The sequence below is a fragment of the Halomonas cupida genome, assembly GCF_900142755.1.
In the GTDB taxonomy this organism is placed as follows: Bacteria; Pseudomonadota; Gammaproteobacteria; order Pseudomonadales; family Halomonadaceae; genus Halomonas; species Halomonas cupida.
The window spans coordinates 114091-164330 of the sequence record NZ_FRCA01000008.1 but is presented as its reverse complement, the minus strand read 5'-3'; the positions used below and the strand labels follow the sequence as shown (position 1 = coordinate 164330).

37 protein-coding genes (1 of these 37 running past the window's edge) are annotated in these 50240 nt (G+C 57.0%); 4 read left to right on the top strand and 33 right to left on the bottom strand.

Annotated elements, in window-relative coordinates; genetic code table 11:
• Positions 1-287: 287 nt before the first annotated feature.
• From BUE38_RS14970 to BUE38_RS14960, 3 genes are all read right to left on the bottom strand, one after another.
• Positions 288-731 (bottom strand): NfeD family protein, encoded by a 444-nt coding sequence (locus tag BUE38_RS14970; RefSeq protein WP_073436043.1) that lies wholly within the window; start codon positions 729-731, stop codon positions 288-290.
• Between the two features lie 125 nt (positions 732-856).
• A complete protein-coding gene (locus BUE38_RS14965; RefSeq protein WP_073436042.1) occupies positions 857-2320 on the bottom strand; it encodes an anion permease in 1464 nt (487 codons plus the stop codon).
• 206 nt (positions 2321-2526) lie between these two features.
• Complete coding sequence (locus BUE38_RS14960; RefSeq protein WP_073436041.1) at positions 2527-2931, bottom strand: DoxX family protein; 405 nt, start codon at positions 2929-2931, stop codon at positions 2527-2529.
• A gap of 205 nt (positions 2932-3136) precedes the next feature.
• Here BUE38_RS14960 and BUE38_RS22995 point away from each other — a divergent pair, with 205 nt between their 5' ends.
• From BUE38_RS22995 to BUE38_RS14950, 3 genes are all read left to right on the top strand, one after another.
• Positions 3137-3298, top strand: a complete 162-nt coding sequence (locus tag BUE38_RS22995; RefSeq protein ID WP_159438896.1) for a hypothetical protein — start codon at positions 3137-3139, stop codon at positions 3296-3298.
• Between the two features lie 28 nt (positions 3299-3326).
• The gene (locus tag BUE38_RS14955) at positions 3327-3788 is read left to right on the top strand and encodes an META domain-containing protein (protein ID WP_073436040.1); all 462 of its coding nucleotides are present in this window, start codon (positions 3327-3329) and stop codon (positions 3786-3788) included.
• Between the two features lie 268 nt (positions 3789-4056).
• Positions 4057-5331 (top strand): serine hydrolase domain-containing protein, encoded by a 1275-nt coding sequence (locus BUE38_RS14950; protein WP_084541969.1) that lies wholly within the window; start codon positions 4057-4059, stop codon positions 5329-5331.
• A gap of 49 nt (positions 5332-5380) precedes the next feature.
• Here the strand turns inward: BUE38_RS14950 and BUE38_RS14945 are convergent, their stop codons facing one another.
• From BUE38_RS14945 to BUE38_RS14930, 4 genes are read right to left on the bottom strand one after another with little or no spacing between them, the layout of a single operon-like run.
• On the bottom strand, positions 5381-6286 hold the full coding sequence (locus BUE38_RS14945; protein WP_073436039.1) for a hydroxymethylglutaryl-CoA lyase: 906 nt from the start codon (positions 6284-6286) through the stop codon (positions 5381-5383).
• 4 nt (positions 6287-6290) lie between these two features.
• On the bottom strand, positions 6291-7577 hold the full coding sequence (locus BUE38_RS14940) for a hydroxymethylglutaryl-CoA reductase, degradative (protein WP_073436038.1): 1287 nt from the start codon (positions 7575-7577) through the stop codon (positions 6291-6293).
• Between the two features lie 47 nt (positions 7578-7624).
• Complete coding sequence (locus tag BUE38_RS14935; RefSeq protein WP_073436037.1) at positions 7625-8983, bottom strand: tripartite tricarboxylate transporter permease; 1359 nt, start codon at positions 8981-8983, stop codon at positions 7625-7627.
• A 2-nt stretch (positions 8984-8985) separates the two neighbouring features.
• Entirely contained in the window at positions 8986-9315 is a 330-nt protein-coding gene (locus BUE38_RS14930) for a hypothetical protein (RefSeq protein ID WP_073436036.1), read from the bottom strand.
• 395 nt (positions 9316-9710) lie between these two features.
• Here BUE38_RS14930 and BUE38_RS14925 point away from each other — a divergent pair, with 395 nt between their 5' ends.
• A complete protein-coding gene (locus BUE38_RS14925) occupies positions 9711-11081 on the top strand; it encodes an aminotransferase-like domain-containing protein (RefSeq protein ID WP_073436035.1) in 1371 nt (456 codons plus the stop codon).
• Between the two features lie 88 nt (positions 11082-11169).
• On the opposite strand, the gene BUE38_RS14920 is transcribed toward BUE38_RS14925, so the two are convergent.
• The 26 genes from BUE38_RS14920 to BUE38_RS14795 all read right to left on the bottom strand — a co-directional run.
• Positions 11170-12327, bottom strand: coding sequence for a DUF1501 domain-containing protein (locus BUE38_RS14920; protein WP_073436034.1), 1158 nt, complete (start codon positions 12325-12327; stop codon positions 11170-11172).
• 25 nt (positions 12328-12352) lie between these two features.
• Positions 12353-13771 carry a DUF1800 domain-containing protein gene (locus BUE38_RS14915; protein WP_073436033.1) on the bottom strand — a complete coding sequence of 473 codons (1419 nt, stop codon included), beginning with the start codon at positions 13769-13771 and terminating at the stop codon, positions 12353-12355.
• Between the two features lie 241 nt (positions 13772-14012).
• A complete protein-coding gene (gene cysN, locus BUE38_RS14910; protein WP_073436032.1) occupies positions 14013-15929 on the bottom strand; it encodes a sulfate adenylyltransferase subunit CysN in 1917 nt (638 codons plus the stop codon).
• 194 nt (positions 15930-16123) lie between these two features.
• On the bottom strand, positions 16124-17038 hold the full coding sequence (cysD, locus tag BUE38_RS14905; RefSeq protein ID WP_073436031.1) for a sulfate adenylyltransferase subunit CysD: 915 nt from the start codon (positions 17036-17038) through the stop codon (positions 16124-16126).
• Between the two features lie 77 nt (positions 17039-17115).
• Entirely contained in the window at positions 17116-17949 is an 834-nt protein-coding gene (gene cysQ / locus BUE38_RS14900; protein WP_073436030.1) for a 3'(2'),5'-bisphosphate nucleotidase CysQ, read from the bottom strand.
• Positions 17950-17997: 48 nt separating this feature from the next.
• A complete protein-coding gene (locus BUE38_RS14895; protein ID WP_073436029.1) occupies positions 17998-19764 on the bottom strand; it encodes an SLC13 family permease in 1767 nt (588 codons plus the stop codon).
• Between the two features lie 96 nt (positions 19765-19860).
• Entirely contained in the window at positions 19861-21351 is a 1491-nt protein-coding gene (locus BUE38_RS14890; RefSeq protein ID WP_073436028.1) for a hypothetical protein, read from the bottom strand.
• A 384-nt stretch (positions 21352-21735) separates the two neighbouring features.
• Entirely contained in the window at positions 21736-23049 is a 1314-nt protein-coding gene (locus BUE38_RS14885; protein WP_073436027.1) for an aminotransferase class I/II-fold pyridoxal phosphate-dependent enzyme, read from the bottom strand.
• A complete protein-coding gene (locus BUE38_RS14880; protein WP_073436026.1) occupies positions 23046-30767 on the bottom strand; it encodes a type I polyketide synthase in 7722 nt (2573 codons plus the stop codon). The genes BUE38_RS14885 and BUE38_RS14880 overlap by 4 nt, the downstream gene beginning before the upstream one ends.
• Complete coding sequence (locus tag BUE38_RS14875) at positions 30764-32536, bottom strand: LTA synthase family protein (protein WP_073436025.1); 1773 nt, start codon at positions 32534-32536, stop codon at positions 30764-30766. Before BUE38_RS14875 ends, BUE38_RS14880 begins: the two co-directional genes overlap by 4 nt.
• Positions 32533-33309, bottom strand: coding sequence for an SDR family NAD(P)-dependent oxidoreductase (locus tag BUE38_RS14870; protein WP_073436024.1), 777 nt, complete (start codon positions 33307-33309; stop codon positions 32533-32535). Before BUE38_RS14870 ends, BUE38_RS14875 begins: the two co-directional genes overlap by 4 nt.
• Positions 33288-34541 (bottom strand): capsule biosynthesis protein, encoded by a 1254-nt coding sequence (locus BUE38_RS14865; protein ID WP_073436023.1) that lies wholly within the window; start codon positions 34539-34541, stop codon positions 33288-33290. Before BUE38_RS14865 ends, BUE38_RS14870 begins: the two co-directional genes overlap by 22 nt.
• Before the next feature lies 1 nt (position 34542).
• Complete coding sequence (locus BUE38_RS14860) at positions 34543-36681, bottom strand: capsular polysaccharide biosynthesis protein (RefSeq protein ID WP_234987026.1); 2139 nt, start codon at positions 36679-36681, stop codon at positions 34543-34545.
• A gap of 58 nt (positions 36682-36739) precedes the next feature.
• Positions 36740-37780: a glycosyltransferase gene (locus BUE38_RS14855; RefSeq protein WP_234987025.1), complete on the bottom strand. Its 1041-nt coding sequence runs from the start codon at positions 37778-37780 to the stop codon at positions 36740-36742.
• A gap of 34 nt (positions 37781-37814) precedes the next feature.
• Positions 37815-38135: a hypothetical protein gene (locus BUE38_RS14850; RefSeq protein ID WP_143166344.1), complete on the bottom strand. Its 321-nt coding sequence runs from the start codon at positions 38133-38135 to the stop codon at positions 37815-37817.
• A gap of 209 nt (positions 38136-38344) precedes the next feature.
• Positions 38345-40642 (bottom strand): glycosyltransferase family 2 protein, encoded by a 2298-nt coding sequence (locus tag BUE38_RS14845; protein ID WP_073436021.1) that lies wholly within the window; start codon positions 40640-40642, stop codon positions 38345-38347.
• A gap of 2 nt (positions 40643-40644) precedes the next feature.
• Entirely contained in the window at positions 40645-41613 is a 969-nt protein-coding gene (locus BUE38_RS14840; protein ID WP_073436020.1) for a hypothetical protein, read from the bottom strand.
• A gap of 15 nt (positions 41614-41628) precedes the next feature.
• Complete coding sequence (locus tag BUE38_RS14835) at positions 41629-42390, bottom strand: Stf0 family sulfotransferase (protein ID WP_073436019.1); 762 nt, start codon at positions 42388-42390, stop codon at positions 41629-41631.
• On the bottom strand, positions 42377-43426 hold the full coding sequence (locus tag BUE38_RS14830) for a glycosyltransferase family 61 protein (protein ID WP_073436018.1): 1050 nt from the start codon (positions 43424-43426) through the stop codon (positions 42377-42379). Before BUE38_RS14830 ends, BUE38_RS14835 begins: the two co-directional genes overlap by 14 nt.
• A 3-nt stretch (positions 43427-43429) precedes the next feature.
• Positions 43430-44251: a polysaccharide pyruvyl transferase family protein gene (locus BUE38_RS14825; RefSeq protein ID WP_073436017.1), complete on the bottom strand. Its 822-nt coding sequence runs from the start codon at positions 44249-44251 to the stop codon at positions 43430-43432.
• Positions 44238-45233: a hypothetical protein gene (locus tag BUE38_RS14820; protein WP_073436016.1), complete on the bottom strand. Its 996-nt coding sequence runs from the start codon at positions 45231-45233 to the stop codon at positions 44238-44240. Before BUE38_RS14820 ends, BUE38_RS14825 begins: the two co-directional genes overlap by 14 nt.
• Before the next feature lie 12 nt (positions 45234-45245).
• Positions 45246-46178, bottom strand: coding sequence for a hypothetical protein (locus tag BUE38_RS14815; RefSeq protein WP_073436015.1), 933 nt, complete (start codon positions 46176-46178; stop codon positions 45246-45248).
• Positions 46178-48262, bottom strand: coding sequence for a rhamnan synthesis F family protein (locus BUE38_RS14810; protein WP_143166343.1), 2085 nt, complete (start codon positions 48260-48262; stop codon positions 46178-46180). Before BUE38_RS14810 ends, BUE38_RS14815 begins: the two co-directional genes overlap by 1 nt.
• Before the next feature lie 18 nt (positions 48263-48280).
• Positions 48281-49327 (bottom strand): HAD family hydrolase, encoded by a 1047-nt coding sequence (locus tag BUE38_RS14805; RefSeq protein ID WP_073436014.1) that lies wholly within the window; start codon positions 49325-49327, stop codon positions 48281-48283.
• Between the two features lie 41 nt (positions 49328-49368).
• Positions 49369-49920: a dTDP-4-dehydrorhamnose 3,5-epimerase gene (gene rfbC, locus BUE38_RS14800; RefSeq protein ID WP_073436013.1), complete on the bottom strand. Its 552-nt coding sequence runs from the start codon at positions 49918-49920 to the stop codon at positions 49369-49371.
• Positions 49921-49974: 54 nt separating this feature from the next.
• Positions 49975-50240: the 3' portion of a phosphoglucomutase gene (locus tag BUE38_RS14795; RefSeq protein ID WP_234987018.1), read on the bottom strand. Its footprint extends 1408 nt past the window's final position; 266 of the gene's 1674 nt are visible here — the last part of the coding sequence; its start codon lies off the right edge, out of view; it ends in the stop codon at positions 49975-49977.

Below are 50240 nucleotides of genomic sequence, written 5' to 3'. Positions count from 1 at the left end.
CGGCATGCTTTCATGTTGGGTTAATGGCGGCACAGGGAAGTGCCGCCGTCGGCCATCAGGCCGACGCGAGACCGCGCCACACCAGCAGATCCGCGTATCTGCGCCAGTGGGGTGCGGACGACAATCAAATCGATCAGGATGAGCTATTTGATTACCATGTTAATAGTGCCGCATGTAACGGGTGTGGCAGTTGGTTGATGTATCCATTCAGGTTTGCCTGCCGATGGATGCGGCAAATACAACCTTGTCGCCGGAACCCTTGTGGCTTCGAATGGCACGATTGGATCTCAAGGGGCGGGGCTGACAATCGCCTGATTGCCGTCGAAACGCACCAGTACCACCTTGTCTCCGGGGCTCGGAGCTGCCTCGGGTTGGGTTTCAAGAACGGCGCGGTAGAGATCACCGTCGAGCTTGATGCAGGAGGCGCTGTCATAGTCACGGAGCGTGACCACGAAATGCTGGCCGGTACCAGCCCCGGCACCGGCAACGCCAAAGTCGGACTTGTGTGGACGATGTTTCAGGCGATGAATGGCCAATGGCACCAGAATGCCACAGCCAACGGCCAGTACGGCCAGCTGTCCGATCAGATCGAGACCCAGCCAGGCACCGACGGATGTCAGGGCTGCCGCCAGGGCAATGGCCAGCAGCACATAGGCCCCGGTGAACAACTCGAATACCAGACTGACCAGGGCGACCAATAGCCACAGAACAGTGGGGCTCAGCAGGTCCATTGTTGACTCTCACAGTGGCTCGGGAAGGAGGCATCCAGTTTCCCCTTCGATTCTGCGCTGCACTGGTGGGGATCGCAAGATGTCCGCCAGCCGCTGCCGGGCTGTGGATATTTTGCTTTTCCGGTTTACCAGTAGCCGAGCACCTTCCACCACAAGCTACCGACCACTATCCAGATGGTCAGATTGATCAGGCTCATGATGAAGCCGGCCTTCCACCAGGTACCCAGCTCGACATAACCGGAACCGAAAATGATCGGTGCAGTGCCGGTGGCGTAGTGGGTCAGCGACATCATCAGTGAGGAGGCTCCGGCCAGCAGCAGGGCGATGTACATGGTCGGAATGCCCAGGGCGATACCGGCGGCCAGGAAGGCGCCATACATCGCGGTGATATGCGCGGTGGTGCTGGCGAAGAAGTAGTGGGTGTAGAAGTACACTGCCATGAGTGCCAGCGCCATGCCGAACCAGCCAAGCTCGAAGCTGCCGATGCCCTGTTGGATAACGTCGGAGAACCAACTGATCAGGCCGAGTTTACCGAGGAAGGACGCCATCATGACCAGTGCCGAGAACCATACGATGGTATCCCAGGCGGCTTTTTCCTTGAGCACGTCTTCCCAGCTCAGTACGCCGCTGATCAACAGCGCGCATAGACCCAGCAGGGCCACGGTTGTGGCGTTGACCGAGAAGGCGGGGCCCAACAGCATGGCAGGAATACCGGCCCACAGCGACAGCAACAGCAGGAATACGCCGATCATGATCTTTTCCGGCGTGGATAGCGGCCCCATTTCATCAAGCTTGCCACGGGCGAAGCGGGAGGCATCGGGCGTATGCTTGAGTTCCGGAGGGTAAAGGAAGTAAAGCACCGTCGGCATCACCAACAGAGCCACCAGGCCGGGAAGCAGCGCCGCCAGCGCCCACTGGGTCCAGGTGATGCTGAAGTCACCGCCGGTGGTCTTGCTGATCAGGTCAACAATCAGAGGGTTGGGCGCCGTGGCGGTAATGAACATGGCAGAAGTGATCGGATTGGCATGGTAGTTCACCAATGCCAGATAGTGGCCGATCCTGCCGCTGGTGCCCTCTTGTGGAGAAGAACCGAAGCTATCGGCAATGGAGCGCATGATCGGGTGCAGAATGGCACCACCGCGTGCGGTATTGCTGGGAGTGATTGGCGCTATGGTCAGCTCGGCGAGGGTCAGGGCATAGCCGACGCCAAGAGTACGCTTGCCGAACATGGCAATGAAGCCGTAGCCGATCCGGTTACCGAGTCCGGTTTTGGCCAGGCCTCGGGATATCATCATGGCCAGGCCGATCAGCCAGATCAGCGGGTTGGAGAAACCGGATAGTGCATCCTGTATCGCTGCCTTGGGGCTGTCGGGGTTGGTGACGCCGGTCAGGGCAACCACGGTAATGGCAACTATCGCCAGCGCGCCGATAGGCATGGCCTTGCCGATGATTGCGGCAATAGTAGCGACGAAGATGGCCAGCAGATGCCAGGCCTCAGGAGATACGCCTGTGGGAACGGGAATCACATACCAGATGACCAGCCCCAGAATCACCGAAATGCCAGCGGGGATGGGAGCGAAGGGACGCATGCGGCGCCTCCTGACGAGAAGTGTGGAGTTTCGCCCCAGTCCCTGGGGCGTCAGAAAAGGGCCTGAATATTAATGCACAGCCCGGTGGACAGGCCTCTGATCTGCATCAATAGGCTCGGTGATGACTGGCCACGTCGGTCCCTGGCCTGACGGTTACCGGAGCGGTGCCCGTCAGGCGAGAAAACCGCAAGAGAGTCTGGGCAGGATCAATCCGGCTTGATGGCCATGCGGCCACTGCCAAGGAACATCAGGGCGATGGCGCCGAACAGGAACATGCCCTGTAGTTCCAGTGCCCAGCCGCCACTGCTGGTCAATGTGAACAGCTCGCTCATATGTGAGAGGTAGATGGCCACCAGCATGTTGCCGGCTATCAACAGCCCGGCGATGCGCGCATTCCAGCCGAGAATGGCCATCAAGGGCGCGATCACTTCTCCCAACAGCACGCCATAGGCCAGTACGGTCGGTAATCCGTGGGAGGCGAGAGTGTCGCTTATCCAGGTGAGACTGCCGGGATTGATCAACTTGTTGATGCCGTGAAGCAGGATCATTGTGCCCAATGCCAGGCGCAGTACCAGCTTTCCGAGAGCTTCGTTCTGGAGGGCTTTCAGCATGACGGTATCCTTCTTCCCTGGTCGTCAATGGTGGTATCAGCCGCGAGGCGGCAGGTCCATCCGGGGCCGGAAGGGGCCCGGGCCTTTCGGATGCTTCACAAGCCAGGCATACTGCAGCCCGGCATGGGCGGTGTTATCTGCCCAACTACCTTACTGTATTGTGATTCTACAGCTGATTGACCCGACATGCTTTCATGTTGGGTTAATGGCGGCACAGGGACGTGCCGCCGTCGGCCATCAGGCCGACGCGAGACTGCACCACACCAGCAGATCCGTGCATCTGCGCCAGTGTGGTGCGGGCGAAAATCAAATCGATCAGGATGAGCTATTTGATTGCCATGTTAATAGCATATTGCTGGCCTACTGAACTGTCCCACTGAAGCAAGGAAGTTATCATGACACCGTTACGACTTCGCCACCTGATCTCACTGGCTGCGGTCACGCTGGTGCTGTCCGCCTGTTCAAGCCAATCCACTCCTGACCTGGCCGACGGGGACGGCGGCATGTCAGGTGACGTTTCCAGCCCGGTGGTCGGCAAACGCTGGAACCTGTTGCTGGTGGGCACCAATGAAAAGCTCTCGATGCCTGCCACACCCTGGTTTCAGGTCGACAGCAGTGGTCGTGTCAGTGGCAGTGATGGATGCAACCAGCTCAGCGGAACCGTGAGTTTCGGTGACAATCAGCGCATCGAGTTTGGTGACCTGGCATCCACGCGGCGGGCCTGTCCGCAGGCGGAAGATGCGCAGCGCGTGCACGATATGCTCGATAATGCCTACCGTTACCTGATCGATCACGATCGTCTGGTGTTTTTCGGACCCAACTCTCTGGTGCTCGGAGGCTTCCGACTCGGCAAGTAATGGCTGGTTCTGCCGGCTGATGATCTGAACCGAGGGCATCCCGGTGATGCCCCGTTCACCCGTGCAGTTGTCACTCATTTTCCACTCTTGTTGTTGTTCAGCTATTTGACTAGCTTGATTCTGCTGGTGAATATTCTTGACGCCTATTCAGTGCTCTCAGGCATCTTGATGACGCCAACATCGCCAATCATCACAATCCGCTTCAAGCGGGTTTTTTCGAGCTGGTTTTTTAACTGTCTGTTTTCAAACAACGACAAGGAGTGGCGGGATGAGTCATCGTGGGATTCACGAGCGCCGGTGTCAGTGTTGGACTGCCGGATTAGCGCTTCTGACGGCGCTGCCGCTGGTGCTGGTGCTGTCGGCAACCGCCGTGGCCAATGAGTATCGTCATGCCGAAGAGCCCATCGGCGATGTCGAAGCGGTGTACAGCGGCCACCTCACCCCCGATATGGCGGTCAACACCTACCGCAATATTGACCGCCTGTTTCCGTCTCGAGTCATCGAGGCGGGGGATAGCCCACGTGAGTTGTCAGCTTCTGAGGCATCCATCGATGGCCTGACCTTCGAGGTGGATGGCGAGCAGTACGATATCTACGACTACCTGGCGTTGAACAATGTCACCGGGCTGGTGGTGCTGAAGGATGGCGAGGTGGTCTATGAGACCTATCAGCGTGGCAATGATCGTGATACTCGCTGGATGTCGATGTCGATTGCCAAGTCGATCTCTTCGACCCTTGCGGGGATGGCGATCAAGGATGGCCTGATCGATGGGCTGGATGCACAGGTGGTTGACTATGTGCCGGCGCTCAAGGGGAGTGCCTATGATGGCGTCAGCCTGAGAGACATTCTGATGATGTCCTCAGGGGTTGCCTGGAACGAGACCTACACCGATGTGAATTCCGATCGCCGCGATCTGTTGCGCGCCCAGATAGCCCAACAGCCCGACGGGGCAATGGACGTCATGGCCAATCTGGAGCGTGCAGCCGAACCGGGGAGCGTCAATAACTACAGCACCGGAGAAACCCAGATTCTCGCCGAGGTCATTCATGGCGCCATCGACCGGCCGTTGTCCGAGTATCTGTCGGAAAAACTCTGGCAGCCCTGGGGCATGGAGAATGACGCTACCTGGTGGCTGGAGTCGCCGGATGGAGTGGAAATCGGTGGCAGCGGTATCAGTGCCACGTTGCGGGACTATGCACGCTTTGGCCAGTTCATGCTCGAGGGTGGTGTTATTGACGGGGAGAGCCTGTTGCCCGATGGCTGGACCGAGGAAGCTACCCAGCCGACTACGCTGTCGGACGGTGAGGCGCTGGAGTATGGCTATATGTGGTGGACCGGCTGGACTGCGCCGTCCAGAGAGGATCAGGCCTATTCTGCGGTGGGTATCCAGGGACAGTATGTCTACGTCAATCCGGCTCATGACATAGTGATTGCCCAGAACGCCGCCGAGCCCAAGCCGGTAGGCAAGGAAGTCATCGACCCCATGGCATTCTTCGATGCTGTCGTCGAGCGTATTGAAGCGCCGCAGACGGCAAGTGAATGAGAGCGGTGTCAGCCACGAAGTCGCCCCGCCATGGGCGGGGCAATCTGCTTCAGGCCGCGGAAGTCAGTGCTCGGGCGGCTTTGGCGCTGTTGTCTCGCCCCAGGTGATGGGCGATCCAGTTGCCGGTCTCGACGAGGTTGGCGAGGTCGACACCGCACTCGATTCCCAGCCCATTGAGCAGGTAGACCACGTCCTCGGTGGCTACATTACCGCTGGCCCCTGTGGCATAAGGGCAACCTCCCAGTCCGGCTACCGCCGAGTCGATGACGGTGACACCTTCCTGCAGGGAGGCGTAGATATTGGCGAGCGCCTGGCCATAGGTATCATGAAAATGTACCGCGGTGGCCTCCAGCGGCACATCCCGTAGCACTGCCTCCAGCATGCGTTTCACCGCCAGAGGTGTGCCGATGCCGATGGTGTCACCGAGAGAGATCTCGCGACAGCCCATCTGCCAGAGGGCGCGGCTGACATCCGCAACCCTTGTGGCGTCCATCTGGCCTTCGTAAGGGCAGCCGAGCGCGCAGGACACATAGCCTCGGACGTTGATGCCATGCTCGTCTGCCATCCGCATGACTGGCTCGAAGCGGCGCAGTGACTGCTCGATGCTGGCGTTGATATTGCGCTGAGTAAAGCTCTCGGAGGCTGCGGTGAATACCGCAACCTCGCGAACGCCCTGGGCCATGGCACTTTCCAACCCTTGTCGGTTGGGTACCAGAACACTGTAGCGGCGAGCGGAGGTCTTCCCTGCGAAGGAGGACATGACCGCCTCGTGGTCTGCCATCTGTGGCACCCAGCGTGGAGAGACCACACTGGTCATCTCGATACGCTCCAGACCACTGTTGGCCAGACGTTGTATCAGCTCGAGCTTGGTCTCGGTAGTGATGGTGGACGACTCATTCTGCAGTCCGTCGCGAGGTCCGACCTCTACCAGCTCGACATGAGTAGGAAGGGTCATGAACTCAGCTCCGCTCACTGGTGGCGCGTAGTTCGCCGAGGAGTTGCTCGGCAATATCCATACGTACCTTACCCCCTTTGACCAAAGCGCTGGCGATGGCATCGATTTCCTCGCCTTCAGCACCCGCCATCACGGCAATATTCTTGGCATGCAGGGCCATATGACCTTTCTGGATGCCGGTGGTGGCCAGCGCCTTCATGGCCGCGAAGTTCTGTGCCAGTCCCACGGCAGCAATGGTGCGGGCCAGTTGCTCGGCGCTGGAGACGCCGAGAATATCGAGGCTGTAACGAGCGGTGGGATGCAGGCGAGTGGCGCCTCCGATCAGACCTACGGGCATGGGCAGCTCCAGACTGCCGCACAGATTGCCATCCGCATCGCACTCCCAGTGGCTGAGCGAGCTGTAACTGCCATGCCGTGCGGCGTAGGCATGAGCGCCGGCCTCGACGGCTCGGGTGTCGTTGCCGGTGGCCAGCACGATGGCGCTGACACCATTCATGATGCCCTTGTTGTGTGTGGCGGCACGGTAGGGGTCGAGAGCGGCGAATCGATAGGCTGACAACATGCCGTCGCGCACGTCCTCGCCACTCAGTCCCTCAACGGCAATGTCGGCGATTCGCCAGATGGCACGTGCGCGGGCCACACGGCGATCCGCGAGGTTGGAGAGGATGCGCAGGCCGGCCTTGCCCCCGCTCCACTCGGCGAGAGACGGCGCTACTGCCTCGGCCATCGAGTTGACCGCATTGGCTCCCATGGCGTCACGGACATCGACCAGCAGATGCACAACCAGCATATCGTCGATCTGGCGTACCTCGATATCCTGCAATCCCCCCCCATGTTTGAGCAGCACAGGATCGGTGGCATCGCAGATCTGGCGGATCTGCTCAATCGACTCGAGAATTCGCAGACGTGCGAATGCCGGGTTGGGCACTTGGGTGAGCTGTACCTGGGCAATCATCACCGGGGCCGAATAGCTGGTGACAAAACCACCGCTGCTGCGGCATTGACGCGCCGCGTTGCATACCGCAGCGATCACCGAGGATTCCTCGGTAACCATCGGGATCAGACGTTCCTCGTTATCGATCACCATGTTGGTGGCGATGCCGAGGGGCAGGTTGAAGGTTCCGATCACGTTCTCGACCAGGGAATCGGCCGTCTGGACACTGAGGTTGCCGGTGTTGGCGAAGTGCTGACGTGCCGCTTCGGGGAGCGACACACGCTGATTGACCTGTTCGAATCGCTCACCGAGGCTCAGACGATAGAAACCAGGGATACGTGAAGATGTTGTGGTCATGAAGAATTTCCGTAGCCAGAGATAAAGGAGCCGAGCCGAGCTGGCTGTCAGGCAATCAGGCCCATCAGCCAGGGGGCGGCGTACAGTGTCATGAACTGAACGCCATAGTTGACACCCCAGCGATTGAGTACGCCGGAGACCAACGCCAGCACCAGCACACCGAGAATGCCGACGGTACCGGCGTCCATGTAGGCCAGCAGCATGACGAGGGCAAAGAAGGTGCCGATGAAGGCTTCGTGAGGGATATGGCGGAACACGAAGGCACAGATGGTACGGGCGTAACGCACGGCAATGGGATAGGTCAGCATCAGGGCAACGGCGGCACCGATAATGCTGGCGATGGTGATATCGCTGAAGCTCATCAAGTGGTGAGCATTGTTGTCCAGCGTCAGTACTGGCGGCGCATTGAAGAAGGCATTGCCCGGCCCGATAGCCATCGGACTCATCGGAATACCGAGCGCCGCCAGAGGAATCAGAATGCCGGCGATGTAGGAGGCGTTGGTGACCGCATCCATGGACGAGATCGCACGACAGGCCCTGGCGACCTTGCCTTTGGCCAGACTCGACATGACTTCCCCCAGGAAGATAGTGATACCGACCGGGCTCATGAAGAAGGTCGCGGAGCCAATGGTGGAGCTGACTGCCGCTGAAGCTGACTCCTGTGGCGTCAGGACCTTGAACGGATTGGGCCAGCGTTGACTTTCGGCCTCGTCCTGACGCTGCAGCGTAATGGTCTTCGGTTCGCTGCTCTTGAGCTTGTCGCGCTCATTGCTGACCGTCAGTTGCAGCAGGTTGAGCATCATCGGGCCGATGGTGATGCCGAGAAAGAAGGAAATGAATACCACCTTGTTTTCGGGGATGATCCCCATGCCCCAGTAGAAATGGCGCAGGGCTTGGATCAGCACTGCCAGCAGCAGAATGCTGATCAGGCTGATCAAGCGGGCCTTGCTCATCAGTGCCAGGAAGATGGCGCCAGCGAAGAAGACCTGACTGGCGTACTGGCTGACGACATCGGCCAGTGGCGTCAGTAGTGCTGCCAGCAGCAGGCTGATCGGTAGCGCCACGAGGGTACCGATCACTGACCCGGAGGCCATCTTGCGAATCGATAGCGTGGCCTGGCCTTCGCGCTTGAGAATCATGGCGTGTTCGACCATGGGGGCCGACATGACCCCACCAGGGATGCCGGCGACCGCGACCGGAATCGAATCGGTGAGTTTCTTGGCGATAATGGCTGCCATGAAGAAAGCCAGCACCACCGGCAGCGGAACTCCTGCCACGACCAGCGCCAGAGTGACGGGCGCCAGTACGGCTGTCTCGTCGGTGCCCGGGGCCACGCCGATAGCGGTGTAGACAACAGCGGCGATGACCGCCGCGACGATCATCTGCAGGATGAGAACGGGATCCATGGTCATGCCTCCTGGTCTGTGTCGACAGGCGACCTTGTATCCACCCCGCTTGAGGGCTCTTCATTCAACCCGCTTGAGGGCTCTTCATTCAACCCGCTTGAGGGCTCTTCATCCACCCTGCGCTTGGGACGGAAGGCAACGGCTGAGGTCACGAAGCCGAGCAGGGCACCGCTGAGGCCGAGGATCAGCGGCAGGGGTGGTCGTTCAGGGGCGAGGATATAACCGCCGAGGCACAGTGTGGTGGTGATGATCAGGGAAAGCAGCAGGTCACGCAGGGTGACGGTGTCATCCCATACCTGCAGGTACGATCTGCTGGGAGTGGAGTCTGGCATGATGATTTCCTGGTTCTATTGTTATTAACATGGCAATCAAATAGCTCATCCTGATCGATTTGATTTTCGTCCACACCACACTGGCGCAGATGCGGGGATCTGCTGGTGTGGTGCGGTCTCGCGTCGGCCTGATGGCCGACGGTGGCACGTCCCTGTGCCGCCATTAACCCAACATGAAAGCATGCCGGGTTAATATCGTTATTCGGGAGCCTGATGCTCCTGTTGTCTGCCAATCGCTCAGGCCGCTGACGAGAACCCACCAGCAGCAGGATTGCTACATGGTCAGCATTGCCGCTTATGGCCAGCAGAAAAAGGTACAGTTGGTGTTCAGTTGACTGGTACTGTGCCAGCATCTTTATGGGTACAGTTGTTTGGACGGATAGAGGAGACTTTCGATGTCCAGAGCGGCGCAAGTGGCGGATTCCATCCTCAAGGCCATTGACGAAGGTCGCCTGCAGCCGGGAGCCAGAGTGGCCTCGATCCGGGAGGCGGCGCGCCAGTTCGGGGTATCGAAGAACACCATCATTGACGCCTATGACCGATTGACGGCCATGGGATATCTCGAGGCCAGGCGAGGCTCGGGGTTCTTCGTCACGCAGCCTCGATCACTCAAGGTGGTGGAAAAGACCGAATATGTATCCGAGGCGGTCGATACGGTCAGTCTGTTGCGTGAACAACTGGCAGGGCGCTTCAGTGTGCGGGCCGGTGATGGTCGTGTCCCCAGCAGCTGGACGGCTGGTCTGGAACTCGCCCGTCGTCTGCGACAGCGTGGAGGCATCCAGAACGATGAGGTGGAGATTGAATACGGGCAGCCCCAGGGCTATCCGGCATTGCGTGAGCTGATTGCCCAGACTCTAGCCGAGCGTTCAGTGCACGTCTCGGCATCCCAGCTGTTGATGACCTTCGGCGCCAACCATGCACTTGATCTGATCATTCGCCATTTCGTGGCACCTGGCGATGCCGTGCTGGTGGAGTCTCCCGGTTACTACCCGCTGTTCGGTAAGTTACGACTGGCACGTGCAAGACTGGTAGGCGTTACCCGGCAACAGGACGGCCCGGATCTGGACCAGCTGGAAGATCATATACGGCAGCACCGCCCGCGGTTGTTCTTTCTGCAGCCCAATGCCCATAACCCCACCGGTACCAGCATGTCGCTGAGCAAGATGCATCGCCTGGTCAACATCGCCAATCGGCACGGGGTCATTCTGATCGAGGACGATATCTTCGCCGATATCCTGCCTCGGGCCACGCCCCGCTTGGCAGCGCTGGATGGCCTCGAGCGGGTGATCTATCTCGGCTCTTTCTCCAAGACCATGTCGACGGGGCTGCGTTGTGGATTCATCGCCGGCAGTGAATCGCTGATCAAGGTGCTCACTGATATCAAGATGCTCACCGTCGTCAACTCTTCGGCACTGACTGAAATGCTGGTCCACGACCTGATGCTGCGTGGGCGTTATCGTCGTCATCTAAAGCAGTTGCGTGATCGGATCAGCAAGGCTACAGCCGTGGCCATGCAGGAGCTCTCCACCACTGGTGTGGTGGACATCCAGGGGCCCGGTGGTGGTCTCTATCTGTGGGCCAGACTTCCCCAGGGCATGGATGCCGTGAGCCTCGCCAGACGTGCTTCGCAGCACGGTATCTTCATTGCGCCAGGACCATTGTTCTCGCTCAGTCAGGATGAGGGAAGTGAACGTGCCATGCGGGTGAATATCGCCCATGCTGCGGACCACCGTCTGCTGAACTTCCTTGCCCGGGAGTGCGGCTAGCGCGTTACTGGCATACCAACGCAGAAGCCCCGTCATGCGATGCATGACGGGGCTTCCGGGAAGTCTGTCGACTCGGGAGTTGGTCTGTCTACTGGCCGATAAGCCCGTCCATCGGTGCTGCGTTGCGACTGTCCGGAAAGACTCGGGTATTCAAGGCTCGAGCGTCGATATGCATGTGGTCGCGAAGTACGCCTTTCAGCACACTGCGCACGTCCTGGGCGGCTATCAGGTCGCGGTTGTCCCGCAGCTCGTTCAGTCCAGGCCAGTCACCATGCACCTTGCCGCCGCGAACGGCGCCTCCTGCCAGCAGCACTGTGCTGGCAGTGCCGTGATCGGTGCCATGAGTACCATTGATACCGACCGTACGACCAAACTCGGTAACCACAACCACAGCAGTATGCTGCCAATGGTCGCCGAGACTGTCGTGCAGTTGCTGTATACCACTGTCGAGTTGTGACAGCTTGCGTTCGAGAGCGATGTTCTGGCGAGCATGGGTATCCCAGCCGGTATCCTGGACCATGACCACCCGAGGAGCATCCTCTGCAGCCATGAAGCGCCCGGCAGATTGCATGATACTGGCCAGTTGTCCGGTACTGGCTTCACCACCAGGCACGATCTTTTGTGCGCTGAGTGCCTGGGCGAAGACCTCGGCGAGAGCTTCATCCTCGGCATAGAGGTCGGCCAGTTGGTTGGCTAGCGCCCCGGGGCTGCCGGTATGTTCCGGAGCGGGAGACCAGGTGGAGAAGGGGGCGCTACCGCGCACCATGAGAGGTTCTGCTGAGGTGATACTGAGTCCATTCATGCCTTGCATCTCGGCGACAGCACGGTTGAGCCAGCCTGTCTGGCTACCGTCCGGGGTGTTGCTGCCGTTCTCCAGACAATCCTGGGCATCGAAGTGGGAGCGGCCGTCGTAAGGCAGGCCACAAGCATGTACCACACCAAACTGTTGGCGCTGGAACAACTGGTGGCAGAAAGCCATCGAAGGATGCATGGCGAAGGTCTCGTCCAGGCGCAACACTGAGTTGCGGCCTGAAGTCGTAAGGGCCAGGTCGCCACGCAGCGATTCAAAGCGTGGTTCTGCGTAACTGGGAACGGCTGCCAAGCCGTCCATGGCGCCGCGCAGAAGAACGACCAGCAAGCGCTGGCGAGATGGGGCTGATTCATTGGCAAGTGTCGTCAGGCCCGGCCAGAGCAGCAGGCTGGAGCCAGCACTCAGGCGGGCGAGAAACTGACGGCGGGTCAACATGGGCTCTCTCCTCAAACGGCGGCCATCAGCGCCACTGGAATTCCGGGCTGGCCAGCAGAATAGCTGTTGCCTGGCGTAAATTGGACTGAGCGATGGCTTGCTGAGTAGCCTCTCGCAGCTGTGGGCCGAGACTATTCTGAGCCAACGACATGGGGTCAGGCGGGCTGTCGAGTTGGTAAGCATAACGCTGTGCAATCTCCAGCCGCTTCCATAGAGCATCCGTACCGACCCAGTCGTCGGCGGTGTCTCCCCAGCCTTCCGGTGTTCCAGGAATGAAGGGAGTTTGCCCCAGCAGGTGCACTTCCGAACGCCAGCGGTTTCCCTCCTCTGCTGGTACGGTGCTGAGAGCGCGATGCAGGGCGATCAGATACTCGTCCGGGCGGCGGAACTTGCGAGTCTCTGACTGCCAGGCGAGCTCATGGGTGAACAGCTCACGATAGACCGCCAGCAATTGCCCCTTGTTGCGTACAAAGGACCTGGCCAGGTCTTCGACCAGTACCTCAGGAGGATCATCGGCGACATAGTGTCGAGCGAGTTTGGTGGCTACGAAACGCGCGGTGGCCGGCTGGTCAGCCAGAAAACGCAGCATATGACGGCCTTGAGCGAGGCCCTGCTGGTCAAAGGTCTCACCCAGTAACTCGCGGTTACCCGGCTCATGGGTGCCTTGCTGGAAAACGCTACCCCAAGGGGACAGTTCTTGCGTCGCTGCATTGTTTTCCACCTGCAGACGGGTGCGCCATCCGGTCAGGGCACGGGCCAGCTCGATAACATCCTGCTGGCGATAGTCACCGTGCACGCTGAGCGTGTGCAGTTCCATGATTTCCCGTGCCAGGTTTTCATTGATACCGACTTTTCTGCCTTTGCCTTGTTCAACTCGTTGGTTGTGGGCACGGCCCATGTTGGAACCTGGTCCTATTGATGCCTCGTTGTCGAGGTACAACAGCATGGCCGGGTGCTGCTCTGCACCGAGCAACAGGGTGGAGAAGTCTTCGCACACATTCGGGCGAATGGCTTCACGCTCGAAAGCGCCTGCCAGCAAGCGCACTCTCTGGGTCTCACCGGATACGGTGAAGTGATTGCTCCACAGCATCACCAGGCGTTCATGTACGGGAGTGTCGGTCGTACACTGCTGGACGCCACGCAGCTGAACTTCTGCGAAGACATCACTGTAGAAGCGTTCAGGAAATCTGGGGAGGTTGGAGTCTTCCCCCTGTTTTGCTTGCTGCCTACTGCTGCGCCTTTCCTGACGAAACTCGGCGAAGCGGCTCAAGTAGTCCGGGCTACTGTCGAGCCCTTCCAGGCTGTCGATGAGAGGGGCTGGCTGCTCCAACTGAGCGAGCACCCACTCTTTGGGATCATGGGCGATCTCTTCCAACTCGTCGGGCCTGGCTCCCAGGCCAAAGCGATTGGCGGCAATGACCGCATTATGCAGGTTGTCTTCCATACATCATCCTTGTTCCGGCTGACAGCTTGGAGTCGATCCGCTGTCGACGAGTTCGCGACATCTGGTGAATAAATGTAGTGAAAGTGAATCAATGCTGAACGATGCCAAAGGGCATCAACAGAGGAGAGAAAGGCTTGGCAGGGAAGAAGGGGGAGAATAAAAGGAAAGAAGTCAGAAAGAGCAGGGGGAGAGAAGGGAAGGACAAGCCCCCCGTCTGGCGGGGGGCTTGCGGAAGGCTGGTTTACAGGCAGGCCTTGATCAGTTGGGTGACCAGCTCCTGTTGGGAATACTCGGTCGTCTTGAGCTGCACTTCAGGCGACCGGGGCGGCTCGTAGGGGCTGTTGATGCCGGTGAAGTCATCGATTCTGCCTTCACGCGCCTTCTGGTAGAGCCCCTTGGGATCCCGCTGTTCGCAGACATCCAGCGGAGTGTCGACAAAGGCCTCGATGAAGGCGTCATCGGCAAACAGCTCACGAGCGGTGTCGCGATCGGAGCGGAAAGGCGAGATGAACGCGGTGATCACAATGACGCCGGCTTCGGCGAACAGTCGTGCCACTTCGCCGACGCGACGAATGTTCTCGGCGCGATCGGCTTCGCTCATGCCGAGATCCTTGCACAGGCCGTGACGGATGTTGTCGCCATCCAGCAGCATGGTGTGGTAGCCGCGACGATTGAGCTCGGCTTCCAACGCATTGGCCAGCGTGGACTTGCCCGAGCCGGAATAACCGGTGAACCACACGCACTTGCCCTTGTGGCCGTTGATCCGCTCGCGCATCTCCTGGGTCACGCTGGTGCGGTTCCACACCACGTTGGCCTTGCTGCTGTGCTCACGGAATTCGTAGGGCAGTTCGCTGTCCAGCGGCTGGTGGATCATCCCGGCGCCGACCGTGATGTTGGTCAGGCGGTCGATGATGATGAAACTGCCGGTGCCGGGACTGCTGCGATAGTCGTCCACCGGGACCGGTGCCGTCAGTTCCACCTTGCAGCGGGCGATGGCGTTGAGATCCAGATGGTCGGCATGGCGTTGCTCCAGGTTGTTGACGTCAACCTGGTAGTTGATGGCGGTTACCTTGCCAGCCACGTCCCGAGTGGCGAGCTTGATGTCGTAGAGCTTGCCGGGCTCCAGTGCCGTCTCGTGCATCCATACGATATCCGCCTCGTAGGTGCTGGCGATGGGCACTTCGTCGTTCTCGGCGACCAGCCAGTCACCGCGGGACACATCGATCTCGTCGGCGAGGGTCACGGTGATGGCCTGCCCGGGGTAGGCCGCCTGCAGGTCACCATCGAAGGTCACGATGCGCTCAACGGTAGACGTCTTGCCAGACGGCAGGGCACGAACGGTCTGGCCCGGTGTCAATACGCCCGCGGCCAGGGTACCGCAGTAGCCCCGGAAGTCCAGGTTGGGACGATTGACATACTGCACCGGCAGACGCAGGTCACGCAGGTTCTGGTCGTGGCTGATTTCCACCGACTCGAGCAGCTCCAGCAGCGTGGGACCGTCGTACCAGCTCATGTCCCGGCTGTGGTTGACCACGTTATCGCCCTTCAGCGCCGACATCGGCACGAAACGGATATCCGGCGCATTCAGGCGGCCGGAAATTTCCTTGTACTCCTCGACGATCTCGTCGAAGCGCTGCTGGGAATACTCCACCAGGTCCATCTTGTTGACCGCGACCACCAGGTGCTGAATCCCCAGCAGGTCTGCGATGAAGCTGTGGCGACGCGTCTGGGTCTGCACCCCGTAGCGCGCATCGATCAGAATGATCGCCAGGCTGGCCGTGGAGGCCCCCGTCGCCATGTTACGGGTGTACTGCTCATGCCCGGGGGTGTCGGCGATGATGAACTTGCGCTTGTCGGTGGAGAAGAAACGATAGGCCACATCGATGGTGATGCCCTGCTCCCGCTCGGACTGCAGGCCATCAACCAGCAGCGCCAGGTCCACTTCTTCACCGGTAGTGCCGCTGGTCTTCGAGGCCTGGGTGATCGCTGCAAGCTGATCCTCGTAGATCATCTTCGAGTCATGCAGCAGACGACCGATCAGGGTCGATTTACCATCATCCACGCTGCCGCAGGTGATGAAACGCAGCAGATCCTTGTTCTCGTGTTCCTTCAGATACGCTTCGATATCTTCGGAGATCAAATTCGATTGATGGGACACAGTGAGGTTCTCCGTCCTGTGATGGGGGTAGAAAAGAGCGGCGAGCTACGAGTCTCGAGCTTCGAGCAGCCCTTTCCATCTCCAGTATTCTATAAGTGGGTTCGATTGCTCTCGGTGGTCAGCCACCGGATCCGTGAATGCCCTGTGAAGGTGCTCGCGGCTCGCAGCTCATTGCTCGTGGCCGGCACAGCGCATCAGAAATACCCTTCGCGCTTCTTCTTCTCCATGGAGCCGGCCTGGTCGTGGTCGATGGCACGGCCGCTGCGCTCACTGGTACGGGTCAGCAGCATTTCCTGGATGATTTCCGGGAGCGTTGCGGCTTCGGACTCGACGGCGCCGGTCAGCGGGTAGCAGCCCAGGGTACGGAAGCGCACCCACTTCTCTTCGGGCACTTCGCCGGGCTCCAGCGGGAGGCGTTCGTCATCGACCATGATCAACATGCCATCGCGCTCGACCACCGGACGCGGGGCGGCGTGGTACAGCGGGACAATGGGGATCGATTCGAGGTAGATGTACTGCCAGATATCCAGCTCGGTCCAGTTGGAGAGCGGGAAGACGCGGATCGATTCGCCCTTGTTGACCTTGGCGTTGTAGGTATTCCACAGCTCCGGACGCTGGCTCTTGGGCTCCCAGCGGTGGTTCTTGTCGCGGAACGAGAACACCCGCTCCTTGGCGCGGCTGGCCTCCTCGTCACGGCGCGCTCCGCCGAACGCGGCATCGAAGCCATACTTGTCCAGCGCCTGCTTGAGCGCTGCGGTCTTCATGATGTCGGTGTACTTGCTGCTACCGTGGTCGAAGGGGTTGATGTTGGCTTCCACCCCTTCCTGGTTGATGTGCTCGATCAACTCCATGCCTGACTCGGCGGCCATGCGGTCACGGAACTCGATCATTTCCCGGAACTTCCAGGTGGTGTTGACGTGCATCAGCGGGAACGGGGGCGTCCCGGGATAGAAGGCCTTGCGGGCCAGATGCAGCATCACCGAGGAGTCCTTGCCGATGGAGTACATCATCACTGGATTGCGGAACTCTGCAGCCACTTCGCGAATGATGTGGATAGCCTCGGCTTCAAGCTGCTTGAGGTGCGTCTGACGTTCTGGGGAAATATCCATATCCATACTTCCGTCGTTATGAAAAGGAACCGTTATGAAAAATCGGTGTGAAGAACCGTTATCAGCAAACGTTCGTATCAGGCCCGAGACGTTGCCAGAGCGTCTTCCAGCGCTTCGGTCCAGCGTTCATGCCGCTGGCCGCAAACGATGAAGAAGGGATTGAGCACACTGTCCTGCTGGTTGCAGAGCAATGGTTGCAGCGTGGTGGCATCGAGAACTTCACCACCGGCGGCAGTAACGACAGCCTGGGCGGCCGCGGTGTCCCATTCGCTGGTCGGCGCCAGGCGCGGGTAGAGGTCGGCAGCACCTTCAGCCACCAGACAGAGTTTCAACGAGCTGCCCATGGAGACACGCTCATGGGCGGGCAGGCGCTCGCAGAAGGCCTCGAATTCTGTCGAGCCGTGGGAGCGGCTTCCTACCACCTTCCACGGACTCTGGTCCGGTGCAGGGAGCGCGCGAACCTTGATCTTTTCGAAGCTATCGCCGCTGTTCTTGAAGGCACCACGGCCATGTTCGCCCAGCCAGGTCGTACTCAGTACCGGGGCATGGACGATGCCGAAGACCGGAACGCCGTTCTCGATCAGGGCGACATTGACGGTGAATTCACCATTACGCTTGATGAACTCCTTGGTGCCATCCAGCGGGTCGATCAGCCAGTACCGGTCCCACTGACAGCGCTCGGAGAATGGCACCGCGGAAGACTCTTCCGAGAGGACCGGTACATCAGGAGTGAGCTCCTCGAGCATCGCCACCAGCGACTGGTGGGACTTGAGGTCAGCCTGGGTCAAAGGGCTGTCGTCGTCCTTGGTCTCGACCTGGATCTCACTGTTGTAGATCTCCAGAATGGCCTTGCCTGCATTGAGGGTGCCATCGATCAGGCGCTGACGAATCGGTTCGATGAAGCTGTTCATTGAGGGCTCTCTGGATTGAGTTGATAGTCGGGCTTGTGACATTGACTGTCAGAATGGCCAGACAAGTGGAACGGTCGCGATGGCGACTGCCCCGACAATGATGCTCAGAGGGGCACCAAGGCGGAGATAGTCAGTGAAGCGATAACCCCCGGGTCCCATGACCATGAGATTGGTCTGGTAGCCCAGTGGTGTCATGAAGCTGGCCGACGCCGCCACCATGATGGCAATGGCAAAGGGCATGTAATCCACCCCCAGACGGTCGGCGATGGCCATGGCGATGGGAAACATCAGCACAGCGGCGGCATTGTTGGTGATCAGCTCGGTGAAGATCACGGTCAGCAGATAGATGAGTGCCAGTGCCAGCCAGGGAGACAGCCCATCGATCAACATGATGGTATCGGCGATCATCAAGGCAGCACCGGTCTTGGTCAGCGCCGCCCCCAGAGCGAAGGAGGCGGAGATGACCACCAGTACCGACAGATCGATATAGCGTCGCGCCTTGCTGGCAGGCAGACAGCGTGTGACCAGCATCATCCCTGCGGCCAGCAGGGCGGCCTCGAGAATGCTCAGCAGGCCGCTGGCACTGGCGGCCACCAGACCACCGAGAATGCCCAGTGCCCAGGGGGTCTTGCTGAAATTGGGTGGCGTTGAGTCGCTCAGTGCGCTGACCAGCAGGAAGTCCTTGCGGTATCGATACTGGTCAACGAAATCCTGGCCGGTTTCCAGTAACAGGGTGTCGCCAACTTCCAGCTTGATTGACCCAAGCTTGCCGGGGATCCGCTCTCCCTGGCGGGAGATGGACAGGATGACGGCCTGATACCGGGAGCGGAAACGCGATTGACGCACGGTCTGGTGCAGGCCGGTGAAATCCGGTCCGATGACCGCTTCCACCAGACAGCGCTGGTGATGAGCAATATCCAGCTTGTGTACATCACCATTGGCCGGCCGCAGGCCATCGATATGCCGGAGTTCACGGGCGCATTCCGGTGCGCCGATGAAGATCAGGATATCGCCCGCCTGGAGTTCGGTATCCGGTGGAACGGCAGTCTGCAGACGGGAATGGCGCTCGATATCGGCGAGGTAACCGTGCACCAGACTGCGCAATCCAGCGTCGGCGATGGTCATGCCGACCAGCGGACCATTGGCCGAAACCACCACTTCAACGGCATATTCGCGTGCCTGTTCCAACTGCTCGAGTACGCCCTGACGATTGGGCAGCAAACGTGGAGCAAGGAAGTACAGGAAAGCGCCGCCAACCAGACTCAGTGGGACACCCACCCAGGCCAGTTCGAACATGCCGAGCTGTACATTCTTTTCGCTCTGCAGCAGGCCATCCACCACGAGGTTGGTGCTGGTACCGATCAGGGTGCAGGTGCCACCGAGAATGGCGGCATAGCTCAGCGGCAGCAGCAACTTCGACGGAGGAAGCTTGAGGCGTGCCGCCCAATCCTGAATCGCGGGAATGAACATTGCCACCACCGTGGTGTTGTTCATGAAGGCGCTCAAGGTTGATGTGGGCAGCAACACGCGCAACAGGGCCATGGGGAGCGATTTCGGTTGCCCGAGAACTCGTTGAGCCAGCCATTGAATAGCGCCGGTTTCCTTGAGTCCCGCGGCTACGACATAGAGACAGGCGATGGTCATTACACCAGGGTTGGCGAAGCCAGCGAGGGCCTCACCAGGGGCCAGGATTCCAGCGACCACCAGCACGGCAAGCGCCGCCATGACGATGACATCTGCCGCAATTCGAGTGAAAGCCAGCGTCCCCAGTACCGACGCGACGGTGAACAATGAAAAGAGTGCTTGCCACGTCATGCGGCAACAAGACCATAAATCAACAAAGGAATCCCTTCCGATGGCGGCCCTGTGGACCGCCATCCTCATGCACAAGTATTGTGGGTTTCTACAGTATTAGAAGCTGTAGTTCAGACTGGTGTAGATGGTGTCGTACTCGGTATCGCTGTTGCCGACGACCGTCTTGGCACCAATATTGACGTCCATGTTGCGACCGAGACGGTGCGCTGCGCCGATCTCGAACACGGTACGTCCGTCTTCGTCGTCATCCAGATAGTCGATATTGCTGTCGACTTCGCTGGTGACGTCGTGGTGGTACAAGAGACTGCCGTAAACGCGACCAGTTCCAAATTCGGAGCCGAATTTGACACCACCGAAGACTTCACCCAGCTCAACACCATAATTATCGGCAGTGGTGCCGAGGTAAGTGCCTTCAATATCGTCATTCATGTAGGTGCCGCCCAACGTCAGGCCGGTCTTGATGGAGCTGAATTCCGGCAGGAACCAGGTGCCTGAACCTCTGACACCCCAGCGATCACCTTCCAGCTCGAGGGGCTCGAAGAGGTAATCGTTGCGCTGAGAGCCATCGAGATCCTGGTAGGTGATAATGGCATCGAATACCAGGTCACCATCAAGAAAGGATACCGCGCCATACGGAGCGATCAGCTCGCCACCGAAGTCGAAATTGCCACCGTAGGCGCTATCCAGCCGAAGCTCATTTCTACCAGCTGCGATACCGACGAGCACGTTATTGACCTTGTAGTCGACCCCGAGCATGGCACTCTTGCTGTCACCATCGTAGCCGAAGCTGATGGCTTCACCTTCGATGTTGCTGATGTCGGCGGAGGCCCAGACATTGACCCCATCGGCACGACCATATTGGCCTTCCTCGAAGGGGAACATGGCCTGGTCGATCTGGCGTACGATCGGATTGAAGTTCTGTGCCATGGCTTGCTTCTGCGCGCCACGCAGAAGTCGATCCGCATCCAGAATGCCTAACTCACCCGCGAGATCGGCAGCTTCATCGAAGGTAAGAGAGCGCAGTGTACGGTCCTCGAACAGGACATTACCGTCCTCGTCGAGCATGGTGACCGGCATGGTATTGTTGAAATCGTTCAACGCCGTGCCTTCGGGCAGTATCAGGGTCACCGGCCGGCCATTGATCGTGGCATCGAAGGTATTCGAATTGGTGATATCGCTGAGTTGGCCTGTCCAGTTCAACACGACTGGGCGACCTTCCACCGCGGATGAGATGGCGAAGCTTGCGACTTCATCACTGTCGTAGACGCTGTCCAGGGCTTCGGCGCTGGTTCTTACCACAACAGGAGTGCCATTGTAATGAACGGTGGCACTGTTGTTGCGGAGGATGTCGCGAAGGGGAGTGGTTCCATCCGGTGAACTGATGACCATCTTCGAACCATCATTCAGTGTGATGGTTCCGCTGGGGTCGTTCAACGAGGCCTCTCCTCCATCGATGGTATCCTGGATTTGAGAGATCGACTGACCAGCCTGGATCAATTCGTCAAGGCTGATGCCGTTGTTGGCTTGAACAAGGCCGGATGCGGCCAGAGTTCCGATGCCTATGATAGTACTGATTCCCTTGTTCATATGTGCTCCCTTGCACTCCTTTCTTGACATTCGTGTTGGGTGGTGATGGCAACATAAGAGATAAGTTGCTCATTCTTCTCAGCACGCACAGCTGCAAACAGTTGCCTGCAATGCATGTTTTTGTGAAAAATTGTAATGCACAGCCATGTTTGGCCTGTTCCTGACCTCATGCCATTGTGATGCTACAGGATCTTGCCAAATAGGTAGTATATGAGACAAGTTGGAAGAATGTTTCCATCCTAGACGATCTTGTCTACGAAATGGTTAAAGTATTATTTCTTTTGTGAGCAAGTAACGCCATGCCTACTGGGTTATCTTGGGGTATCAACAGAAATATATGGATATCAGAAGGTTATTTTGTTGCACTGTGGCAGACAGTTATTCTTAGGATTTATGCACGTAATCCTGAAGTTGTTTCATCGTATAGTCGATCTGAGCTTCCTGGTGATCACAGCTCAGGAAGAAGCGTAAACGTGCTGCTCTTTCCGGGACTGCCGGGTAAACAATTGGTTGCACATTGATACCTGATTTGAAGAGTGCTTGAGAGACTTGCGCAGCTTTCATTGAGCTGCCGGTAATGACAGGAACTACCGCGGTTCCAATACTGTTGCCGGTATCCAGCCCCAACGCTCTGGCTTGTTTCAGAAAGTATTGTGAAATTTCGTGAAGTCGTGAGACACGATGTTGCTCAAGGTGAATCAACTCCAGCGCCTTGATCGCGGGGGCAGCCACCTGTGGTGGGAGCCCAACACTGTAGAGAAAGCCTGGTGACAGATAGCGAAGGGTATCCACCAGTGCCTGACATCCGGTGATAAAGCCGCCACAACTGGCCAGTGACTTGCTGAGTGTTCCCATCCAGATATCCACGTCAGAGGCTTCCACTCCAGCGTGTTCTCTCAATCCCATGCCGTTTTGCCCCAGGGTACCGAAGGAGTGGGCTTCATCAACCATCAGCCAGCATTGATAACGTCGCTTGAGCGATACGAAGGCAGCGAGGTCAGGGATATCGCCGTCCATGCTGTAGAGACCTTCGATCACGATAACCACCCGTTCGAATTGGTCTCGGTGTCGCTCCAGCAGTGATGTGAGGCTATCGGTATCGTTGTGGGCAAAGGAGATACGTTTCGCGCCGGACAGCTGGGCGCCAACCACTGCACTGTTGTGAACCCACTCATCGTGGAGAATCAGATCCCGAGGGCCCATCAACTCCCCCAGGGTCGAGACATTGGTGGCATGGCCACTGACGAACGCTACCGCATCATCGCAGCCATAGGACGTGGCGATAGCGCGTTCCAGCTGTTGATGGACAGGACGCTCACCAGAGACGATACGGCTGGCCGAGACAGTCGTGCCGTAAGTCTTCATGGCATCGACAGCGGCTGCTGTAACACGGTCATCACCTGCGAGCCCCAGATAGTTGTAGCTGGAGTAGTTGATCAACTCACGGCCGCCGATACGGGTGGTGGCACCGGCGATCCCTTCGTGGAGGCGAAAGAAGGGGTCGTCGAGCCCCAACTGCTGAGCCCCTTCCCGAATCATCGAGATCTGCTGATATTGAGGAAGGGTGTCGAAACGTGTCAGCGATGCCTTGTGTCTGGCGCCTTCTCCAGACTGTGGCGCCTGCCCCGGTGACCGGGGCTGACGTCTTGCGCTGCGTTCGAGCAGTTGTCGTTTCAGCTGTTGGCGATCCTGACTCATGATGTCGGGTCCTCGGAGACTTCCGCAATGGCCGCTTCGCTGCCATGAGCGCTGGCCAGAGCATGGCGGGCATCTCCTGCTTCATTGTCCTCGCCCTGGGTCAGCTTGCGTACCAGCACCTGGGCCAGCTTGTCGAGGCTGGTGGCTTCACTCATCACCATCACCGATAGCTGAATATGCAGACGTGCCTCGATGGCGGTCATCAGCTCGACGCCCATCAGGGAATCGAATCCCAACTCATAGACAGACTGTTGGCAGTCGATCTGCTCCGGGTCGATCAGCAGAATGGTGGCCAGCTCATCGCGCAGTACGTCGACCAGGGTGGTGTGCATGTCGGATGGAGACATGCTCATGAGCTCTTCGAGCAGTCCGCTGCCATGTTCCTGTCGTTCGTGGGACTCTCCTGCCTGCGCTGCCAGTTCGCGGAAGCGTGGCGCCTGGTCGGTGGGCAGGAAGCGAGCCAGACTGTGCCAGTCGAGGGGCAGTACAGCGATCTGGCTATCACCGCTCAACAGTAGATGCTCCAGCGCCGAGAGTGCCTGGAGAGAGACCAGGGCTGCTCCACCGAGCCGTTCCTGAAGGGCCTCCAGGGTGCGCGGGTTGCGCGCCAGGAAGCCGACATCCTCAATGGCGCCCCAGCAGACACATGTCGCTGGCAGGCCCTGCTGCCGACGCATGGCGGCAAGGCCCTCCAGCCAGCAGTTGGCGGCTACATAGCTGGCCTGCCCCGGGTTACCGAACAGGGTCGTGGCGGACGAGTAGAGCACAAACAGGTCGAGCGAGAGATGGCTGGTCAACTCGTGGAGGTGGCGTGCCCCCTGGATCTTGGGGGCCAGCACACGCTCGATGCGTTCAGCATCAAGGTGTCGAATCAAACCATCATCAATGACGGTGGCCGCATGCACCACACCGCGCAATGGCGGTAGCGTTGCGCCGCAACGCTGTATGACATTGGCCAGGGCCTCGCGATCAGTGATATCACAGGCCAGGGCGCTTACCTCGCAGCCCCGTTCCTGCAACCTGGCGATACCAGCTCTGGCTTCGTCGGTTGAAGCACCGCGGCGACCGAGCAGCAGGAGATGTCCCGCGCCATGCTCTGCCAGCCACTCTGCGGTACGTAGGCCGAAACCTGACAGGCCGCCGGTGACCAGGTAGGTGCCTTCATTGTCGAGTGTCAGGTACTGAGGGTCCGGCGATGCCTGCGCTGTGCTGCTTGTGCTGGTGTCGGCAGTCACTGTGCTGCGGGTTACCACCAACTTGCCGATCTGGCGTGCCTGCTGCATATGGCGGAAGGCTTCGACAACGCGATGCTGAGCGAAGGCGCTGTAGGGCAATGGGTGCAGAGTGCCGTCTTCGAACAACGCCATCATTTCGCGGAACAGACGAGTGGTCAGCTCCGGTTTTGCCTGCATGATCTGGTCGGAGTCGATACCAAAGTAGCTGAGGTTGTGGCGGAACGGGCGTAGCCCCATCGGCGTGTTTTCATAGAAATCGCGTTTGCCCAGCTCAAGGAAACGGCCGAAGGGTGCCAATACCCGGAGGTTCTGGGCAATGGCCTCTCCCGCCAGTGAGTTGAGCACCACATCGACACCTTTTCCGTCGGTGTCGCGGAGGATTTCCTCAGCGAAGGTCAACTGGCGGGAATGGTAGATATGCTCGATACCGTAGAGGCGCAGGAAGTCGGCCTTCTCCTCGCTCCCCACCGTGGCGTAGACCTCTGCGCCCAACCAGCGGGCCACCTGAATGGCAGCAATGCCGACACCACCTGCTGCACCATGGATGAGTACCCGCTCACCAGGCTCCAGTTGGGCCAGGTGCTTGAGTGCGTAGAACACGGTAAAGAAGGTAGTGGGGATCGTCGCCGCGGCAGCGAGGCCAATACCTTCCGGCAGCCGAGTCACTGCGGTCTGTGGTGCTACTACCTGCTCGCTGAAGCTGCTGGGGCCGAAGCCGACCACGGCATCACCAGGCTGTAGATCACTGACATTGCTGCCGACCTGTTGGACGACGCCTGAGAACTCCAGTCCAAGGGTTGCCCCGGCAAAGCCGTCCTCGATGGCCTCGTCGGACAGCAGGCCCAGGGTATACATCACGTCGCGGAAATTGAGTCCGGTAGCGTGAACATCCACCAGCACATCATCGCTGCCGACATCGTCCAGTACAGCCTCGCGCCACTCGAGATGGCGCAGTTGGCCAGGGAGACTGACTCTGAGCTGACGAGTGGTTGAGGGAGCAATACTCCGCGAGTTGGCCTGTGGATCATTCGCGGAGCGGACCTGTAAACCAGTAGCGCTGGAATCATCCTGCTGTGCATCACTACGCAGTCGCACGGCAAAGCGTCGTCCCTCTGCATCGTAGACCAGCTCGGTTTCCCGAGAGGGGTGCTGCAGCTCGATCGTCAGTGCCTGCAGCAGCGTCTCCGGCCAATCAACATCACCCCGTGGAGTATCGACCAGAGTGACATGTCCGTGGGCCAGCTCATTGGCCATCGAGCGCACGAAGCCCCAACTGGCGGTATCCGGGGAGACAGTCTCGACATTCGTCTCGCTATCTTCCTTGTTCCCGCGGCTCTTGAGCTCGTTTGGCTGCAGCCCGCTCTGCTGGAAACTGTTTGGTTGAAACCTGCCCTGATGAAACCTGTCCTGATGGAATAGAGATGCCACTGACTCGGTCAGTACCCACAGGCGATGTGGGCGCTCGAGTTCTTCAAGCCGCTCTACCCAGCCGGCCAGCCAGCCACAACGCTCGACCTCATCGCGGGAGGAGCCCAGCAGCGTTAGATCGACCAGTTGCAGTTCATTGCTGCCGGGAGCAATCGTCTCCAGGTCGGCAACGTCTGTCAGGGCCTGCTCGTCCAGGCACTCGACGGAGAGTCCTCTGGACAGCAGGGCGGCTTCGAGGTGCTGGGCAACCGCGGTGTCCCGGCCACTAACCAGCAGATAATGGCGATCGGGTTCATCCGCGATGCGATCAGCCGTGGTGGTGTCGAGTTGCAGGCTATACAGCTGCATGCCCTGGCCACCCTGTTCCAGCGGCTGTCGCTGTACGCCCTGGCTATAGTGGCCGAGCAGTCGCTCAAGCTCTTGCTGCTCGCAGCAGTCATCGTGACCAGAACCTGCCCCCGGAGCTGCACACAGGCTGTCCCACCAGTGGCTCAAGGGGCTATAGAACACCATCAGCCGAGCGCCGGGAAGCAGCAGGTCGGCAAGCTGAGAAAGCTGCTTGCGTGCCGCTGCGAGGCTGACCGGGCTGAGGGACAGCACGGCAAGCTGGGCGGGAAGCTCAAGCTGTGCTTCGCTGCCGGGTCTCACCACCTCGATCAACGGCTGCTGCTCCTTGAGACGCATGGCCCGTTGTTGACCATCTTCATCGCTGGGAAGAAGCATCAGGTCGAGGTGGTCGGCATTAACACGGTCGCTCAGCCATTCGCTGATGCGAGGGGCGGCAACACCGGCTTCGACAATTCGCAGGCGCTGACCGACCGGCAGGACGGCGACTTGTGCCTGGATTGCAGTACTCAAGTGCTGACCCAGAGTGGCCCAGCCCTGGTCACTGAGCGTATGTGGGGCCAGAGCTGCCAGGCGCTCGGACGTGAGGCCGAGCGATGCTGCGTCAGTGCTGCCCTGCAGCAGTTCGGCAAGGTGCAGGCCATGGCGGCCAATGCGTTGCGTCAGTGCCAGGGCGTCCGGGTATTCGGCGATCAGCATCTGCCAGATATCGCCGGCACTGATGTCATCACCCTCAAGTAACTGCCAACCCTGGTCGTCAGCCACCAGACTGCCGGCGTCTTCCAACTGAGCGATCAGTTGATGCCACTGGCGCACGCCGTCGGGATTCTGGGCCAGGCGTGTCTCCAGTTGTTGGCGGTCGAGTCGAGTGCTGTGGCCCAGACTGTGCAGTGCCTGTCTGGCGAAGGCCTCGCTGAGACGGTCGAGCAGCGGGCCCAACTCCTCGGAGTAACGAGACTGGGTGGCGTGTGCCACCACGTCGCCCAGCTCGCTGATGGCCTGCTCAATGTGGCTGAAACTGCGGCTGAGATTGAGACCAGGATCCTCGCCGGCGGTGGCTCTGGGATGCGGTGCCGGTACCAGTACGTTGCGGACCTGGTTCAGCTTGGCCTTGTGGATCTGCTTGAGTCGCACCAGACGGAAGCGAGTGGCCTCGAGGTGGGCAATGCATTGTCCTTCAGCATCGAACAGACTGAAATCAGCCGTGAAGGAGTGCGGCGAGCGTCGGCGCATGGTGGCGACGGCAAGCTCGGGAAGGTCGCCACTGGTCCGCAGCTGCAGGCGCTCGACACGGACCGGCACGAAAGCAAAGCCTGCCGCAGCGGTCTCGGTGTCGTTGAGTAGTGGCAGGAACAACTGGAAGGCGCTATCGAGACGGCCCGGCGCCAGGTGCTGGAAGCGTTCCTCTTCGCGCGCGTCGGCGCTCAGCCTGCCGATAATGGTATCGCCTTCCCGCCAGGCGCATTCCAGCGCCTGGAAGGCCGGACCATAATCCAGACCGATGTCGCTGGCGATGGCCAGGTGCTGGTCGCGATGGATATCGGCATCTCGCTCCGGTAACAGGGGAGCACTGCGCTGCAGATGAGTTCCAAGGCTTTCACTCAGCAGACGGGCCCGGGCATTGAGCTGCCACTCACTGCCACTCTGGATGTCGCGGGACTCGATGGTGATGTGGCCCTGTTGCTGGCCAAGCGTCAACCGGGTCTGACGGCCATGCTGGCCATCGAGCATCATCGGCGCAAGAATCTCGAGGGACTCGATTTCCACCAGTTCGCTGTCGCGTTGGTGGATCGCCGCGGCGATGGCCATTTCCACGTAACCGGCCCCGGGGAAGACCGGCGCGCTGCCGACCACATGATCGGCCAGCCAGGGATGGCGCTGGATATCGATCTGGTTCTGCCAGCAACCCTCCATGACTTTCGTGCGGTAGCCCAGCAGTGGGTGCTCCAGGTGACGGTCAATCAAACCCCAGCCGTGCTGGCTTGCCGGCATCCAGTAGGATTGGCGCTGCCAGGCATAGAGCGGTAGATCAACGAACTGCCCGGCGATAGGGAAGACCCGAGTGAGATCCCGTTCAACACCACTCAGCCACAGTTTGCCGAGGCACTGCTGCAGGTTGCGGATGCTGTCGCCTTCACGTTGCAGTGAGGGAATCACCGTTCCGGGAAGTTCATGATGGCGCTGGGCATCCTGGATATAGCGCTTCAGTACCGGGTGGGCACCGATCTCGACCAGCACGTTGGCACCACTTTCGAGCAGTTGTGCCATGGCCTCGGTGAAACGTACGGGCTGGCGGATGTTGTCCCACCAGTAGGCGGCATCCAACCGCGAGGTATCAAGGATGTCACCAGTGACAGTGGAGTAGAACGGAATCTGTGCGGCGCGTGGAGCGATATCCGCCAGCGATGCGAGAATGTCCTCCTCGAGCGGGGCCATGACACTGCTGTGGAACGCATAGTCCAGCGGTAGGCGGAAACAGGCGATCTGCTGTTCCGAGAGGCATTCCTCAAGCTGTTCGATGGCGGCTTTCGGGCCGGCGAGGGTGACACCGCGAACACTATTGTCCCCGGCCAGTGCAATGTCATGGAAGCGGGGCTCATCCAGCCATCGGCGAGCGCTATCGGCATCCATCACGGCTGCCGTCATGACACCCTGGCCACGGGTCAGCCCCTGGAAGTGGCTGCGCTGACTGATGACCGTAACGGCATCTCCCAGCGTCAAGGCGCCACAGGCCCAGGCGGCGGCCACTTCACCGACGCTATGGCCGGTGACCGCCATTGGCGTAATACCCCAACTGCGCAGAGATTCTGTCAGTGCAACCTGGAGAGCGAACAGCGCGGGCTGGGCGACTTCGGTACGCACCAGGCGACCACCGCCGTTTTCACCCTGCAACTCTGCTCTCAGTGAGAAATCACTCTGCTCGCGGAACAGTTCATCAATGTGGTCGATGGTGGCGCTGAATACCGGGCAATGGTCGAGCAGCGCACGGCCCATGCTTTCCCACTGACAGCCGTTGCCCGAATAGACGAAGACCGGCCCTTGAGCGTCGGGCTGGTAGCGAGCCGTCGCCACCTGCTCTGCGCCATCGCTGCGTTCGGCAAAGGCTCGCAGCACTCTGCAGGCCTGCTCACGATCGTCGCTGAACAATACCGCGCCATGCTTCAGCGGCGTTCGGTTAACCTCCAGCGCATAGGCGATGTCATAGAGCGGCTCATTGCCCTGCTCGAGCCGGGTCGCGAGGCGCTCGGCCTGAGCGTGCAGCCCTGACTGGCAATGGGCCGAAAATCTCAGTGGCAAGCTGTGTGGTGGCTCGCGTTGAAATGAAGACCCTGGTTGAGCTGGAGTTATGGAGACAGCTTCTTCTGGTTGTGCTGCCGCGGATTGCGATATCGGCGCTTCAGATTGCTGTGATTGCTCTGATGCTGGCGACTGCTCCGAAGCGGGTGACTGCAGGATGACGTGGGCGTTGACTCCGCCGAAGCCGAAGGAGTTGACCCCGATGGTCAGTTGGCCCTGGCTGGGGAGCTGACGTGCCTCGGTGACGATGTCCAGGTTCCACTCATCCGTCTTGATGCGTGGGTTGACCTGGGTGATGCCGATGGTCGCGGGTACCTCCCGGTGCATCAGGCTGTATAGCGCCTTGCACAAGCCGGCAACGCCGGATGCGGTTTCCAGGTGCCCGATATTGCTCTTGACCGAGCCTATCGGCAGAGGTCGTGAGCGTTGTCTGGCCAGAGCTTCACCGATGGCATAGGTCTCGATGGGGTCGCCGACGGCAGTGCCGGTGCCATGGGCCTCGAGATAATCGATGGCATCGACGCTGATACCAGCATCGCTGTAGGCCCGGCGCATCAGGTCTATCTGGGCCTCACCATTGGGAACGGTCAGACCGGACTTGTGACCATCGGTATTGACCGCACTGCCGGCCACCATGGCCACAATCCGGTCGCCGTCCTTGACCGCCTGGTCGTAGTCCTTGAGCAGGAACAGCCCGGCACCTTCGGAGCGCACATAGCCATCGCCGGCTTCATCGAAGACTCGGCAGCGACCGTTGGCCGACAGCATGCTGGCCTTGGTGAAGACGATGAAGCCGAAAGGATGCAGATGCAGGCTGATGCCTCCGGCCAGGGCGGTGTCACAGTCGCCGCCGAGAATGGCCTGACAGGCCTGGTGAAAGGCGACCAGCGATGATGAGCAGGCTGTATCGACAGCCATGCTCGGCCCTTTCAGGTCAAACACATAGGAGATGCGGTTGGCGGCGATGCTGGAGGTGTTACCGGTGGCGGAAGGGCTGTCCAGTGCTTCCAGATCATCAGCGTGGCGATAGGCATAATCGAGACTCGAAAGGCCGATATAGACGCCACAGCGCGAACCCCTCAGCTGTGCGGCCGGTATCCCTGCATGCTCGGTAGCCTCCCAGGCCAGTTCCAGCAGCAGGCGCTGCTGCGGATCCATGTGCATGGCTTCCCGCGGTGAAATACCGAAGAAACCAGCATCAAAACCACTGATGTCACCCAGACTACCGGCGGCAAAGGTCACGCTGGTGCCGGGGTGTTGGCGATCAGGATGGCTATAGAGTTGGTGATCCCAGCGCTCGGGATCCACTTCGGTCACAAGGTCGGCCCCGTGACTCAGACTTTCCCAGAACGACTCACCGTCGATGGCGGGGAGCCGATGAGCGGCTCCAATTATTGCGACACGCCTTGTCATTGCTGCTCCTGTAACTCAAAACCTTGTTGCTGAGTGCCATGTGCTGCCCGGGGGGCGGTGCGTTCGCTCTCGGTTTGATGGCTCTCGGCCTGGTCCCGCAGCGTCTGGCGCTGGGCGAGATCCTGCCATAGGCGTTGTGCCAGGCACTCTATCTTGGTGGGCGCTGTCGTCATCGTTGTTGGTTGACACGCATCTCGCGTGCTCCATACCAGGTAGTGGGTGTCGCCGGAGGGCTCACCCAGGGATTCATAGACCGCTTCCATGATCGGGACATGGTCGCCGTACCAGCACAGCAGGCCATGACGAGGTTGCTCGATCAGACTGTCGCGCAGCTCGCCCAGCATGCTGTCGGCGTTGTGCAGGTGGCGTAGATATACCGACAGAGTGTCGGCATCACGTTGTTGAAGCCGTGTTTCGATGTGGTGGGGAATTCGATTGCGCCACTCGCTCGAAGCCGGTTCCAGATGGAGAGGGCCGTGGTTTTCCATGGTGATGACGAACACCATCAAGGGCTGCTCATTCTCCTGTGGCCCTGTTTCCTTTGGCCCTGTCTCCCTTGGCCCTGTCTCCTGTACACCAGAGCCCTGGGCGAGCAGCTCATGCACCTTGCGCGCCACTGCCTTGTCACTGATGTACTGTCCGTCACGCTCGGCAACGTCGAAGCTCGATATATCGATGAACTCATCGAAGCCCAGCATCGGCATGACACGTTCCCGGTCATAGAAGGAGGCCGGATAGGGATGCAGGGCAACACAGCGATATCCGATCTGTTTCAGCGCCGACACCAGATTGGGGATTGCCTGGCTTGCCATGGGGCGGTAAGGCATGAAGCGGTGCATGCCCAGCGCAGCATTGTCGATGCCAGTAAGAAAGGCGGCTTCGCTGCGCACGGTGTTGGCGCCCCATACCGGTACCCTGAGCGGCCCTGAGGCGAGCGCCTGCATCCTCATGCGGTCCCAGTTTGGCAGCAGATCCCGGGGTAGGTCCGGCTGCCATTCGCGTGGGTCGAAGAAGGCCTCGCTCTGCACGATGACCATATTCGGCAGAGACTCTTTTGACAGAGACTCCTTTGACAGAGACTCGCTTGATGGAGACCCTGGGGAGGCAGTGCGGTGTGGCTCGCGCAGGCAGTCCGGCACCAGGCTTGGGTCGAGCGGCTCTGTCGGATACAGGCCATAGGCCCAGAAATAGCTGATCATGCCATGGCGATGAAGATCTGTTTGGGGGTCCAGAGTGACGGACGGCAGACGAGTCAGGCCAGTCCCCAGCAGTAGTGCTCCGCTGCCGCCGATGCTGGCGACACACAGCAACCAGACCATGGCACCGTGTGTCGTGATCAGCGATGGTTCCCACCACAGGAAGGCGAGAAACGCCGCAGCCCCTGAAGTACTTGCCGCAATGGCCAGGCCGAGGCCGAAGAAGGGCACATAGAGGCGAGGGTGGCGAATGGCATCGAGAAAGTACTCGAAGTCCTGAACCAGAAACGGCTCCTTGAGGCTGTCCCACTTGCTGCGGCAGGACTGAATTACGACCAGGTACAGCACGTTGAGCAGCCCGGCGCTCAACCAGCCGCGCTGCAACACCAGCAATGCCAGTGCATACAGCACCAGCCAGGTGCCGACATGGATGCTGAGTGTCGCCCGGGATCTCTGTCTGAATGGCGCGGGTCGTGGTTGGACCAGTGGCTCACAGGCCAGGCTGAGCAACAGGCTCAGTAGGGCCGGTACTCCGACCTGCAGGGTCAGCATCAGAACCGGTTCCAACGTCATGGGCGGCGGACTCCGTAACCGAACCATGACACCAGGCGTTGGGAGAGCGCGGCAGGCAATACGGCCAGGCACCAGGTGCCGAGGCTCAGTGGTAATGGGAAGCTGCACCTGGCCTGATTGCGCTCGATGGCACGATGAATGGTGGTCGCCGCGCGCTGGGGTGACCACTGGAAGGGCTTGGGACCAGGCATTGCCCGGGCCATGGCCGAGTCGACATAGCCGGGCATGATCACGCTGACGCCCACGCCATGTGGCGCAAGGACGCCACGCATGGCTTCGCCATAGGCTTTGATACCCGCCTTGCTGGCGCTGTAGCTGGGCGTGACCGGCAGTCCGTACCAGGCCGCCAGCGAACTCAGATAGACCAACTGACCAGAGCCACGGGACTGCATGCGGGGCGCCAGCAGTCGGGTGATCTGCATGGGCACATGGAGGTTGATGTCGAGCAGTTGACGGGCCTGCTGGAATGACTCCAGTTCCAGCGTATGTGTCACCCCGAGATTCATCCCGGCACAGAGTATGGCCATGTCTGGACAGTGCTCGAGACCGTCAATCCAGTGGTGAAGTTGGGCGGTGTCGTTGAGGTCCGTCTGGTCGCGAATGACACTTTCCGCGCCCAATTGCTCGCACTCCGCGGCAAGTCTGCTGAGGACCTCCTGGCGACGCCCATGCAGGATCAACGCAGCGCCGTCCGAGGCATAGCGGCGTGCCAGAGCACCACCGATGGCCCCAGTGGCGCCGGTAATCAGAATCAGGCGGCGTGGGGTAGCCATTCAAGAAGTTCCTCAAGTGGTGAGACAGCGGCGTTGAGAGCGGGAAGGCTGTTATCCACCGCCAGGCGGATAGCAGGCTGGCAATAGAAGCCACCATTGATCTGGACGGTATGGGCAAGGGTGTTGCGGAAGGCCGTTACCAATTCCGGCTGGGGAGGTTGTGGATGCTCCCAGAATCCATCGAGGCCGGAGGTCTGGGCGAGGCCTTCGAAGGCGTAGATGGCATCCCCCAGCGCCAGAGTAGGCAGACCCTGTTCCAGGGCGACGATGCCGCTGGTGCTGTTGACCGTTATCATTCCTGTTGCTCTGGACAGCAGACGGTTGAGATCTCCGCTCTCCAGGTAGAGCACGCGCGCTTCGATATCGAGATGGCGGGCCAACTCGCGGACCTGCTTTTGATACGGCACCAGCCCCATGTCCAGAGGGTGGTTCTTGATCACCAGTCTGGCATCACCGGGAGCATGTCGAGCGAAGGAGGTCATGACCCGCTCAATCACATCGATCATGTCCAGGAAGGGTGAGTGCTGGAGAATCTGTGCATCTCCGTTGAGCTGAAGCGGCAATACAAAGAAGGGGCTTTCCTCTGTCAATAACGTCTCGATGCGTGCGGCATCACGGGGCTTGTGCCATTTCAGCATAGTGAAGCGCTTGATGTAACCGTAATACTCCTTTGGCGCCTTGATCGGTGCATGGTTACGGTAGCCTGGAGCAATCAACGGGTTGGCCAGACCAGCAAGGTGATAGATCACGTCGTGGCTGGCGCGTTTCCAGAAAGCGCTGTGAAACTGCCTGGGTTCCGGTGCTGGACCAAGGCGGGCATAGGCTTCGCGAAACCAGTCTCCGTGGCGGGGTAGACGGGATTGGGCATTGACGCCATCCGGCTCCAGGGTGATCCAGTGTGGACGTAGGTAGCCTTCCTCGAACACATGGGTACGTACACCGAAAGCTGGCGCCATGGCGGTGGCTGGACGATGAACAGGGCGCTGATCGCCGAACAGCAGTTGATCGGTAATGTGTCGCCGACTGTAGAGGTCGCTGAGGAACTCGCCCAGTGAGTCTGCGGACTGGCGATACAGGCGTTGCTCCAGGCCTGTTCGATAGAGCAGATCTCCACCGTTGAAGTTGACGGCCAGAACGCTGTGCCCCTGGCGCTGCAGTGCCTTGCACAGCTCGGTGGAAAAGGGCGAGCAAGGCCCCTGTAGCGCAAGGAAAGTACGGTGAGGCAGCGTCATGTCAACGTTGTCCCTTCAGAGAACGGCGGTAGAACCGGTACAGGTATTGCCAGGCTTTCAATGAGCGGTCGCAGCGGCGGGCCTGGCGCAGCAGAGTGACGGCGGTTTCGGCGTTGATCGGCTGAGCTGTCCGGGGGTCGACATAATGGGGGTAGAGCAGCAGTGCACCGGCGACCAGTTCTTCCAGCTTCAGGCTGCGATTCCTTCGGGCTGGCACCTGACCGTGATCCTTCGTCAGTCCCCAGCCGGCATAGAAGGGGACTCCATAGGTGACGACAGCGGTACCACGAATCAGAGCCTCGAAGCCGGCAAGTGATGTCATGGTATGCACTTCATCGGCGAGTTTGATCAGCCTGGTGATGTCTCCGCTGACCTGGACGTCGAAGAGTGTCGAGGGGACCCTCCCACCATCGCGCACACCACTCAGTACATCGGGATGTGGTTTGTAGAGGATGAAGGCGGACGGGTGATCGCGTCGCACCCTTGCCAGCAATTCCGTGTTGGTGGTGATGGTCCGACTGCCTTGCCGAATGGAAGCGTCGCTCTCCACCTGTCCCACCACCAACAGGCATGCTCTGTCGCTGGGTGGCTCGGGAATCAGGTTGGTCTGCTCGGTGGCACCACTTTCACTGGCACTACCTTCGCTAGCACCACCTTCACAGGAGTTGTACTTGCTGACACCGCTGGCCACGATCTGCTGGATCAGATCTTGTGCACGCGTGCGGAGTGCTTCGGAGAACTCCGCATGTTGAAGAAGGTGTTCAAGGTCACTGGGACGGCTTGGGTCATAGTGGATACCACGACAGTCGAGTGCCAGCGATAACGGTCGCACCAGATCGACTCCCAGCCCGACAGATCTCAGGAATCCATCCTCCATTCGCCACAGCGGCTGGGGTAGCGGTTGGTCCGTTTGCTGGCTGGCCCAGACCAGAGAGCGTAACGATGCCTGCTCGACGGGCTTCTCTTCTGTTGTGCCGATTCCAGAGGCAAGTGACCGATGTGTCACTTGAGCTGCGGGACCGAGGAAATCGCCGATGAAGCCACGTTTCCAGCGCGAGAATCCCAGCGTTTGCCAACTGCCTCGGCAGCGCTCGATCTGACGTCTCTGGTCATTGATCAGTTCGAGTGTGGCAGCGAGATGGCTACGCTCTCCGGTGTAGGGATTGACGTATCGGGTATAGCGTAAATAGGCGGCAGCGAATATCTGGCTCAAGGTGGCCCGACGCTGACGCCGTTGGCAGTGCAGATGATCATGGGTCAGACCCCAGCCGGCGTAGAAGGGCATGCCATGACAGGTCACCGGTAGCCCGGCGAGCAGGGCCTCGAAACCGAGCTGGCTGGTCACCACATGCGCTGCACTTACCGTATCAAATAGCGCCCAGGGGTTGATGTCGTCGGTAATGACTCGGCAACGCGGATGCTCGATGGCATGAGCCAGATGTCCCTGTTTGGTGCCGGAGATGACCTCCGGGTGGAGCTTGACCAGTATCTCGGCCTCGGGATGAGTCTCGAGAGCGCTTTCCAGCATGGCCCGAAAACTGTCGGCGCTGGCCATGCCAAAGGTTATCGATGCATCATCTCGGGTCTGATCCACCACCAGAACACGTGTCCGTGACCCTGTCGGGAGGGCTGCATCGGGCGCGTGATTGTACTTCGACAGACGCAACTCGCGGATGCGGGCCATCAGTGCCGTAGCATGTGCCTCCTCGTCCGCCGGGAAGCGTCCCTCCTCGATCCATGTCTCCAGATCCGAGGGGCGAGTAGCGTCGTAGTAGATCCCCTGGTGATCAACAACCAGAGAATGTGAGGCGTAACCCTGCCCAGCGGTGCCCCAGGCGCGTATGAAGCCATCTTCCAGTGCGACATAAGGGCGTCCGGTCCGCTGCGCCCACTGCCGCGACCTGCGGGTCGTCGGGCGGTAGCCCCAACCAAGAATGGCGTCATGTCGCTGAAAATGGCGCCGTGACCACGGGACCAGACGCTGAAACTCCGGTAGACAGACGGCCAGGCCGGGATGTTGCGCCATGGCCCTGGTAGTGATCAATGCCGTACGACCGGTACGGCTGGTTTCCTGCATGGCAGGCACGGCGCCGGGTGCCGAAGCATCGGGTGAGAGTTGCATCATGGTTGCGGGAGGCAAGGCGTCGTCATGTCGGGAGTGATGAATGCATTATGCTGTGGCCAGGTCGCTGGCCCGGTCATTCGCCTCGTTGGCGGCGTGACCAGAATTGTTGTGTCCGGGCGGGGTTGCCTATGTCTCGAGCCTTATCCGCGGCGGCCTGGGCCATGGCTCGGGCATCGTCCGGATAGTCGAGCAAACGTTTTGCACAGCTGAACCAGTGATCCGGGGTGTCCTCAGCCAAAAGGCCATCTCGGCCATCCTCAACAAGCTGAGAATACGGAGTGTGGCGGCTGAAGATGCCCGCTCCGCCCATCACGGCAATATCCAGATACTTGATCACGGACTTGACGTTGTTGAACGGCGTTGGCCAGAGCGGTGCAAGTCCGATCTGAAGACGTTGTCGTTGCTGATAGCCACGAAATGCCTTCCAGCCCAGCGGTGAAGGTGTGGCAACTCGCGGCAGCGAGCTCAGTTCAGAAGGCGTGAAACGGCCCAGCATGATGTCGAGGTTCAACCTGGGGGAGTGGTCGTGCAGCCGGCTCAACGCTGGAGCGATGCGCTTCAGGTCTGCCAGATGAGCACGGGTACCATGGAAGCCCAGGGTCCATTGATCGTTCTGAAAGTGACCGAGATTCGGCAGTGGCGATATCAATGCCGGCGGCAGCACGCTGATATGACGATGGTGGCTGGCCAGGCGGCTTTCCAGTGCCGTGCTGCAGGTGACGACTTCGTCGACCAGCGGCAGCAACTGTTGCTGCTGGGCGTCAAGCAGGATCATCCGCTGTCGATAAGCATCAGGAAGAGTTGAATCCTTCGCCGCAGCCTTGAGGTCGTCGTCGATCACATAATAGAGGCCAGCAAGTTGGTTGCGCATATCGCCCAGAGACTGAATCCAGTCCTCTGGCAGGCCTCTGACCACGATGACATGGGCATCGTTGAGCACGGACTTCAGCCATGGCCAGCACCAGCGAGGGTGTTGCCAGCGGCGAGTATCGAGGCGCAGGACGCGGGCTCCCTGCTGACGTAGCCAGGGAGCAGCCGAGGCCAGAAAGTAGATATCCTCGGTTGGCCTGGCGCCGTCGCTGAGAAGGATCCACTTGGAGTGCGTCTTCAGCAATCAGTTCGCATCCATGATGTCGGAGGTATTCGCTTCAGGTCTTGGGTTGTGCCGGGCGCAGGATGACCCGTTTGACTTTCTCGGTGGTGCCATCTTTCTCGCGCTCAACCTGGCGAATCGCTACACCACCCAACCCAGCCACTCGCAGACGACCCTCTTCGGTTTCATTGATCTCTGCAGCTAGCGCCCTGAGGGTATAGCGAACAAGATTGGCTGCGCGCTGGTCTGACATATTACCGAGGAACTTGGGGTTGCTGGACTTGATACGTTCCACCAGAGCTTCAGCTTTTATCTGAGTAATATCTGGGGTTGCGGCTTCAGTTGTTTTAGTGCTTTTTGTAGTTCTTGTGGCCATGTAACACCTCCATTGATTCCGGTTGGTTGAGCGCTTCTGCTGTCAACCCAGAAGCTCTCTTGCTTGAACATACCGCGCAATGCCCACCGAGGGCGAAATGCTTTGTTGGCAACCCTCTAGTCGACTTCTTACCTTGTTTATCGCTGGGGCCGTAGGTCGCGTCTATTCAGGTTGGATATCTTGCCGATCTTCTATAAACGCCCCTGGCCCTATCTCAGAGAAAAATCTTCGTGCACCAAGGTCAGATTGGGATTGTAGGCTGGGTCCGAATCCAGCTTCTCGCCCCAGACGCGACGCATGTACTCGACTTCTTTCTGTGCCCGGGCCCGCTTGTGGCTACTGTCGTCGGCACCGCGTGAAACGGACTCATGGTGGTAGAGCTCCGCGTAGGGCGTCCACAGGTTGCGATAGCCTGCCTCGCGCACCCGTAGGCAGAAATCCACATCATTGAAAGCCACCGTCAGATGCTGGGCATCGAGTCCACCAACCTCGTCAAATATGGCCTTGCGGACCACCAGGCAGGCAGCCGTGACAGCCGACAGATTATGTGCCAGGTGCAGACGGGTGAAGTAGCCGAAGGCGTTGCGAGTGAAATACTTGTGTGCATGCCCAGCGACGCCACCGATACCTAGAATGACGCCACCATGCTGAACCGTATCATTGGGGTAATAAAGTTTGGCGCCGACACAGCCAATCTCGGGTCTGGCGGCCTGGCTGACCATTTCGCACAGCCAGTCACTGTGGATCGGCTCGATATCGTTGTTCACCAACGCCAGCATCTCGCCTCTGGCCTGGCTGGCACCGAAGTTATTGATGGCCGAGTAGTTGAAAGGGTGGTTCCAGTGCAGCACGCGCACCCTTGGGTCACGCTGCTCGACCTGACTCATGTAGTCCAGTGTCTCGCGGCAGACAGAGCCGTTGTCCAGAATCAGCAACTCGAAGTTAGGGTAGTCCGTACGTTCGAGAATGGCGTCCACGCAGGGTTGCAGGATTTCCACTCGGTCACGGGTCGGCACCAGCAGACTGACCATGGGCAGTGGTTTGGGCAAAGGCCAATGTACGCGGTAGGTATTGGGATAGTGCCCGTGATCAACGGTGGCTTCTGGCGCGTGGTGCTCGAGAAAATCGCGGACGGCTTTCATGCCGGCCTGGCTGGTGTAATTCTTCTCGGCACTATTCTGCGCTGTGGAACCGGCTATAGCACGCCAGTGGTAGAGAACGTGGGGGATATGCACAATCTGATGGTCTTCCAGGCGGGCGCTTACCCGTAGGACAAGGTCATGATCCTGGCTGCCCTCGTAGCCTTCGCGAAACCCGCCTGCTTCATGCACCAGAGTCGTGCGATAGACGCCCAGATGCGAAATATAGTTCTGTGCCAGAAGCAGGTCCGGATTCCACTGCGGCTTGAAATGAGGATCAAATCGCTCTCCGTCTTCGCCAAGCTTGTCTTCATCACTGTACAGCAGGCCCGCATCAGGAGCATGGTTCAGGACTTCGGCGACTCTCAGCAGCGCATCGGGCGATAGACAGTCATCGTGATCCAGCAATACCACGAACTCGCCGTTCACCAGTGCCAGGGCGCTGTTACTGGCAGCGCAGATGTGTCCGTTATCTGAACGGTAGACCACCTCGATTCGTGAATCGCTATTGTCGTACTCCTCAAGCACTGCTTTCACCCCGGAATCGCTGGAGGCATCGTCGGCAATGCACAGTTGCCAGTGAGGGTAGAATTGCTCCCTTACCGAGTCCAGGCATTCGCGCAACCAGTCGGGGGAAGGGTTGTAGACCGGCACCAGCACCGAGATCAACGGCTGCTCGGAAAGCCTGGCGAGGAGCTGCTGAGCGTCCTCACGAGATAGCTGGTCGCGGTTCTTGAGCCATTGGCGATAATTGAGCCGCGGAGCATAGCGTTCGAAAGTGGCATCATACTGCTCTAGCGCCAATTCCCGCCAATGTCGCCCCTGTTCATGGGCGATGCGCTTCAGCTCAGGCAGGACCTGGGATTTTCCTTTCTCTCGCCACTGGTAATGCATATTGGCCAGACGGCTTGATAGACGGTCATGGGCAAACCAGGGGCTCAACCAGGCGAAACGCAAGTGCAGCAGCGTGAAATAACCGGCGTCTTCCATGGGATCGAAGCGAATGGCTTTCAGTGGCTTCTTTACATGGAAAAGACGCTTGGTGATCCGACCGCTCTTGAGCGGCAGGAAGACGCTTTCCTCTTCGCTGAAGCCATTGCCGGTATCCAGATAGAGACGCACTGATACCTGGGGCTGGTCGTGATCCATGGCGACCTCCAGCATCTGCCAGCCGGGTAGGGGCAGCCCCCTGGTGAGCATGAACTGGGGGTCGTTGTCGGTAGCCCTCCAATCCCAGGATTGGTCGAGAGACGGCTTCAGATCATGCTGTGGCTTCAGTCGACACAGGGGATGAACGGTCAGAGGGGTCAATTCCAGCAGTTGCCGCAACCAGCTTGATGCCCCATCAAGTCCTTTGGCGTAGCTCATGTTCACTTGCCTTTCGGCTCTTCTGCATATAGGGGCCGGACGGGGAAGGCCTGTCTGGTTTGGGCCACTCGACACTGTATCTGATCACCGGCGCTCAACTTTACTGGCAGGTGAAAACCGATATAGCCGCCTCTAGGTACTCTTAGTCGACAAAGCCCGGGACGTAGCTCCGCAGCCATCACACGGGCCTGGAGTTCGCCGTTGATCCAGACCTCTACTTCGACAGGAGCTTCGTTGTCTCCGGCCCACCATGCCCAGCCGGCAACCCGCTGAGTGGTGGCCTCGACTACGTGTGCGTGAGCGTAAGGTAAGCCGTCTCGAAAGAGCGCCAATCGTGAATCAAATAGGCGTTTACTGTGCTCGTAAAGTGCGATATCACGCTGATTCAAGTGTTTGAGCTCTGCTATTTCATCCTCCTCCAGATCATGAACAGCTTCAAGGCGGGTCTTTCCCTGGTTATCTTCACGGTGAGGAATTTCGATGCCATATCGGGCGTTGATCAACTCCAGGCTGTCGGAATACCTTTCAGTCAGGCCGATAACCCCAACAGACTCATAAGAAACGCCATGCAATATCTTGCTCTGACGGTTATGCATTACTGGTCGAGAGTAAAAATCTCTGAAAGATCCTTTGTACCCATAATGGCGAACGAAGTGGGCGTATTCAGAGGCCATTCGCTGTAGAGGATCCCTCAGGAATGTTATCGTATTGGTTATTCCGAACAATGAAACAAAACGACCGATATTGACATGCCCACAGACCATGGGGACGTTCTCATTGGTACAGGAGTTCCCAAACCCCCAGAAGTCTGGCTCGTTATTATAGAGATATTCCTGAACTATGCTGGATGTGGTGCCCGAGTTTTTTCCATAATCATAGACGATTTGCTTCCCTTTAAAGAAATTCTCAGCTCCCAGTCGAAAACTGGTGCCGGCGGTCTTGGGGATGTGGACGAAAAAAAGCGGACACATATTTATCTCAAGATATCATGATTGATGATTTTCAAGTGTTACACCTTGGTGTGCCCTGTAGTCCTCGATAAACCTTTCCAGCCAGTCGATGTTTTTCTTTCCACTTTGCTTAGTAGTCATGTGGCTTTCAAAGTTGGTCTTGCTGTAAAGTTCTACGTTGCAGAAATCGGCTATTTTTGAAACCTCGTTCGTGGAGTTTTTAACTAGATCTTCGAATCTTACCTCCATGTGCGGAATGCCAAGGGCACAAAGGTTCATTCTCCATAAGGAATTATGGGATCTCAAGACGTCCAGTTTATTCATTATTTCGTCGAAGTTGTACTTTGGGTGCTCTGCAACAGGCTTTTGTCCGTGTATCCATACGCCGGTGCGGGATGCAACGTAAAATGATATAGCTTGTTTTGCCAAATCGGCACGAGTTACCAAGACAACTTTGCAGTCTCTGAAAGTGTCGAAGATTTTTGAAAATCCACCGAGGTTCATCACGTGACTATAATGAATTTTGCAGGAAAATACTCCGTTTGGTGATGTTCTGCGAGCACGAAGCTCATCAACTATTTCGGACGTGTTGTTTTTTCTGGTGATCTTTCCCCAACGTTTTAAGTTGGCGGGGTTTAAATATTCCAGGGGATATCCGAGAGACTTGGTTGAGTAAAGTAAATGACCAAGCATATGGCTTCCGCAACGAGGGGTGGAAGCAATAATCAAGTCTCTGGTTTTTCCAGTAAAAGAGGGGAAGTCGTGGCTTTCTGAAAACTGGTCTTCATATAGATTCATTCACAAACCTCATGATGTCATCTATCATTTCTCTAGTTAGTATGATGTTGTCGGAGTGTATTTCTGGTCGATGGTTTTTGTAATCCATTTTTTTGCAGTCGACTAGACTTCCAGATGATGATAGACCTTGGAGAGGGTGGTAGTTGAATCCCTTTTTTTTGCTGAATTTGTAGTACTCAGAAGATATATGTTGAGAAAATATCTCACATATAGAGACTTTTTCTTCACAAAAAACCAGGTTGGCAAGCCCCGCACCATGAGGTGCTACGATCACTGAGGACGATGACATCAAATGAGCGGTTTCAGAAAGACTCAAATCTTCGAAATAAACTACCTCAAAGTTGAGTGGAATCAGATTTTCCAGAAGAGCCGCTTCGTTAAGTATCCTTCTTGAATTTCCTTTGGATCTTGAAATATATAGTTTTTTTCTCTCTCCATTGTTTTTGTTATCATGTAGAAAGATCGATCGAATGTAGTTCTCAACCCAGTCGGGGGTGTACAAGGATGACCGGCAGGGGGTAACGGTTACTACACCGTCAGCTTCAAATGTTTTTGGAAAAGAAGAGAAATCAATAACTTTTTCTTCTGGGATTCCCAAGGTTCTGAAAGATTCGTACTTGAAAGAAGAGTTGTAATAGTTTACGTATATGTGGTCAAAATCGTCAAGGTTGTGCCCAGCACTTTTAACAGCATGGATTTTAGGGATCAAATCAAGAAGCCAGTGGCTATAGAGGTTGGCGCCGGGAGTGACAAGATCCAATACTTTTCCTTTTAGTTTCCGGACCCCCTTCTTCTCGATGCTGACTTTCAGTTCTCGTCTTCCGGCTGGAGAGGTGAGGACATCAATAAATTCACCATTGCAATAGAATGCTTTTCGCAGCCCAAGGTTAACCATGGGGTTATGCAACTCATAAACCTCAACACGAGGTTCTATCTCATCACCCACTGTAACAAGAGGGTGCTCGTATGGAAAATCGTGGTCCAGAACATTCTTCTTCGCCAGGAACACTTCTTCCGACTTTATGGTTGCTCCCATTAGTCAGACCTTTTGGAAAAATGAGTTAAAAGCACCAACTATATCATTCTGAATGCTCGTTATCTTAAGTTGTTCAGACTCGAAGATAGCACTGTCTACATCAGATATTTTTACTTTCTTGTTTGTTTCTATTTTCTTTGAGAAAGGGCGGTCGATGGAGGAGAAATAATCATGGAATTTGAACTCTCCGCCAGCATGAAGCTTTCCATTGTCCAACCATGCATTCGGAATTCCAAAAGAGTCAGAGATTATAAGTCCATGAAGGCTTTGGCTTATGATGATGTCGCAGCTCAGCATTTCTTCGAAAACAGAAGTGTAGTCGTCTGTCCTGAAGTCAATGATTTTGTAATTGTCAAATTCTGAAAAAAGATCAAGGAAGTCTGGGTTGTCAACATTGCTGTGATGGGGGATTACTCCGGCCGTAAATTTTTTTTCTGGCCGCTTTCTATATAGCAAAGATGACAAGAGCCCTGGATCGCCCAAGGATAGCCCCTCTCCATACTTCCCCAGCATATGTCGGGTCAAATGTCCCCTTACTGATATCAACCTAAGAAAGTCGAGGTTGGCGTGTTTTTCATCAGAAATAGGCTCTGGTCTCATAAACCCAGATCCTATTACATATAATTCTTGCCTGTTTTTTGGCCACTTCGGTCTGCTGTAAGCCCAGGAAAGGATGCTGCCTGTGCTCAGCAAGTCTGCTTTCATTACAGACGTCTTGAAAAAACCAACATTGAAGTAGTCGCGAAGAAGTATGGGGGTTATCTCGTCACCCAGGTTTTTCATTCCTTCAGGGCTTCTCCACCATGTGGCACTAATTTCCCTCATTGCTTACCTTCCTTATTAACTTGATAATCAGCTCCATCTGAATGGCTAGCGCTTCTTCATAACCGTCAGAGTTCTCGGATTCGCTGTGTGACGTTGGCTGTGATGGCCAGTCCTGACTATCCATGAAGGTGTTTCGAAGAAAGTCATTGTCTTTCTTGAACCTCTCGAGGATCCTTTTCCTTTCGTTTTTTGAAAAGAAGTCAGGGCTTTTCTCGAAGATGCGAGAGTTTTTTTCAACCAAACTCTCCAAGTCCCTTTTCAGGCTTTCATCATGAACGTCCGTGAATAAATGAGGAAGCTTGGATAATGTGTCACATAAGTGGGGGTTCAAGCTTTTATTGCTTTCGAGTCTGGAGCAGTTAAATTCGTTGGCTGGAAGCTCCAGGCGGTGGAAAAAATCTGCCACCAGATTATTTTTATACAGTTTTCCCCCGTCTATAGGTACTACATCCATATTTTTCTTCCCATATACTCTGGAGAAGAACTTGGCCGCGGTACAGTAGTTAGGGTTTCCTGATAGTAATGCCGTGTTTACAAAGTCCTGAAAGTTTTTTCCTTGCTTGTACCCCCATTGCTGCCAAGCAGACAATAGAAAGTCATCTTGCCTTTTTATGTAATAAATAATTCTCGTGTCGTCGAAATATCGTGCCAGCTCAAGATGAATCTGTTTTCCTGATGCCTGGTTAAGCTGGTTTACCAGGTTTTCTGCTGAAATTATTATGGAATAATTGTTGTCAAGGTGAGAGCGAATGTTCTCCAATTTTGGTAGAAGGTCTTTTGTGTCGCCGCTCTCCATGAGCTTTCTGAAAAATGGTCTGGGAGTCTCGCCGTTAGGGTTGAACCCCTTTTCCCAGGGTAATCTAAGCTGTGGGTCGGGTACTATTATTTTATGTTTTTTAAGCTGGTCTCGATTCTTTATTATTGCTTTTTGAATACTCGTGGAACCACATTTTGCATGGCCGGGATGAAGTATTAGTCTCATTAATCCATCCCCTTACGATGCATCTGAGAACTTTTCCAGAGAGATGCCAGGAGGTAATGCTACTATTGGCTTGTAGTCGGATTTCTGAATGTTTTCCACATCCAGATTAAGTGCGTTTGCCAGCAGTTGATTCCCTCTTTTGAAATGTTCATCAAAAGCCTGCTGTTCTTCGGCTGAGAAGAGCGTAAACTTGTCTTCCTCGGCGGGAATAACCTCGGACAACTGCACTATCTCCTGGCGGAGACGTACGAACTCTGAGTTATCCTTGGCCATTCTCCCCCGAGCCTGAAGCACTGCAAGGCATCGTGTCGGCAAGGACGGATTTACAATAGGGTTATTTTCCTTCTTTCTGGATACAACAGGCATTCCAAATGAGTCGAAGAAGCTGTTTACTACTGTCTTGCTATATGGGATGGCTGTGACATTCTTCTGGCCTACGGCATCTTGCCAGCGCTTTATATTTTGATAGTAATTCAGCCACGAAAGGTTTCTCATGGCGAGAGTGAATAGTGAAGCTTCATACCGCACGTTGGAGTCTTTCACTAACTGGTTGAATAGTGATAGAAGCAGCTCAGACTGAGGCCGTAAAGTGAATAATACTTGAACGCGGTTGAAGTTTTCAGTGGCGAAGCTCTTGAACCTTGGGTTATCCCAGTAGAAAGGAGAAAGTTCGGAAGAAAGAAGCACACTATCTGCAGGGGATTGGTCCATCTCCTTCTGAAGTTTTTCAAGAGCTTCAGCTGGAGTCATATCACTTTGATAAGCTCCGCTACCTTTGAAGGAAAGTGCAAAAGGGTGATGTGAGTGGTCAGGCCACTGTAGTGTCTGTGGGTAAAGTATTCCCTTGTCAAGGAAATCGTCTTTCTGAGCCTGAATTTGTGCCTGAATTGCGGATGTTCCGGTCTTGGACCAGCCAACATGCAAATATAGGGTATCTTTTTTCATTACTCACCAATAAACGGGTTGCGTCCAACTTGACTGACCAGCTTCCCCCACTTGAGGATCTGCCCTTCATCCAGCGCATCACTTCCTCGAAGAACCTTCGGGAAGCCAAGCGCCTGCCATTTTTCCATGGGATGTAGTATATGGAAGGTTGTGAGGCCTATATCGCCCGGGCGCTGAGCATCGGCAACGACGTTGTCACCAATATGGAGATGACGGTCGATTCCCTCCTGGGCAAGGTCCTGCTTGATCATCGCCCACATGGAGCCATTATCCTTGCGTTTCTGCTCTGTGCTTGACACGAGCAGCCTATAGGGCACCGCAATACCTACTTTTCGCAACATCAAGCCGACTTGTTCACGCGTGTAGTAGCTATCGGATATGACCCATAGCTTATGCCCAACACTTCCCAGGTGGTTGAATAGCTCAACCATCTCGTTCTTCGGAAGGATCATTTCGAGATCCAGCTCGAACTCCTTCCTCATCAGGCCATCGGCGTCGGCTTCGGAAATTCCAAGTTTAGCTCCGAGTTCCTTATAGATGTCATCTATAACGACATCTCCCTGGAAGTTTGCTCTCTTGCGAAGTTCGAATTCCGCGGAGTTGCGAAGTTTCATGAAGTCGTGTGGATCATCCACCATCCCTTGTTCGCAGAGATGTTTTCCAAGTTTCAGCTTTGCATAATCGGCGACGGTGTACTCTCGCCTGACAAGAGTATCAAATACATCAAAGCTTATGCATGCGTGTGCTTGAATCGCAGGGAGGTGCTGTTCAATAGTGCCGCGATAGGATGATGTTGTGTAACTCTGGTCAGTAGTAAACTGTCCAGTGGTCGGGTAGTAGAAAAATTGCTTATAACCCTTTCCTTCCACTAGTGAACCCAGAACACGCTCGAGCGCATGGAGCATGGAGCCATCATTAGGCAACGGTTCTGCAGGAAAGTCGTCATACTCCCAGCCTTCTCTGATAACACCGTCCAGAGCTTCCGGTCTTGCCCAGAACATTCCGCCGACAGGGTAACTGATGAACTCGGTTCCTGGCGGTAAATCCAGAGCTTTCTCCCACTCTCGAATGAAAGGAACATTCATGGTTACATGATTAACCCAAACAGGCATCATCCAGAATGTAGTAGGGTAGTAAAGCCCAAGCTTCTCATCCTCCGCAAAAGAGTTGAGAACGCCTGATATGATGTTGGGGTCACGCAGAAGGTACTCTGTCAGGTAGTCTGCCCACTGTGTCTGCTCTTTGCCGGAAAAGAGAGATTTCTTGGAGTGCAAATGGCAGAAAAGGTCATATTCTTTTATTTCTTTGGAATATTCAACCAGCATTGGGCCGAAGTTTCGGCCACGATTGGGGACTATTCTTATTTCGGTTTTGTTGACTCTTGGATGTCCGCCAAGAGTGTTTCTTGCATGATCGGTGAACTCCTCCTTGGCCAGTGTCAGGAGTAGGTCGATTTCAACAGGAAACGCGTCCAGTGCTTGGGCAAAGCGATCAATAAAATCGTCATAGAAAATATGGAGGCAGATGGCGATTTTAAGAGTTTTAGCTTTTTCGCCTATCGTTCTTTCCGGAGTTAATATTTCGCGAGGGGACCAGCGATTAATGGCGGGCCCATGAGTTCTTCCCTCGATTTTTCCGTTATTGATATAATGGTATAATGGGCTAATCTGGTGATGGAAAACATCTATGTTTTCCCGAAGATAAGTCTCGCTGTCGAATGCTGGAGAAGGGTTGACAGGAGAAAAACGCGATTTTGTCAAGTAGTCCGAGAAAATAGCGAAGTCATCTTCGAAATCTATGCTATAGGTTTCTCTGTACCACTGAGGGTCAAAGAGCCCAGCCTCTATGCATTCTCTCATCGCTGTCTCATGTTCGTGCTCCTGCATCGGCATGGACTCTGGCTCCTGTAAAGGTATGTGCTCTGGAACAATTTTCAAGACCTGAGCAGGAGGGTTTTCTTGTTTTTCGCTGTTCTCCTGAGAATGTTGAGTAGTGGATTGCGTTTGGGATTTTCTTTTTACCCCATATGTGTTGCGCAACCAGATCTTAAGGAACTGAGATTTTTCCTTTATGATTTTTTCCATGTGACTTCAGGCCTCCTATTAGTAGCCAAATATCTGAAGAGGATTAACCATCCCATTTCCAGATATGTCATCATCGGCAGTAAAAAGATGCCAGGAAGCTTGAGGAAGTGCGCCAGGACGTGTCGAAAACACTTCAAATAGGTCTTCTACTTCTTTAGTGGTGTAGGAGATGTCCTTGTGCATGGCGTCAACAACTGCGTCTATTGCACCATCGAGAATAGCTTCCAGATCTTGATAGTAGCGCTGGCTAGAGGCTTCTCTACCATGAGAAAAGATTAAATTCCCATCATTTGTTTCTAGAATGTCTACGACCTGGCCATGAGGAGCCGTCATCAAACACTCGAAATATAGAGAGCGTTCCAGCATGGTGTAGCCTTCCTTCCACTCGACACCCTCCCTGAATACACCTTTTAGAGTAGCAGTGTGGCCGTTGACCTCTGTCTTTCCTGCTTGTGTGGCTATAAAGTAGAGGCCATCCGTATCTCGTTCCAGGAGTTTGGTGCAGAGTTTCTGTATCGTCCCCGAATACCCGAGATCGAGCATCAGTGGCATCAGATCTCTGTCATATAGCCCTGAACGAGAAAAATACTCTTTCAATGCTAGTCGCGTATATTTTACTTGCTCATTAAGGCGCTCTGCATGAGGATCAAGCCACTCGCTTACCTTTTCAGCATCCTCTGGGAGTTGTAAGGTAAAATTGAGAAGCTCAGGTGGGAGGCACGCAAAAACCTCATGCATCTGGAAGCCGAAGCGTTTCATCAAGAGCTCCAGCACACTGCCGGAAAAACTACCTTTCATGGCAAGTGGCCAGATGTCTGGCTCTCCCACCATCGCTCGGAATAGTAGTGTGCGGGATACCTTGAGATAGATGGGTGAGTGATCAAACTCAACGAGCCCTTCACTTTCCAGCCGTGTTAGCAGCTTATGAATCAACCACCCTTCTCTAGCGAGGCAGACAGGAAGACGCCCAGAGCCGTTTTCTTCTACTGCTCGAGCATACATCGTCAGAGCTGGCCCAAGGAACGCGGCACCAAACTCACGTAATGCTGTATATGTTTCTTTCATCGACACGCCCTGTTAAATATTGCTGCGCTAATCCCGTAGCCTCAATCAAACTTAAAGGAGCTCTCGAGTGAGTTCCCCTGTGCGTCTTTTTCAGAAACTTGCGGTGGCTTGCCTTCTACTAGCGGCCACTCGATAGCCAGGCTCGGGTCATCCCAACGCACACTGTACTCATCGCCGGGTGCATAGTAGTCGGTACACTTGTACTGGAACTCGGCTCCTGCCGGACTGGTGACATAGAAGCCGTGAGCGAAGCCGGGCGGGACCCACAGCATCTGCTTGTTGTCTTCATTCAACAGCGCACCGACCCACTGGCCGAAGGTCGGGCTTTGTTTGCGCATATCCACGGCAACATCGAATACCTCACCTCGCGTCACCCGCACCAGCTTGCCCTGGGGATGCTCCAGCTGATAATGCAGGCCACGCAGAATGCCTTGAGCAGACCTGCTGTGATTGTCCTGTACGAACTGGTACTTGCCGCAATGCTGCTCAAACTCGCTTTGGCGGAAGGTTTCCAGGAAGAAGCCGCGTTCGTCACCAAAGACCTTGGGAGTCAACAACACGACGTCGGGAATGGCGAGAGGTTGGTATTCCATGACTTGCCTGTATTGGATAAAGGGAATAGGAGAAGTGGCCAGGAGGCGATCAAGCTATGCGAGCGTTGTATCCAGCAGTTTCTGAGCGCTGCTGATCAACTCGTCGAGATGCTCCTGACCTTTGAAGCTTTCGGCATAGAGCTTGTAAAGAGCTTCGGTACCGCTGGGGCGTGCGGCGAACCATCCATTGCTGGTGGTCACCTTGATACCGCCAATGGGCGCGCCGTTTCCGGGAGCTTCGGTCAGTACTCGTTCGATGGGATCGCCGGCCAGGCTATCGGTGGTTATACGGTCAGCGTTCAAGGCCTTGAAGGCCGCTT

Bases quoted from the DNA above. Each gene is read 5' to 3' on its own strand.
- BUE38_RS14970 (WP_073436043.1), bottom strand. From the start codon at position 731: ATGGACCTGCTGAGCCCCACTGTTCTGTGGCTATTGGTCGCCCTGGTC.
- BUE38_RS14965 (WP_073436042.1), bottom strand. From the start codon at position 2,320: ATGCGTCCCTTCGCTCCCATCCCCGCTGGCATTTCGGTGATTCTGGGG.
- BUE38_RS14960 (WP_073436041.1), bottom strand. From the start codon at position 2,931: ATGCTGAAAGCCCTCCAGAACGAAGCTCTCGGAAAGCTGGTACTGCGC.
- BUE38_RS22995 (WP_159438896.1), top strand. From the start codon at position 3,137: ATGGCGGCACAGGGACGTGCCGCCGTCGGCCATCAGGCCGACGCGAGA.
- BUE38_RS14955 (WP_073436040.1), top strand. From the start codon at position 3,327: ATGACACCGTTACGACTTCGCCACCTGATCTCACTGGCTGCGGTCACG.
- BUE38_RS14950 (WP_084541969.1), top strand. From the start codon at position 4,057: ATGAGTCATCGTGGGATTCACGAGCGCCGGTGTCAGTGTTGGACTGCC.
- BUE38_RS14945 (WP_073436039.1), bottom strand. From the start codon at position 6,286: ATGACCCTTCCTACTCATGTCGAGCTGGTAGAGGTCGGACCTCGCGAC.
- BUE38_RS14940 (WP_073436038.1), bottom strand. From the start codon at position 7,577: ATGACCACAACATCTTCACGTATCCCTGGTTTCTATCGTCTGAGCCTC.
- BUE38_RS14935 (WP_073436037.1), bottom strand. From the start codon at position 8,983: ATGGATCCCGTTCTCATCCTGCAGATGATCGTCGCGGCGGTCATCGCC.
- BUE38_RS14930 (WP_073436036.1), bottom strand. From the start codon at position 9,315: ATGCCAGACTCCACTCCCAGCAGATCGTACCTGCAGGTATGGGATGAC.
- BUE38_RS14925 (WP_073436035.1), top strand. From the start codon at position 9,711: ATGTCCAGAGCGGCGCAAGTGGCGGATTCCATCCTCAAGGCCATTGAC.
- BUE38_RS14920 (WP_073436034.1), bottom strand. From the start codon at position 12,327: ATGTTGACCCGCCGTCAGTTTCTCGCCCGCCTGAGTGCTGGCTCCAGC.
- BUE38_RS14915 (WP_073436033.1), bottom strand. From the start codon at position 13,771: ATGGAAGACAACCTGCATAATGCGGTCATTGCCGCCAATCGCTTTGGC.
- cysD (WP_073436031.1), bottom strand. From the start codon at position 17,038: ATGGATATTTCCCCAGAACGTCAGACGCACCTCAAGCAGCTTGAAGCC.
- cysQ (WP_073436030.1), bottom strand. From the start codon at position 17,949: ATGAACAGCTTCATCGAACCGATTCGTCAGCGCCTGATCGATGGCACC.
- BUE38_RS14895 (WP_073436029.1), bottom strand. From the start codon at position 19,764: ATGACGTGGCAAGCACTCTTTTCATTGTTCACCGTCGCGTCGGTACTG.
- BUE38_RS14890 (WP_073436028.1), bottom strand. From the start codon at position 21,351: ATGAACAAGGGAATCAGTACTATCATAGGCATCGGAACTCTGGCCGCA.
- BUE38_RS14885 (WP_073436027.1), bottom strand. From the start codon at position 23,049: ATGAGTCAGGATCGCCAACAGCTGAAACGACAACTGCTCGAACGCAGC.
- BUE38_RS14880 (WP_073436026.1), bottom strand. From the start codon at position 30,767: ATGACAAGGCGTGTCGCAATAATTGGAGCCGCTCATCGGCTCCCCGCC.
- BUE38_RS14875 (WP_073436025.1), bottom strand. From the start codon at position 32,536: ATGACGTTGGAACCGGTTCTGATGCTGACCCTGCAGGTCGGAGTACCG.
- BUE38_RS14870 (WP_073436024.1), bottom strand. From the start codon at position 33,309: ATGGCTACCCCACGCCGCCTGATTCTGATTACCGGCGCCACTGGGGCC.
- BUE38_RS14865 (WP_073436023.1), bottom strand. From the start codon at position 34,541: ATGACGCTGCCTCACCGTACTTTCCTTGCGCTACAGGGGCCTTGCTCG.
- BUE38_RS14850 (WP_143166344.1), bottom strand. From the start codon at position 38,135: ATGGCCACAAGAACTACAAAAAGCACTAAAACAACTGAAGCCGCAACC.
- BUE38_RS14845 (WP_073436021.1), bottom strand. From the start codon at position 40,642: ATGAGCTACGCCAAAGGACTTGATGGGGCATCAAGCTGGTTGCGGCAA.
- BUE38_RS14840 (WP_073436020.1), bottom strand. From the start codon at position 41,613: ATGTGTCCGCTTTTTTTCGTCCACATCCCCAAGACCGCCGGCACCAGT.
- BUE38_RS14835 (WP_073436019.1), bottom strand. From the start codon at position 42,390: ATGAATCTATATGAAGACCAGTTTTCAGAAAGCCACGACTTCCCCTCT.
- BUE38_RS14830 (WP_073436018.1), bottom strand. From the start codon at position 43,426: ATGGGAGCAACCATAAAGTCGGAAGAAGTGTTCCTGGCGAAGAAGAAT.
- BUE38_RS14825 (WP_073436017.1), bottom strand. From the start codon at position 44,251: ATGAGGGAAATTAGTGCCACATGGTGGAGAAGCCCTGAAGGAATGAAA.
- BUE38_RS14820 (WP_073436016.1), bottom strand. From the start codon at position 45,233: ATGAGACTAATACTTCATCCCGGCCATGCAAAATGTGGTTCCACGAGT.
- BUE38_RS14815 (WP_073436015.1), bottom strand. From the start codon at position 46,178: ATGAAAAAAGATACCCTATATTTGCATGTTGGCTGGTCCAAGACCGGA.
- BUE38_RS14810 (WP_143166343.1), bottom strand. From the start codon at position 48,262: ATGGAAAAAATCATAAAGGAAAAATCTCAGTTCCTTAAGATCTGGTTG.
- BUE38_RS14805 (WP_073436014.1), bottom strand. From the start codon at position 49,327: ATGAAAGAAACATATACAGCATTACGTGAGTTTGGTGCCGCGTTCCTT.
- rfbC (WP_073436013.1), bottom strand. From the start codon at position 49,920: ATGGAATACCAACCTCTCGCCATTCCCGACGTCGTGTTGTTGACTCCC.